Raw genomic sequence first — 57,208 nt, forward strand, 5'->3', positions numbered from 1 at the left:
TCGCCGAGATCGAGACCGACAAGGCGACGATGGAGGTCGAGGCCGTCGACGAGGGTGTGCTGGCGAAGATCGTCGTGCCCGAAGGCACGTCGGACGTGCCGGTCAACCAGCTGATCGCGCTCATCGCCGGCGAGGGGGAGGACCCCACCTCGGTTGCGTCCTCGGGAGGCACCGCGGCGCCGGGCGCCAAGTCTCCCCAGAACGCGGCGGATATGGTCACTGCTGCGGCTCCGCCCTCGGCGGCTCAGGCGGCGGCCGCGCCGCAGTCGCAGGCCGCAGCCGGCAAGCCGGACGCGATCGCTGCCGCCGCTGTCGCAGCGGCTTCTCCTGCCCCAGCCGACAAGGTGGCCGAAGCCATGCCGGCCGCGCCCTCTGGCGACCGCGTTTTCGCCTCGCCGCTGGCGCGCCGCATCGCCCGTGAGGCCGGCCTCGACATCGGTTCGCTCAAGGGCTCCGGCCCGCACGGCCGCATCGTGGAGCGCGACGTGCGCGCGGCGCAGGATGGCGGCACCGGACGTCCTGCGGCGGCTCCGGCCGCTGTGGCCACACCGCCCGCGGCAAAGGCTCCCGCGGCAGCCCCGGCACCGGCCCCGCTGGCCATGCCTGCGTCCGACGACGCCGTGAGGCGGCTGTTCGAGCCAGGCAGCTTTGAAGAGGTGCCGCACGACAATATGCGGAAGGTCATTGCCCGGCGCCTGCTGGAAGCGAAGCAGACCATTCCGCACTTCTACCTGTCTGTGGACTGTGAGCTGGACGCGCTTCTCGCCATCCGCGAGCAGATCAACGCGTCGGCCTCGAAGGACAAGGACGGCAAGCCGGCCTTCAAGGTCTCGGTCAACGATTTCGTCATCAAGGCGCTGGCTCTCGCCCTCGTCCGTGTGCCGGAGGCCAACGTCACCTGGACGGAGACGGCCATGCTCAAGCACAGGCATGCCGACATCGGCGTGGCCGTGTCCATTCCAGGCGGGCTGATCACCCCGGTGGTGCGAAAGGCCGACACCAAGACGCTGAGCGTCATCTCCAACGAGATGAAGGACTACGCGGCACGGGCCAAGGCCCGGAAGCTGAAGCCCGAGGAGTACCAGGGCGGCACGTCAGCCGTTTCGAACCTCGGCATGTTCGGCATCAAGAGCTTCTCGGCCGTGATCAACCCCCCGCACTCCTCGATCCTCGCTGTCGGGGCGGGCGAGCAACGCGTCGTTGTCAAGAACGGCCAGCCGGCAGTGGCGACGGTCATGACGGCAACGATGTCGACGGACCACCGGGCGGTGGACGGTGCTCTGGGCGCGGAACTGATCGGCGCCTTCAGGCAGCTGATCGAGAATCCGATGGGGATGCTCGTCTAGATCCAGGCGTTGACTTGGCCCCGGTCACGGCCGATCTGAAGGGCATTGCTTCCTTCATTTCAGTCATGGACGGGGATTTCAGATGTCGGAGCCCAGAGACATGCTCATTCCAATGTTGCAAGAGATGCGTGAGGAAATGCGGTCTGAATTCAGTTCCGTGAGAGAGCGTCTCGATCGGCTCGAAGGCGGGCAAAAGTCGATCCGGAATGCCATTACCCACGAAACGGTTCTGTCAAAGTTTCTCCTCGGAGATTTTGAAGAGCGGCTCGCGGTTCTGGAGGGCCGCGTAGCAGAGCTCGGATCCTTACCGAACAAGTAGCTTCGAGTAGAGGCTTATCTTCGAAAACTCCAATCGGCATTCCGCAAACAGCGAAGGCTAAGTCCGCGGCCTCCGCAACAGCTCGAGGGGCAGCCATGGCCGACAGCTACGACGTCATCATCATCGGCGGAGGCCCGGGCGGATATGTGGCGGCGATCCGCTCGGCCCAGCTTGGCTTCCGGACGGCTGTGGTGGAGCGCGAGCATCTGGGCGGCATCTGCCTGAACTGGGGCTGCATCCCCACCAAGGCGCTGCTCCGCTCGGCCGAGGTCTACCACTATTTCCAGCATCCGCAGGCCTATGGCCTTTCGACCCAGAATGTCGGCTTCGATATCGGGGCGGTGGTGAAGCGCTCGCGGGGCGTCTCGGGCCAGCTCAATGGCGGCGTCGGGTTCCTCATGAAGAAGAACAAGATCGACGTCATCTGGGGCGAGGCGACGATCACGAAAATTGGCGAGGTCAAGGTTGGCAAGCCGACCAAGCCCGCCATGCAGCCGGCTCACCCTGCCCCGAAGGGAGTGCTCGGCGAGGGCACCTACAAAGCGAAGCACATCGTGGTCTCCACGGGCGCGCGTCCCCGGGCGCTGCCCGGCATCGAGCCCGACGGCAAGCTGATCTGGACGTATTTCGAGGCGATGGTGCCGCCGGTCATGCCGAAGTCACTGATCGTGATGGGGTCGGGCGCGATCGGTATCGAGTTCGCCTCGTTCTACCGCACCATGGGCGCGGAGGTGACGGTCATCGAGCTCCTGCCGCAGATCCTGCCGGTGGAGGACGCCGAGATCGCCGGCATCGCGCGCAAACGCTTCGAGAAGCAGGGCATCAAGATTCTCACCGGCGCCAAGGTGACCAAGGTCGAGAAGGGCGCAAACGGCGTCACCGCCACGGTCGATGATGGCAAGGGCGTGCAGACGCTCTCTGCCGAGAGGCTGATCTCGGCCGTGGGCGTGGTCGGCAACGTCGAAGGTCTCGGCCTGGAAGCGCTCGGCGTCGCCATGGAGCGTGGCACCATCAAGACCGACGGGATGGGCCGCACCAACGTTGCCGGCATATACGCGATCGGCGATGTCGCCGGCCCGCCCATGCTGGCGCACAAGGCCGAGCACGAGGGCGTCATCTGCATCGAGGCCATCAAGGGAATGCATGTCCACCCGATGGACAAGCTGAAAATCCCGGGCTGCACCTACTGCAACCCGCAGGTCGCCTCCGTCGGCCTCACCGAGGCCAAGGCCAAGGAAGCCGGCTACACGGTCAAAGTCGGCCGCTTCCCCTTCGTCGCCAACGGCAAGGCGATTGCGCTGGGCGAACCGGACGGGCTCGTAAAAACCGTCTTCGACGCGAAGACCGGCAAGCTCCTCGGCGCGCACATGGTCGGTGCGGAGGTCACCGAGCTCATCCAGGGCTACGTCGTCGCCATGAACCTGGAGACGACGGAGGAGGACCTGATGCATACGGTCTTCCCGCACCCGACCCTTTCGGAGATGATGCACGAAAGCGTGCTCGACGCGTATGGGCGGGTGATCCACACCTGATCGGCCGGACGAAGACAGGGGCAATCGGATGGACCAGACCTATGCGGCGCTCGGCCAGCCCGGCGTCGGCTTCTTTTCCATGTTGGTCATAGGCTTGCTCGCCGGTTGGATCGCGGAACGGATTACGGAATCCGACCACGGCCTGCTCACCAACCTCCTCGTCGGCATCGCCGGCGCGTTCGTCGGCGGAAAGCTGGCCGAAGTGCTGAACATCCCCGTCTTCGGCTTCTTCCGGACGCTGGTCGCCGCCATTGCGGGTGCTGTCATCGTGCTATGGCTGTGGCGGAAGGTGAGGGGCAGGCCGGCTTGAGCATAGCCGCCCCGCGGGGGAGGCAACCGGTCGCCCTTGCCGCCGTGGGTTTGAAGGACTAGGTGGACCGTCAACGGCGTCCCGAATGCGGGCCGCGACAGGAGTTTGGCATGGCAGTCCTTCTGGACACGCTCGGCAGGGATCCACGGCGCACGCTGGAGCGTCCCCGCCATCCCGAGAAGGAGCACAAGCCTGACCAGCCCGTCGCCCGCAAGCCGGACTGGATCCGCGTCAAGGCACCGGGCTCACCGCAATGGGCCGAGACAAACCGCATCGTCCGCGAGAACGGCCTTGTCACGGTGTGCGAGGAGGCCGGCTGCCCGAATATTGGCGAGTGCTGGGAGAAGAAGCACGCCACCTTCATGATCATGGGCGACACGTGCACGCGCGCCTGCGCGTTCTGCAATGTGCGCACCGGCATGCCGCAGCCGCTCGACCCGGATGAGCCGGAGGCGGTCGCAGATGCGGTCGCCAAGCTCGGCCTCACCCACGTCGTGATCACCTCGGTCGACCGCGACGACCTCGCCGACGGCGGGGCAGGGCACTTTGCCCAAGTGATCCGGGCGATCCGGGCAAAGAGCCCGGGCACGACGATCGAGGTGCTGACGCCCGACTTCCTGCGCAAGGACGGCGCGCTGGAGATCGTCGTCGAGGCGCGGCCCGACGTGTTCAACCACAATCTCGAAACGGTGCCGTCCAAGTACCTGAAGGTTCGTCCAGGCGCCCGCTACTTCCACTCGATCCGCCTCCTGCAGCGGGTCAAGGAGCTGGACGCCACCATCTTCACCAAGTCCGGCATCATGGTCGGGCTCGGCGAGGAGCGGAACGAGGTGCTCCAGCTGATGGACGACCTGCGCTCCGCGGAGGTGGACTTCCTGACCATCGGTCAATACCTGCAGCCGACCAAGAAGCATCATCCGGTCATCCGCTTCGTTCCGCCCGACGAGTTCAAGGGCTACGAGACGGTGGCGATGACGAAGGGCTTCCTGCTCGTCTCCGCCTCGCCTCTGACGCGCTCGTCGCACCATGCCGGCGAGGACTTCGCGCGGCTCAGGGCCGCCAGGATCGCCCGCCTCGGGCGCTGAGAAACCATGCCATCCTTCCGCTCCACACGGCGGGTGAGACATTCGCCCGCCGACATGTTCGACCTTGTCGCCGACGTCGAGCAGTACCCGCAGTTCCTGCCGCTTTGCGAGGACTTGAAGGTGCGCAAGCGTGGCCCCGGCCCGACCGAGGGGACCGAGCTGCTCGTGGCGGACATGACGGTGGGCTACAAGGCCATTCGCGAGACATTCACCAGCCGTGTCACGCTGGACCGGCCCAAGCTGAAGATCCTCGTGGAATACATCGACGGGCCGTTCCGCCACCTCGAGAACAGGTGGACATTCGGAGAAGACCCTGACGGTTGCATGATTGAGTTCTACATCACGTACGAGTTCCGCAGCCGCATGTTGGGCCTGCTGATGGGTGCGATGTTCGACAAGGCGTTCCGCAAGTTCGCGGAGGCCTTCGAGCAGCGGGCAGACCGGGTGTACGGCGTCGCACCACGCCCGGCGGCGACGGCCTGAGCGCGTCCCCGGTGCGTCAGCGCGCGGCTTTTTCGATCAGCTCGAGAGCGTCGCGAACAGCGGCGGCACGGATGCCGGAGCGGCCGAGGTCGCCATAGCGCCGTTCGAGATGCACGGTGCCGCCGCCACGGCGCGCCGCCGCGAAATGGACCAGTCCAACGGGCTTGGCGTCGCTTCCGCCCCCGGGTCCGGCGATGCCCGTGATGGCAACGGCGACGTCGGCGTCCGAATGCGACACTGCTCCCTCGGCCATGGCGCGGGCGACCGGCTCGCTGACCGCACCGTGCGTGGCGATCAGATCGGCGGGGACGCCGAGCATCTCCGTCTTGGCGGCATTCGAGTAGGTGACGAAGCCCCGGTCGACCACGTCGGACGAACCGGGGATCGCCGTCAGCGCTGCCGCCACGAGCCCTCCCGTACAGGACTCCGCCGTCGCTGCCCTCAGCCCGAGCGTCCTCAGGTGCGCCAGCAGCTCGGCGACCCGCGATTCCATGTCATGGCCGATGTCCAGGAAGCTCATCCCTCGTCTCCCGACGGCATCAGGGCCGACACGACGACGTGGGCCGCAAGCCCCTCCCGCCGACCGGTGAAGCCCATCTTTTCCGACGTCGTCGCTTTCAGTCCGATACGGCCGGCGGCAATGCCGCAGAGCTCGGCAAGCCGCAACCGCATGGCGTCCCGGTGCGGCCCGACGCGCGGCGCCTCGCAGACGAGCGTCACGTCGACATTGGCCAAACGGCCGCCGCGGGCGCGCAGCCTTTCGATCGCAAACGTGACGAAGCGGTCTGAGGACGCGCCCGCCCACTGCGGATCGGACGGCGGGAAGTGCACTCCGATATCGCCGTCGGCGAGCACGCCGAGGATCGCGTCGGTAAGGGCGTGCAGCACAACATCTCCGTCCGAATGAGCCTTGATGCCCACTGCGTGCGGCACGGCGATGCCGCCGAGCATCACCGGCCCCTCGCGCGCGGGGTCGAAGGCGTGCACGTCGTAGCCGGAGCCGACGCGCGGCTCGAGGCTGGGAATGAGGCGGTCCTGGGCAGCCAAGAAGTCCTCCGCTGTGGTCAGTTTCAGATTGCCGGCTTCGCCCTCGAAGACGTGGACGGCATGCCCCGCCCATTCCAGCACGGCCCCATCGTCGGTCAGACCCTCCAAGCGTTCCGCAAGGGCGCGCCGATGTGCATCCAGCAGAGCCGGGAAGCGGAAGGCTTGGGGCGTCTGCACCGCGCGCAACGCGGAACGGGGAGGGGTGTCCACGATGCGGCCGTCCGCGTCGATGCGCTTCACCGTGTCGACCAGGGGTATACCCGGCACCGCTGCCCCATGGCGCAGGGCGGCTGCGATGGCGCGATCGATCAGCTCGGGGCTTGCGAACGGCCGGGCAGCATCGTGCACCAGGACGATGTCTGGCCGCGTGTCATTGGCCGCGAGCGCTTCCAGCCCGGCCAGCACGGAGGATTGGCGCGTCGTACCGCCGGCCACGGGACCGGCGAGCTTGCCGCTGAGACCGCTGGCGCACTCTTGATAGAGGTCCTCATCCTGTTTGCGGATCGCGCAGATCACCCTTGCGATATCGGGATGGACGGTGAAGAGCCGAAGTGCTCTACGCAGCACCCGTTCGCCGGCGAGGAACCGGTATTGCTTGGGCAGGCCGGCGCCGGCCCGCTCGCCGCTTCCTCCGGCCACCACGAGTGCTGCAACGACAGGACCGCCTGCACGGCCCGACGGATCAGAAAGCGCTGAAGTCATGTGTCAGGAGTGGCGCAAGAGCCGCTGCCGGTCAAACGGCAGGCGGAACGACCGCCCTCACCAGGCAGGACGCGGCACTATCAACTCTTGTTGCAGCGCACAAAACGTGATTAGGATGCAGGCAGTCAGCGGTAGTGCCCAAAATTGATGCAGATATCGAAGTCCACCCCCCGAGGGCTGTCGATCGGACCGGTCGAGCTTGCCGGCCGCGTTTTGCTCGCCCCAATGTCGGGCGTCACCGACGCCGGGTTCCGAAGGATCGCGATGCGCTACGGCGCTTCTGCCGTCGTGTCGGAGATGGTCGCGTCGGACGAGTTGGTCAGGGGCTCCGCCGAGGCAAGACTGCGGGCTGAGGGGGACGGGATCGCACCCCACATCGTGCAGCTCGCCGGATGCCAGGCCGGCTGGATGGCGGAGGCCGCGAAGGTTGCAGAAGCGTCCGGAGCCGACGTCATCGACATCAACATGGGTTGCCCCGCCAAGAAGGTGACGGGTGGCCTCGCCGGGTCAGCTCTGATGCGCGACCTCGAACACGCGACGGCGCTGATCGAGGCCACCGTGTCCGCCACCACTCGCCCTGTGACGGTGAAGATGCGTCTCGGCTGGGACGATGCGAGCCTGAACGCTCCTGAACTCGCCCGGCGCGCCGAGGCCTCCGGGGCAAGGCTCGTCACGGTTCACGGACGCACGCGCTGCCAGTTCTACAAGGGCGAGGCGGACTGGGCGGCCGTCGCGCGCGTCAAGGAAGCGGTCGGCATCCCGGTGGTCGTCAACGGCGACTGCGCCGGCCTTGCGACCGCGAAGCGCATGCTGGCCGAGTCCGGCTGCGACGGCGTGATGCTGGGGCGCGCCACACTGGGACGGCCCTGGCTGGCCGGCATGATCGCGCGCGGCCTTCATGGCGAGCCGGCACCGGCCCCAGCCTTCCGCGACCGCCTTCTCGCGGCGCTCGAGCATTATGACTACCTGCTGACCGCGTTCGGGCGCGAGGTCGGCTTGCGCCACGCGCGCAAGCACCTTGCCGCCTATTCAGACGATTTCGCCCGCGAGGGTGGCCGGGCCGATCCGGCCCTCAGGCTCAGGCTCGTCACCAGCGACGATCCTTCCATTGTGGTCGCCACGCTCCACGCCCTGTTCGATCTCGCCGAACTGGAGGACGCCGCATGAACGTCCATCGCGACGGCTTCCCGTCGAAGCCGGCTCCGTCGGCAGGAGGGCAGGGGGACGCGATTGTCAACGCTCTCCCGCTTCCCGTGCTCCTCGTCGACGAGGTGAACAGGATCGTTGAGGCGAACTCGGCCGCCGAGGCCTTTTTCGAGACGAGCCGCTCTTTGATCCTGCGCAACAAGCTCGAAGAGCTCCTGCCCTTCGGGTCGCCCGTCGTGGCGCTCGTCGACGAAGCCCGCCGGCGGGGCGGCAGCATGAACGAGTACCGCGTGGACGTTGGCACGCCGCGCATCGGCGGCGACCGGGTGGTGGACGTTTTCGTGGCTCCGGCCGGCGAAGGCGATGCACGCGTGGTACTTCTGCTGCAGGAACGGACAATTGCCGAAAAAATAGACAGGCAACTCACCCACCGCGGCGCGGCCAGGTCCGTCAGCGCGCTCGGCTCGATGCTGGCGCACGAAATCAAAAACCCCCTTTCGGGCATTCGCGGAGCTGCGCAATTGCTCGAAACCTCCGTCAACGACGCTGATCGCAGCCTGACCCGCCTCATCTGCGAGGAGACAGACCGCATCGTGAAGCTCGTTGACCGGTTCGAGGACTTCGCCGACGGGCGGCCGCTCGAGCGCGAGCCGGTGAACATCCATGCGGTGCTGGAGCACGTGAAGCGGCTCGCTGCCTCGGGCTTCGCCCGTCACATTCGTCTTGTGGAAACCTACGATCCTTCGCTGCCGCCGGTGCTCGGCAACCGCGACCAGCTGATCCAGGTGTTCCTGAACCTCGTGAAAAATGCGGCCGAAGCTATCGGCCACGATGCCCTCGACGGGGAGATCGAGCTGACCACCGCTTTCAGGCCCGGCGTGCGGCTGACCATCCCGGGCAGCCGGGAGCGCGTCAGCCTGCCGCTCGAGTTCTGTGTGCGAGACAACGGCCCCGGCGTGCCTGACGATCTCGTCCGGCACCTGTTCGACCCGTTCGTGACGACCAAGCAATCGGGCAGTGGCCTCGGACTTGCACTGGTTGCCAAGATTGTGGGCGATCACGGCGGGGTCGTGGAGTGCGAGTCCCTGCCGCGACGGACGACGTTTCGCGTGCTGATGCCGATGCACATCTCGCGGGATGGACGCGCCGCCGACCTTTGATGGGGAACACATGCCGAGCGGTACCATTCTCGTAGCGGACGACGACGCGGCAATCAGGACGGTCCTCAACCAGGCCCTGGCAAGGGCGGGATACGAGGTGCGTTCGACTGGAACCGCCTCGGCCCTGTGGCGCTGGGTGGCCGCCGGCGAGGGTGATCTTGTCGTCACCGACGTGGTGATGCCGGACGAGAATGCCTTTGACGTCCTGCCGCGGATCAAGAAGCTTCGCCCTGACTTGCCGATCATCGTCATGAGCGCGCAGAACACGTTCATGACGGCCATCAAGGCCTCCGAGCGTGGCGCCTACGAGTACCTGCCCAAGCCCTTCGACCTGAAGGAGCTGATGGCCATCGTGGCACGGGCGCTGTCGCGGCCGACCGCACCCGCCGCGGCCGAAGTCGAACAGCCGGAGGAGATACCGCTGGTCGGCCGCTCCCCGGCCATGCAGGAGATCTACCGGGCTCTTGCCCGCCTGATGCAGACCGACCTGACGGTGATGATCACCGGCGAGTCCGGCACCGGCAAGGAACTCGTCGCGCGGGCCCTGCACGATTACGGCAAGCGCCGGAAGGGCCCCTTCGTCGCCGTCAACATGGCGGCCATCCCGCGCGACCTGATCGAGAGCGAGCTGTTCGGCCACGAGAAGGGTGCCTTCACCGGCGCACTTCAGCGCGCCTCCGGCCGCTTCGAGCAGGCGGAGGGCGGGACGCTTTTCCTCGACGAGATCGGCGACATGCCGATGGAGGCACAGACGAGGCTCCTGCGCGTCCTGCAGCAAGGCGAGTATACGACGGTCGGCGGGCGAACGCCCATTCGCACCAATGTCCGCATCGTCGCCGCCACCAATAAGGACCTGCGGATCTCCATCCAGCAGGGATTGTTCCGCGAGGACCTCTTCTTCCGCCTCAACGTCGTGCCGCTGCGCCTGCCGCCTCTGCGCGAGCGCACCGAGGACATCTCGGATCTCGCGCGGCACTTCTTCAACCTCGTGGAGAAGGAGGGGCTGCCCCGAAAGCAGCTGGACTCTGCGGCGCTCGACCGGATGCGCAAGTACCGGTGGCCCGGCAACGTCCGCGAACTCGAGAACCTGATTCGCCGCCTGGCAGCCCTTTATCCACAGGAAACGATCACGGCCGCCCTCATCGACGCCGAACTGGCCGAGCCGGCCGTCTCCGGCAATGGCGCAGCGCGTAACGAGGTTTCCGGGGACGAAACGCTCAGCGGCTCGGTGGAACGCCACCTGAACCAGTACTTCAACGACTTCAAGGGGGAGCTGCCCCCGCCGGGTCTCTACCACCGCGTGCTGCGCGACATCGAGGAGCCGCTGATCGGCGCCGCGCTGGCCGCAACTCGCGGCAACCAGATCAAGGCGGCGGAACTGCTGGGCCTCAACCGGAACACCCTGCGCAAGAAGATCCGGGACCTCGACATCCAGGTGATCCGCTCTGCCCGCTGAGGCCTGGGTGGGGGATCGTGCGCCCCACTCTTGCCGCCTTTGCGTAATCATGGTGCAACACTGTTGCCGGGCCGCATCACACTCCCGGCGTGTCTCTCCACCGTGACCGACGCAGGACGATGCATCCCGGCGTGAGCCTAGCCCTTCCCGAACCCAACGAACCGTCGGCCGCAGGCTCTCGCGAGGGCAGGCGGTTCTGGACGGTGCTCGGCCTGTTCGCGCTGGTGCTCGCGCTGTCGGCCGCGCTGGCGACTTTTCTCATCCTGATCGGCGTACTCGCTCTTCCGGTTACGGAGACGCATCTCTACCTGATCAACGGCGTTCCGATCGCCCTGCTCCTGTGGGTCGTCGGGGGCCAAGCTCTTTCGCTGTTCAGGGCCCGCCGGGCAGGCCTTGCAGCCTCTGCGCTCCACGCACGGATCGTCGGACTGTTCGCGCTGGTGGCCACCGCGCCGATCGTGCTCGTCATGATGGCGGCGGTGGGCTGGATGCTCGTAGAGCGCGGCCTCGACAACCAGTTCAGCTTCTACATCCGCGGCTTCCTGACGACGTCGACAGACGTGGCACGCGCCTACCAGGAGCTGCAGTGCCGCACGATCGGCCGCGAGATCAACCTGATGGCGGCCGACATCAGCCGGGCCCGTCCGGCCCTGGAGCAGAACCGCGACTTTTTCCGTGACTTCATGCGCTCGCGTGCGGTGTTCCTCGGCTTCCCCGTGGCGATGCTCATCAAGGCAGACCTCACCGTCATCGAGCGGATCGAGGTGAAGCCGATGGAGGGGCTACCGCCCGTCAGCAAGGAAGACATCGCGGCGGCTGCAGACCTGGAAGCGTGGTGCCTCATCCCGCAGACGGGCAACGTGTTCCGCGGCGTGCTCAAGGTGCCGGCCTTCGAGGACGCCTACCTCGTCGTGGCGCGCGCCATCGATCCGAAGGCGCTGGAGTTCCCGGCTGCGGCGGAACAGGCGCGGGTCACCTATGAGGGCGTCTCCGAGCGCAAGCGCGAGCTGCAGATCGAGTTCGCGACGCTCTACGCCATGATTTCCATCATCCTGCTTCTGTCGGCGACGTGGATCGGGCTGAACTTCGCCAACTACCTCGTGGCTCCCGTGCGCAGGCTGATCAATGCGACGGACCAGGTCGCGTCGGGCAACTTCTACGTGCAGGTCCCCTCGCGCCGAACCGAAGGCGATCTCGGCCATCTCGCCGAGACCTTCAACAAGATGACGGCCGAGCTTCGCCTGCAGCACGACAGGCTCACCGCCGCCCGCGATCTCATCGACCGGCGCCGCCGCTTCACGGAGGCCGTCCTGTCGGGCGTGTCCGCCGGCGTCATCAGCATCGACGGGAGAGGACTGATCACCGTCGTCAACCCGTCGGCCGAGCGCCTGCTGCATTCCGGCAAGGACAGGCTGATGGGCAAGCCGGTCATCGAGGCCGTGCCCGAACTCACCCCCATCGTCGCGGAAGCCCTGGGCGAGAGGCCGCGCCTGCCCGCGAGCCACATCGCGATCCAGCGTGGCGGGCTCGACCGCATGCTGATGGTCCGGGTCGCGCAGGAGCACGGCGAGGACGGCGAGGCCGGCGCGATCATCACGCTGGACGACATCACGGACCTCGTCACCGCCCAGCGCACCGCCGCCTGGGCCGACGTGGCGCGCCGCATCGCCCACGAGATCAAGAACCCGCTGACGCCGATCCAGCTTTCCGCCGAGCGCATCCGTCGCAAGTACGGCAAGCTGATCACCACAGACCGCGAAATATTCGACCAGTGCACGGACACGATCGTGCGGCAGGTCGACGACATCAAGCGGATGGTGGACGAGTTCTCGTCCTTCGCCCGCATGCCCAAGCCGACGCCGGAGGTCGAGGATCTCGCCGGTACGGTCCGGCAGGTCGTGTTCCTGATGCGGGTGGGAAATCCCGAACTGGCGATCGAGGACCGGCTTCCGGATGGTCCCGTGATGGCTCGCTTCGACCGGCGGCTGCTGTCCCAGGCCGTGACCAACATCATCAAGAACGCCACCGAGGCGATCTCCGCCGTGCCCGCCGAAGAGCGCGGCGAGGGGCGGATCGAAGTCGCCGTGACGTCGCAGGGCGGACAGGTGGCGGTCACCATCATGGACAATGGAAAGGGCTTCCCGAAGGAGCACCGCAACCGGTTGCTGGAGCCCTACATGACCACGCGCGACGGCGGCACGGGCCTCGGCCTGGCCATCGTCGGGAAGATCCTCGAGGAGCACGGGGGCGGCATCGAACTCCTCGACAGGCCGGACGGCGCGCGCGGCGCGGTCGTCAGGCTCTGGCTGCCGGAAGAGGGCGCAGTGCTCGCCCCGGTAGCCGACAAGACCGCCGACGCGCTGGAGAAGACGCCGTGAGTACACGCCTTCTCCCCACAACTCGAACCGGACAAGAAAGGGGGACGCGATGGGCGCGGACATCCTGATCGTTGACGACGAAGCGGACATCCGCGATCTCGTCGCCGGCATTCTCGACGACGAGGGCCACCGATCGCGGACTGCGGGAAATGCGGACGAGGCATTGGCGTCGATCGAGTCGCGACGACCGCAGCTGGTGTTCCTGGACATCTGGATCCAGGGCAGCCGCCTCGACGGCCTGCAGATCCTCGACATCGTCAAGGAGCAGCATCCCGACCTTCCCGTGGTCATGATCTCCGGCCACGGCAACATCGAGACGGCCGTGTCGGCCATCAAGCGGGGCGCCTACGATTTCATCGAGAAGCCGTTCAAGGCCGACCGGCTGGTGCTGGTGGCGGAGCGGGCGCTCGAGGCCTCGCGCCTCAAGCGCGAGGTGAAGGAGCTTCGCCAGAAATCGGTGCAGGCGAGCCGCATCGTCGGTCATTCGCAGTCGACCAACCAGCTCCGGCAGACGATCGAGCGCGTCGCGACCACCAATGCGCGCATCATGATCTCCGGTGCGCCAGGCAGCGGCAAGGAGCTCGCGGCGCGCACCATCCACGGGCTCTCCAGCCGTGCCAACGGGCCGTTCGTCGCCATCAACGCGGCCACGATCACGCCGGACACGATGGAGAGCGAGCTCTTCGGCGTGGAGGGGACGGATGGCCGTACCCGCAAGGTCGGCGCGCTGGAGGAAGCCCATGGCGGCACGCTCTACCTCGACGAGGTCGCGGACATGCCGCGCGAGACACAGGGCAAGATCCTGCGCGTGCTGGTCGACCAGAACTTCCAGCGTGTCGGCGGGACGACCCGGGTTCATGTCGACGTCCGCGTGATCTCCTCGACGGCCCGAGACCTCGCGGCCGAGATCGGTGCCGGGCGATTCCGTGAGGACCTCCTGCATCGCCTGAACGTGGTCCCCGTTCGGGTGCCCAGCCTGGCCGAGCGGCGCGAGGACATTCCGGAACTGATCACCTATTTCATGGAGCAGATCTCGGCGTCGTCCGGCCTGCCCAAGCGCACCATCGCGCAGGATGCGCTGGCGGTGCTTCAGTCGCACGACTGGCCCGGCAACATCCGGCAGCTGCGCAACAACATCGAGCGCCTGCTGATCCTCGCCGAAGGCGATCCCGCGGCGGAGATCACCGCGGACCTGCTGCCCTCCGAGGTCGGGGCGCTGGTTCCCACCACCCCCAGCGGTCTCGGCGGCGAGCGGCTGATGTCGCTTGCCCTGCGCGAGGCGCGTGAGATCTTCGAGCGGGAATACCTGATCGCCCAGATCAGCCGGTTCGGAAACAACATCTCGCGCACGGCCGAGTTCATCGGCATGGAACGCTCGGCACTCCACCGCAAGCTCAAGTCGCTCGGAATCGGCTAGTCATGGACGCCGGCCGGCGTTGCCGCCGGCCTCGCCCGAGAAGTCTCCAGAATGCTCCGGAGGAGCCATGAGCCGGATCGCCTATGTCAATGGCCGCTATGTTCCGCTGTCGCAGGCGTCTGTGAACGTCGAGGATCGTGGCTACCAGTTTGCCGACGGCGTCTACGAGGTGTGCGAGGTGCTGGGCGGCAGGCTGGTGGACGAGACCCGCCATCTCGACCGGCTGGACCGTTCGCTGAAGGAACTGCGCATCGGCTGGCCGGTCGGCCGGCTCGCGCTCGGCGCCATCCTGCGCGAGACAGTGGCCCGCAACCGGGTCCGTGAGGGCATGGTCTACGTGCAGGTGACACGCGGCGTTGCCCGCCGCGACCACGCATTCCCGGACAGGCTCGTGAAGCCGGCCCTCGTCGTCACCGCCCGCTCTAACGACAGGGTCGCGGCAGAGGCGCTGGCGTCGAAGGGCATCGCCGTCGTCACCACCCCCGAAAACCGCTGGGACCGCGTCGACATCAAGAGCGTGAGCCTCCTGCCGAACGTGCTGGCCAAGCAGCTCGCCAAGGAGGCCGGTGCGAAGGAGGCCTGGTTCGTCGACGCGAAAGGCTGCGTGACCGAGGGGTCGTCGACCAATGCGTGGATCGTGACGAAGGACGGCTCTCTCGTGACCCGGCAGGCCGACCACCGGATCCTGCGCGGCGTGACGCGGACCGGCATCATGGATCTGCTGAAGGGCCGTAACCTGAAGGTCGAGGAGCGCGCGTTCACCGTGGAAGAGGCGAAGAACGCGGCAGAGGCCTTCACCAGCTCGGCGACGATGCTAGTGATGCCCGTCGTTTCCATAGATGGAACGCCGGTCGGCGACGGCCATCCCGGCCCTGTAGCGCTGGCGCTGCGCGCCGGCCTGCACGACGTGACAGAGATCGCAAGCACAGCTATTCATGGGTGAAGGCGGGCTGGACCACGCTGCACCGTGGGCGGGGGAATAATCCCGGACAGCGTGACGGAGGGAATGTCTGGCGGCGCCGGTACAACGAAAGGTGGACGGTCACAAAGGCCGCCACGACAAGAACAGAGGCAGGGGCAACGACAATGGCCGCAGAGCGCACCCAGAACCTTCAGGACACCTTTCTCAATCATGTCCGCAAGAACAAGACGCCTCTCACGATCTTTCTCGTGAACGGGGTCAAGCTTCAGGGCGTTGTGACCTGGTTCGATAATTTCTGCGTGCTGCTGCGCCGGGACGGGCATTCGCAGCTCGTTTACAAGCACGCAATCTCGACCATCATGCCGGGCCATCCGGTGTCGCTGTTCGAGCCCGACGAAAGCGGAGCCGTCTCCGCGAAGGAGTGACTTGACCCGTCCCCACCACCCTGGACAGGACGACAGCCAGACCCTCGACCGGCACGTGCCGGAACCGGAAGAGATGGCCGCCCGCGACACGCGGGCGCTCGTCGTCGGACCCTACGCATCGAAGCGCCGGACTGCCGCGGCAGACGATAAGCCCAATTTGCGTGAGCCGCAGGCCCGCATCGAGGAGGCCGTCGGTCTCGCTGCCGCCATCGATCTCGACGTTGCCGAAGGTCTGGTCGTGCCCGTGGCGGCCATTCGCCCTGCGACCTATCTCGGCAAGGGCAAGGTCGAGGAACTCGCCGGCCGCATCAAGGCCGACGGGATCGGCCTCGTCATGATGGACTGCGCGCTGTCGCCCGTGCAGCAGCGCAACCTCGAAAAGGCGTGGGGCTGCAAGGTCATCGATCGAACCGGACTGATCCTCGAGATCTTCGGCCGGCGGGCCCGCACGCGCGAGGGCTCGCTGCAGGTCGAACTCGCACATCTCGCCTATCAGAAGAGCCGCCTGGTGCGGTCCTGGACCCATCTCGAGCGCCAGCGCGGCGGCTTCGGCTTTCTGGGTGGCCCGGGCGAGACCCAGATCGAGGCAGACAGGCGGGTCATCCAGGAACGGATGGTGCGCATCGAGAAGGAACTCGAGGGCGTCAAGCGCACGCGCTCCCTGCACCGCGAGAGCCGGCGCAAGGTGCCTTACCCAGTGGTGGCGCTCGTCGGCTACACCAATGCCGGCAAGTCGACGCTCTTCAACCGCCTGACCTCGGCGGAAGTGCTGGCGCAAGACCTTCTCTTCGCGACGCTCGACCCGACCGCCCGCGTGGTTAAGCTGCCGCACGGTGCGCCGGTGATCCTCAGCGACACTGTCGGCTTCATCTCCGACCTGCCGACGATGCTGGTCGCCGCCTTTCGCGCGACGCTGGAAGACGTGGTGTCCGCCGACGTCATCCTGCATGTGCGCGACGTCTCCCACGGAGACACCGAGGCCCAGTCGGCGGACGTCATCTCGATCCTGCGTGACCTCGGCGTAGACCCGGACGACCACAGCCGGCTGATCGAGGTCTGGAACAAGGCCGACCTGCTTGCGCCCGAGGAGCGCGAGCGCATGGGCGGGGTGGCCGCGCACCGTCCCGTGGAGTCCCGGCCGGTGCTCGTGTCAGCCGTGACAGGGGAGGGCATCGCAACGCTCCTCGCCGCGGTCGAGACCAGGCTCGCGGCCGAGCGGCCCGTCTTCAACGTGCGCGTCGCGCCCGAGGACGGAGCCGGGCTGCACTGGCTCTATTCAGAGGCCGAGGTTCTGGAGCGGCGCGACGGCGACGACGGGCAGGTTCTCGTCGCTGCCCGCATCCTGCCGGAGAAGGAGCCGCGGCTGCTGCGCCGGTTTCCCGGCGCGCGGCGGATGCGCTGAGCGTCAGTCCTTGGGCAGGCTCTTGGCCTCAACCCAGAGCTCTTCCATCTCGGGAAGGCTGGCCTCGGCCGGCGTTCTACCTTGCTTTGCAAGCGCTTCCTCGATGTGGCGGAAGCGCCTCGTGAACTTGCGGTTGGTGCGCGACAGGGCATCCTCGGCATCGACCTCGAGATGCCGGGCCAGGTTCGCGACGGCAAAGAGCAAGTCGCCCACCTCCTCGCGCACGGCATTCTGCTCACCGGCGTCGAGCGCCTCCTCGATCTCGTCGATCTCCTCGCGAAGCTTGGCGAGGACGGCGCGGGGGTCGTTCCAGTCGAAGCCGACCTTGCCGGCCTTGGCCTGCAGCTTTACCGCCCTTGTCAGGGCGGGAAGCGCCTCAGTGACGCCAGCAAGGACGCCGGCCTCCGTGTCGTCAGGGAGACCCGCTTCCACACGCCGCCGGCGGCGCTCGTCCTTCTCCGCGGCCTTGATCTGCCCCCACAGCGCCTTCACCTCCGCGGGCGAGAGATCCCGGGCGTCACCGAAGACGTGCGGGTGCCGCCGGATGAGCTTGGCCGTGATGGCTTCCACGACGCCGCCGAAGTCGAAGAGGTTCTGCTCTTGCGCCATGCGGGCGTGGAAGACGACCTGCAGGAGGAGGTCGCCGAGTTCCTCGCGCAGGTCGACGAGGTCGCCGCGCATGATGGCATCGGCCACCTCGTAGGCTTCCTCGATCGTGTAGGGGGCGATGGACGCGAAGTCCTGCTCGAGATCCCAGGGACAGCCCGTCCCTGGCGTGCGCAGGGCGGCCATGATGGCGATCAGGTCCGCGATGTCGCGAGACGGGGAGGGCATGCCTTGTTCTCGTGCGGGCTGGCCGTGGCAGGGCCGTGTGGGCGATCCCGCAAGACTACACGATCGCTCCCTCAGCCGGTCTTCTACACACCGGCCCCGGCATTCTCATCCACACAGGAAAGGTCGAAGGCGGCCAGCCCCTCATCGAGCAGGTCGGGCAGGTTTGGGATGCCGAGCAGGTAATCGCCGATGTCCCCCTCGCTGCGATCGCGCGCGGTGCGGGTTGCCTCGTCCCAGTCGGACGCGTCGAAATCGCCTCGGCCAATCCAGACGAGGGCTACGAGATCAGTCTTCTCGTCATCGTTGAGGCCTGCGAGGAAGTTTCGGATCTCACCCTCGATGGGATCGTCGGCACCGTCCTCAAGAACGTCGAAGTTGCGATCATCAGTAGCGTTCGAGCCGCTGTCGGGATCGGTGTCGCCTTCCTTCACGTCGAAGCGGCGGGCCTGCCGGATGAGGGCACAGACCTTGTCGAGAGCGATATCCATGAGGGTCTCCGGAGATGGCCCGCCACGGGCGGGGTGCTTGCGGAACCGGCGGGACCTCCGGCCGGTTCCATCCCGCGACCCGGAGGCAGGAATGAACGAAGAACGATACGAGCAGCGCCCGCCGACATCGGCGAAACTGAAGGCCGACATCGATGCCGGGCAAACGGGCGACAAGGTGCCTTCCAGCGATCCCGGGCTGGCACCCCTGGGCACTGACGACGAGGCTGCCGGGCATCCTCCCAGTCCGAAGGAGCGGGCCATGGCCGCCGCAAATGAACGCGGCCGCTTCGGCGGGGCTCCACCCGCGCGCAAGCCCGACCGTGAGGGAAACCGGACCGTCGTGTACCTGATCGTCGGACTCGCGCTCGTCACCGGGGCCGTGGTGGCAGGGGCGGGGTACTTGTTGTCGTGACACGGCGCTAAGAAAAAGGACCGCTCGTGAGAGCGGCCCTTTCCCTGTGTCTCAGACCAGTTGGCTGGACGCAGCCTTACTGCGCGTTGCCGGTGTTGCGATCACCGGGGTAGCGATAGGTCGGAGCGTTCTTGAGTTCGTCCTTCGTCGCGTTGACGACGCCACGATCCGGATAGGCCTCGTTGCCGTTCATCGCGACCGTCCCGGTCACGTCGTTGCCGTTGCCGGTCGTGGCGGCGGCGTTGTTGTTCGCCATGGTGGTGTTGGCGGCCGTACCGCTGGTGGCAGGCCCGTTGTTGGCCGTTGTGTTCGCCGCCGTCACAGCGCGCTGCGTCCACTGCACCTGGTTGTACGGGATGGCGACATCCTTCTCGCCGATGCCGAGGAAGCCGCCGACGCCGATCACGACCGCCTTGATCGAGCCGTCATGGCTCATCACCAGTTCGCGCACGTCGCCGATCTTCTTGTTGTCGGCGCCGTAGATGTCGAGGCCCATGAACTTCGAGGCGCGCCACTCGCCGCCTGCCGTGTTGGCGTAGAACTTGTCGCTCATTGCGCCGCTGCTGGCACCTGCGCCGGCCTGGTTCATCGTGCCGCTGGCGTTGCTGTTGGTGGTGTTGTTCATCGTGGCGTTGGTGTCGCCGCCCGGCGTCATCGGCTGCGTCGCAGCCGGCGGATTGGCCGTCGTGTTGTCCTGCGCAAAAGCGGGGGCGCAGAAGCAAGCGGTGGCGAGAAGGCCGGCGGCCAGGGTCCTGGTGATCATGGTCTGTCTCCTCGAAAAAACTGTCGTCGCAACGAGATGTTGCTGCGCGTCCTGCGCGTGCCCCCACAACGGCACAGCCCGCAAATGGTTCTCGGGCTTTGCAACAGTGCCCTCCCGGGCGGCCCGTGGCGGCGGAGGCGGAATGTGTGGGACCGCACATCGGCAAGTCTGCCTAAAGCGCATGCAGTCGGGGGGACAGGTTTGGGAGTTCGAACAAAATGGCCGGCACAGTCGCGCGGGCGCTGCTAGCGTTCAGCGTTGCGCTCGTTTGCATGGCGGTTCCAGCAGGGGCATCCCTTGCGAAGATCACCGTGGCATCGAAAGTCGACACGGAGGGGGCACTGCTGGGATCAATGATCCTGGAGCTTCTTCAACGGCGCGGGCTCGATGTCGAGAGCAAGCTCCAGCTTGGACCGACGCGGACCGTTCGTTCGGCCATCATCTCGGGCGATATCGACATCTATCCCGAATACACGGGGAACGCCGGCTTTTTCTCCGGCAGCGAGGCCGACCCGGTCTGGCGCAACGCCTCTGCGGGTTTTGAGCGCGCCCGCGAGATCGACGCGGACCGGCGGCTGATCTGGCTCAAACCGGCGCCCGCGAACAACACCTGGGCCATCGCGCTTCGCCGCGACGTCGCCAAAGCGAATGGCATTCGCACGCTGGACGATTTCTCCCGCTGGGTGGGGCAGGGCGGACGGGTCAAGCTCGCGGGCTCGCAGGAATTTCTGGAAAGCTCGGCGGCGCTGCCTGCATTCCAAAAGGCCTACGGCTTCACTCTCTCGCCCGAACAGACGCTGGTTCTCTCGGGTGGCGACACGGCGGCCACCATCCGGGCCGCCGCTCAGAACATCGCCGGGGTCAATGCCGCCATGGCCTATGGCACGGACGGCGAACTCGCCGCTCTTGATCTCGTGATTCTCGAGGACACGCGTCAGGTGCAGCCGGTCTACGCTCCGGCGCCGGTCGTACGGGCCGAGATCCTGAAGCAGAATCCCGAGATCCGGGATGCGCTAGAGCCCGTCTTCGCCACGCTCGACAAGGAAACGCTGCAGCAGCTGAACGCCCGCATTGCGCTGGACGGCATGGACGCGCGGACGGTGGCGCGGGACTACCTGACCGCCCACGGCTTCATACCGCCTGCGGCAACCCGCACCAGCCGCTGACCCCTCTCAGGGCGTCACGGCTTCAGCACCACCTTGATGCAGCCGTCCTTCTTGTCGCGGAAGGTCTTGTACATGTCGGGGCCGTCCTCGAGGCTCACCCGGTGGGTGATCACGAAAGACGGGTCGATCTGGCCTTCCTCGATGCGCCTCAGCAGATCGTCTGTCCACCGCTTCACATGCGTCTGGCCGGTGCGGATGGTGAGACCCTTGTTCATCATCATCCCGAACGGGATCTTGTCGAGCACCCCGCCATAGACGCCTGGAACGGAGAGGATGCCTGCCGGGCGGCACACATACATCATCTCGCGCAGCACGTGAGGCCTGTCGGTCTCCAGCATGACGGCCTGCTTGGCGCGGTCGTACATCGAGTCGAGCGTGGCCGTCGCATGCGCCTCCATTCCGACGCAGTCGATGCACTTCTCCGGGCCCTTGCCCGCCGTGAGTTCGTTCAGCCGCTCGACGATGCTGTCTTCGTCGAAGTTCAGCACGATCGCGCCGCCGGCCTCCGCCATGGCGAGACGCTCGGGAACGTTGTCGATACAGATCACCTGCCTGGCGCCGAGCAGAACGGCGCTGCGGATGGCCATCTGGCCCACGGGGCCCGCACCCCAGATGGCAACTGTATCCGTGGGCTGGATGTCGCACTGGACGGCTGCCTGCCATCCGGTCGGGAAGATGTCGCTGAGGAACAGGACCTGCTCGTCGGTGAGTGACGAGGGCACCTTGATGTGCGTCTTGTCAGCGAAGGGCACGCGCAGATACTCGGCCTGCCCGCCGGCATACCCGCCCGTGAGGTGGGTGTAGCCGAACAGCCCGGCCGTCGTGTGCCCGAAGGTCTTGTCTGCGATCTCCTTGTTCCGGTTGGAACGCTCGCAGACGGAGAAGTTGCCGCGCCGGCACTGGTCGCATTCGCCGCAGGTGATGGTGAAGGGGATGACCACGCGGTCACCCGGCTTCAACGCCTTGTTCTCGGATCCGACCTCGACCACCTCGCCCATGGTCTCGTGGCCCATGATGTCGCCCGACTCCATGCCGGGCATGAACCCGTCATAGAGGTGCAGGTCGGAGCCGCAGATGGCGCAGGACGTCACCTTGATGATGGCGTCGCGGGGGTGTTCGATCTTCGGGTCGGGGACGCTCTCGCAGCGGATGTCCTGTTTGCCGTGCCAGCACAGGGCTTTCATTGGGAACCTCGGGTTTCGGACGGGGGGTCCGGCAAACGCCGAGGCGTGGGACATGTTCCTGAGGGTCGGGGAGGGTACGAGAGGCCGTTGCGAACGCCCGGCCCGTCCTTGCGAGAAGCGCAGCGCCAGATCAGGCCGACAGGCCTGGGTTGTTTCGCTTCGCTCGCTAGGACGGGGAGTGTCCGGCCCTAGCAATCCAGCGTGTTGTCCCGCTCCCAGTCGGTGAGATGCGCGGCGTAGGCGTTCCACTCGGCTGTCTTGAGCTTGACGAACGCCGTGCAGAACTCCTCGCCGAAAGCCTGCCGCAAAGTCGTGGAGGCTTCGAAGGCGCGTAGCGCATCGAGAAGGTTCAGCGGCAGCCGCTTGGCTTCCTTCACCGTGTGGCCGTCGACATACATGTCGATGTCGAGCCGCTTGCCGGGGTCGCGGCCGTTACGGATGCCATCGAGGCCGGCGGCGATCATGCCGGCCTGCAGGAGGTAGGGGTTCACCGCTCCGTCGGCGAGGCGCAGCTCGAAGCGGCCGGCCTCCGGAATGCGGATCATGTGGGTGCGGTTGTTGCCGGTGTAGGTGACGGTGTTGGGCGACCAGGTGGCGCCGGACGTGGTGCGCGGCGCGTTGATGCGCTTGTACGAGTTCACCGTAGGGTTGGTGATCGCGGCCAGTGCCTCGGCAGAGTGGATGAGGCCGCCTATGAAGTGGTAGCCGGCCTTTGAGACGCCGAGTTCCCCGGCCTCGTCGTCGAACAGGTTGCGGCCGTCGCGGCTCCACAGCGAGACATGGGCGTGGCAGCCATTGCCGGTCAGCGCCGTGAAGGGCTTCGGCATGAAGGTCGCCCGCAGCCCATGCTTCTCGGCGACCGACTTCACCATGTACTTGAAGAACGCGTGCCTGTCGGCTGTGACGAGGGCGGTATCGTAGTTCCAGTTCATCTCGAACTGGCCGTTGGCGTCCTCATGGTCGTTCTGATAGGGCCGCCAGCCCAGCGCCAGCATGGCGTCGCAGATCTCGGTGATGACGTCGTAGCGGCGCATGAGTGCGGACTGGTCGTAGCAGGGCTTGGCCTGCCGGTCCGCCGCGTCGGAGATGGCCGTGCCGTCGGGCGAGATGAGGAAGAACTCGCACTCGACACCGCTCTTGAGCTCGTAGCCGTCCTCGGCCGCCTTCGCGACCAGGCGCTTCAGGAGGTTGCGAGGAGCTTGGTCGACCGGCTTGCCGGCCATCCAGAGATCGGCGGCAAGCCATCCCACCTCGGGCTTCCACGGCAGCTGGATGAGGCTCGCGGGGTCCGGGATGGCGAACAGGTCGGGGTGGGCGGGTGTCATGTCCAGCCACGTCGCGAACCCGGCGAACCCGGCGCCGGCCCGGGCCATCTCGGCGATGGCCGCCGCGGGCACCAGCTTGGCGCGCTGCGTGCCGAACAGGTCGGTATAGGAAATCAGGAAGTACCTGATCCCGCGTTCCTTCGCGGCTACGGCCAGATCCAGCGTCATGTCGTCCCCCTCCGAAGTCGCTAAGCGGATCCGAAGCAAGGACCGCGCCGCCGATCCAGCCTCAGATCCCCCCGCGCCCTGACCCGGGGATCCAGTCCGTTCCCGCCAGCGGGACGCGCGCCATTGCCGCTGCCTCGATGGTGAGGGCGACGAGATCCTCCGGCTCCAGATTGTGCAGGTGCGTCTTGCCGCAGGCGCGGGCGATCGTCTGCGCCTCGAGCGTCATGACGGCGAGGTAATTGGCGAGCCGACGGCCACCGAGTTCCGGATCGAGACGAGCTGCAAGAACAGGATCCTGCGTCGTGATGCCCGCCGGGTCGCGGCCCTCGTGCCAGTCGTCATAGGCCCCGGCCGTCGAGCCCAGCGCGCGATAGTCGTCCTCCCAGCGCGGGTCGTTGTCTCCGAGCGCCACGAGGGCGGCCGTGCCGATCGACACGGCGTCGGCTCCCAGCGCCAGGGCCTTGGCAACATCGGCGCCGTTCCGGATGCCGCCGGAGACGACCAGTTGCACCTTGCGGTGCATGCCGAGGTCCTGCAGCGCCTGCACGGCCGGGCGAATGGCTCCGAGGATCGGAATGCCGACATGCTCGATGAAGACGTCCTGCGTTGCCGCGGTGCCGCCCTGCATGCCGTCGAGGACCACCACGTCGGCTCCGGACTTCACGGCGAGCGCGGTGTCGTAGTAGGGGCGGGAGGCTCCCACTTTTACATAAATGGGCTTTTCCCAGTCGGTGATCTCCCGAATCTCCTCGATCTTGATCTCGAGATCGTCCGGGCCCGTCCAGTCGGGGTGGCGGCAGGCCGAACGCTGGTCGATGCCCTGCGGCAGGGTTCGCATGTCCGCGACGCGCGGCGAAATCTTCTGGCCCAGCAGCATGCCGCCGCCGCCGGGCTTCGCTCCCTGGCCGACGACGATCTCGATGGCGTCCGCCCGGCGCAGATCGTCCGGGTTCATGCCGTAGCGCGACGGCAGGAGCTGGTAGACGAGCAGCTGGGAGTGCCCGCGCTCCTCCGCAGTCATGCCTCCGTCGCCTGTCGTCGTCGAGGTGCCCGCCATCGTGGCGCCGCGTCCCAGCGCCTCCTTGGCCTGGGCGGAGAGGGAGCCAAAGCTCATGCCCGCGATGGTCACCGGAATCTTCAGCTCGATGGGCTTCTTCGCGAACCGCGTGCCCAGCATGACGGTGGTGGCGCAGCGCTCGCGATAGCCCTCGAGCGGATAGCGGCTGATGGAGGCGCCGAGGAAGAGCAGGTCGTCGAAATGCGGCAGCTTGCGTTTCGTCCCGCCGCCGCGGATGTCGTAGATGCCTGTCGCCGCAGCCCGGCGGATCTCCGCCAGCGTCGCGGGATCGAACGTGGCCGAGAAGCGCGGCGGCGTGCGGGGAGGCTGGCCGTCGGTCATCAGTACGCCCCCGCATTGTCGACGTGGAAATGGTAGAGCCCGCGGGCTGAACCGTAGCGGCGGAACTCGGAGACATCGACCTGGCCGGCGATCCCGGCGGCCTCGAGCTTCTTCCAGAGCTTCTCTCGGTGATGATCCGTCATGCGCTTCTCGACGCAGTCGGCCCCGAGCGACTTCGCCGTGCCCCGCACGTAGAGGCGCGCCTCGTACAGGCTGTCGCCAAGGCTCTCACCGGCATCGCCGAGCACGGTCAGCGTGCCCGCCTGGGCCATGAAGGCGGACATGTGGCCGACCGAGCCTTTCACCACGATGTCGATGCCCTTCATGGAGATGCCGCAGCGGGCGGCAGCGTTGCCGTCGATGACGAGCATCCCGCCCCGTCCGGTCGCACCGGCGGACTGCGAGGCATCGCCCGTCACGTGGACGAAGCCGGACATCATGTTCTCGGCCACACCCGTGCCGGCGTTGCCGCGCACGATCACCGTGCCGAGCTTGTTCATGCCCGCGCAGTAATAGCCGGCATGTCCCTCCACCTCGACCGTCACCGGCGCGTCGAGCCCTGCCGCGATGGCGTGTGCGCCACCCGGGTTGAGCACGCGCCAGTGCGTCTTGTTGCTGTCTGCGGGGAGCGCATGCAGTGCGGCGTTCAGTTCACGCAGCGGCGCGGCGGATAGGTCGAAGACGGGCATCAGTGCCGGTCCCAGAAATAGACCGTCGCGGGCTCGGGCTCGAACAGCCTCGCCGAGCCGATGCCCGGCAGGTCGGCGAGAGCCCGGAACTCCGAGCCGAAGGCGACGTAGGCGTCCGTCTCCGCCATGACGGCCGGCTTGCAGGCGATGGGATCGCGCAGCACGCCAAATCCGCTCTCGGTGCCGACGACGAAGGTGAAGAAGCCGTCCAGCGCGTCGAGCGCATGCTCCAACGCGACGCCGAGACTTTCGCCCTGGCGAAGCCGCCAGGTGAGATAGCCGGCCGCGACCTCGGAATCATTGTCCGTCTCGAAGCTCAGTCCCTCACGTCGCAGGACGCGGCGCATGTCGTTGTGGTTGGAGAGCGAGCCGTTGTGGACGAGGCACTGGTCCACGCCGGTCGAGAAGGGATGCGCGCCGAGCGTGGTGACCGCGCTCTCGGTCGCCATGCGGGTGTGGCCGATGCCGTGCGTACCCGCCATTCCGGCCAGCCCGAAGCGGCGCGCCACGTCGGACGGCAGGCCAACCTCCTTGTAGAGCTCCATGCGCTTGCCCGCTCCGACGACGTCGATGCCAGGCTCGCCGGCGGCGAGAGCTGCCCTGACGGCCGGCTCCCGCCCGGAGGGAACGGAGATCACGGCATGGGTGTCGCGCATCGTGACCGGGACAGGCTCGCCTGCAGCCGGCTGAAGTGCAGCGGCAATGGCTGCGAAGTCCGTCCCGGACGGTCCGCGAAGGGTGAGTTTCACGCGGCTGTCGGCGCCCTCGCCATAAACCGCAAACCCTGCCGAATCGGGGCCTCGATCACACATGACGTCGAGCATCGAGGCCAGCATTCCGCCGAGCTCGGGCTGCAATCGCTCGTCCTTCAGGAAGAGCCCGACGATGCCGCACATGACCGCGTACCCCGATATCGAGAATGGCGGGACGCTACTGCGGCACGGCTGGCGCATCAACCCTTCCGCTCACATTTTCTTCCGGAGAAGAAACAGGCCGACGTCACTGGCGGGGGTAGACGATGATCGACAGATACGTCATCGGGCGCACGACGAGCGTCTCCGGGCCGTGCGGCGCGCCGGAGTCGAAGAGCAGCGAGTCGCCGGGCCTGAGATGGTAGGTATCGCCGCCGTGCCGGTACAGGACCTCGCCGCTCAGCATGTAGATGAACTCGATCCCCGCATGCTGGAAGCCGGTATAGGCCTCCGCATCCTCGCGCAGCGTGATCAGGTACGGCTCGACCGCCACCTCGCCACGCAGGACGTGGCCGAGCAGCTCGTAGACATGCCCGACCTTGGTGCCCCGGCGCTCGATGGTGACCCCACGGCCGGCCGGCACGTAGGAGCAGTCCTGCCGTTCCTCGAAGCTTGCGAAGAGGGACGAGATGGAGACGCCCAGCGCCGCCGCGACCGACTGGAGTGTCGAGAGGGACGGGGAGATCTGCCCGTTCTCAATCTTCGACAGCATTCCCGTCGAGATCCCCGCCGCGGCGGAAAGATCGATTGTCGAGAGGTCGCGTTGCCGCCGCAGCGCGCGGATCTGCCGTCCGATCGCGAGTTCCAGCACACGGGGCGGCGCGGGAGGCGCATCCGACCCCGTCGCCAGGCCATCCTCCGGCTTCCCGCCCTTCAGCTTGTCACCCGTGCCCGCCATTCAGTCCCTCTCCAACCCTCGATTGCCTGCAACGCCGAACTACGCGGCTCCCGGCCGCCATCCCAGGCGCTGCAACGATGCGTTGTGGAGCCGGCTCAGCAGCACGAGCGCAGCGATAGCTCCGATGAAGGCCATCAGCATGTCGGACTGCGCATCCCACACATCCCCCTGCGAGCCGAGGAAGGCGGCGCTGGCGCCGCCCAGCGCCACTGCCGTGAACCATTCGATGATCTCGTAGATGGCGCTGAAGGCGCCCGGCACGGCAACGCACAGCACGGGGAGCCAGCGATTGCGCGGCTCGAGCCGGAAGGGCGACCAGCGCAGCAGGATTTCGCGGGTCAGGATGGCTGGGGTCACCCCCTGCGCGAGGTGCCCGAGCTTGTCGTAATTGTTGCGGTCCCAGCCGAACCATCCCTTGGCCCACTCACCGAGCGGTACCTCGGCATAGGTCCAATGTGCGCCCGCCAGGAGGATGAGGCAGTGCACGAAGACGAGTCCGTAGAGCAGGTCCGACAGCCTGTAGCGCCGGGAGGTGAGGACCATCGCGGGAACGGCGACGACGACCGGCAGGGCTTCCAGCCACCATGTCAGGCGGTCCGAAGCACCCACATAGGACGAGGCCGTCGCTGCCAGCACGAGGGCAAGAAGAACGAGCGGGAGAAGTCCGGGACGGGCGGTCTCCCTCGTCTTCGCGTCTCCGGTACCCACCGCGCTCATGCCACCTCCATGGATCCAGCAAAGGACGCGCTACTACGCCGCGTCAATCCCGGCCTCGACGCCAGACACCTTCACACAGGCGCCCCTGCTGGTAGGAAGGGCGGGGGAGGAGTGACGAGCGATGGACATCCAGGAGTTCGACTACGTCGTCGTCGGTGGCGGGTCCGCCGGCTGCGTGCTGGCCAACCGCCTTTCCGCCGACCCCCGCAATCGGGTTGCGCTGCTCGAGGCGGGCGGCAACGACAACTGGATCTGGTTTCACATCCCCGTCGGCTACCTCTTCGCCATCGGCAACCCGCGCGCCGACTGGCTGATGAAGACGGAGCCCGTGCCGGGATTGAACGGCCGCGCCCTGAACTATCCGCGCGGCAAGGTGCTTGGCGGCTGCTCGGCCATCAACGCCATGATCTACATGCGCGGCCAGGCCGCCGACTACGATGGGTGGCGCGAAATGGGCCTGCCCGGCTGGGGCTGGGACGACGTGCTGCCGATCTTCCGCAGCCACGAGGATCACCACGCGGGCGAAACCGAGCACCACGGCGCCGGCGGGGAATGGCGGGTCGACAAGCCGCGTGCCCGCTGGGACATCCTGGAAGCATTCATCCGGGCAGCCGAGTCGAGCGGAATCCCGCGCACGGACGACTTCAACCGGGGCGACAACGAGGGTGTCTCGTATTTCCAGGTGAACCAGAAGAACGGCCGCCGCTGGTCCGCCGCGCGTGGGTTTCTTCGTCCGGCCATGGGCCGGCCGAACCTCGCGGTGATCACCGGCGCGCACGCCACCCGCGTGATCGTGGAGCAGGGCCGTGCCGTGGGGGTCGCCTATGACCGGGCCGGCATGCCGGCCGAGGCGCGGGCGCGGCGCGAGGTGGTGCTGACCGCTGGCGCCATTGCGACGCCGCACCTGCTGCAGCTTTCGGGGATCGGGTCAGGCTCCGTGCTTCAGGGCCTGGGTGTTCCCGTCGTCGCCGACCTGCCGGGCGTCGGCGCCAATCTGCAGGACCATCTGCAGATCCGGCCGATCTTCAAGGTGAGCGGGGTGAAGACGCTGAATTCCGAGTACCGCTCGTTGCTGAAGCGCGCGGCGATGGGCGTCGAATACGCGTTCCTGCGCCGCGGCGCACTCACCATGGCGCCGTCGCAGCTCGGCGCGTTTACGCGCTCATCGCCCCGTTACAATCGTGCCAACGTGCAGTTCCACGTGCAGCCGCTGTCGCTCGACCGTTTCGGCGAGCCGATGCACGCCTTCGACGCATTCACGGCCAGCATCTGCAACCTTCGCCCGACGAGCCGCGGAACGGTGACACCCAGGAGCCCGGACCCGCGCCAGCCCCCGGCCATCCAGCCCAACTACCTTGCAACCGCCGATGATCGCCAGGTGGCGGTGGATTCCATCCGGCTCGTTCGCCGGGTCGTCGCGGCTCCCCCGCTCGCGCGCTACAAGCCGGAGGAGTACAGGCCGGGCCCCGAGCTGGTGACCGAGGACGACCTCGCGAAAGCGGCAGCCGACATCTCTACGACCATCTTCCATCCCGTCGGCACGGCGCGGATGGGACCCGACGGGGACGGGCTAGCCGTGACGGACGAGCGACTTCGGGTTCGCGGAATAGCCGGCCTGCGCGTGGCCGACGCGTCGGTGATGCCGACCATCACCTCGGGAAACACGAACTCACCGACAATTATGATTGCCGAGAAGGCCAGCCGCATGATGCTGGAGGACGCGAAGGCGGTGGGCTGAGCCGGATCAGCCCGCCAGCAAGGCTCGCGATTGCCGCGCCAGCTCGTCGCGGTCCGCGGCAAGGTTCTCCACGCGCAGCCACGTTTCCCACGCCGGCATGATGCTCCAGCCCTGCACACCCGCATGCGCGAGCGGAAGCCGGTAGTGGAAGACCGGCCGCGCGCTGATCTTCTCCCGCGGCAAAACAGCGCGGACGCCTTCCGGGTCGAGGTGCGCGAGAAGAGGCAACAGATCCATGCCGCGCCTCCGCGTCGGGTTGGCGCTCAGATAGTCACGGGCGAAGGCCGCAGCATCCGGATCATAGTCCGGCGAGAGGACGAGCCGGGCATAGGCGGATGGAAAGCACGCCGTGAGCGCCGACAGGGTGTCTTCCCGTCCCTCGGCGCAGGCCAGCCTGACCTCCTGCTCCAGCACGAGGAAGGCGCGGAGATAGGCGACCAAAGTCGCCACCGTCTCGTCTGGCGGGTCGATGTTGAAGTGAAGCCCCAGCGTGTCGAACAGGATCGTCCCTTCGCCACGGGCCCCGGCAGCATGCAGGCAGGCTACGGCGTCGTCGACTTCCGCGAGCCGGTGGAAGGGCAGGGGCCCCGTGATGAACTCGCGCGGAACAAAGGGCTGCACGAGGGAGCCGAGCCAGTCGGCAGAGCGATCGTCGAGCCTGAAGGCGAGTTCAGGGTGCCGGCGCGGGTGCACCGCCCGAAGATCGGTCTCGATTCGCAGCTCGCCGAGCCGGCTGCCGGATATGCGGAATGCGTGCGGATCTTCCTTTTCCAGCGTTCCACCCAGGCCCGCGGCGAGCGCGGCGGCGGCGGCGCGGGCTGACGGTCCGAGGAACTCCACTTCCACGCCGGTGCGGCGCTCCCGGCGAGCGGGCCGTGTTGCCGGGGCGATGTCATCGCTGAGCGCTGGCGTCTGCATTGCCCGGGAGATGGCGATTCAGGAGGCTGGTTGCAACGCCGGAGGAGTGCTGGGAACTCGCGCGCGTCAGGACCGGGCGACTCACAAAGGTTGACGTCAAGCTATTACTGTTAATTTAATAGCGCAGATGCTTTAAATTGAAGAGGCCGACTGGGAGGATCATCATGTTCTTCCGTTGGAGTGACCGGCCGGCCCTGATGTTCCCGGGCCGTGCCTATGTGATCCAGAGCCCCGGTGAGGGCTGGACAGAAGTCGACTACCGCGACATCGCCTCAGAAGCGGAAACCCTGGCCCAGGACGAATTCTGGACCGAATTCGAGAGCTGGAAGCTTCCAGGCTTTCCGCCCGAGTTTGCGCTGCTCGAGCGGAGGCCGGAATTCTTCAATCCCGTGCGGACCCGCGGGCGACGGCTGGCGTTTTTCTGAGCAACTTCCGACGAAGCTCTTCGCAAAAGCTCCCTTTTCGTGGAGCGACAGAGTGCAATTGCGACGGAGACCGATCGGGTCGCCGTCGTGAAGCTTGTCTTCCGGGCCAAAACCTGATTTTATATCAAGTGTCTGGCGGGCTCATTTCACGCTGGTTGTAAATGCCGCCGCCAGGATGGCTCCGGTTCCCGATCTGCCAGGCATACCCGAGCCGTCTTTCCTTTGACGCATACCCCGCCTTTCCTGCGCGTTGAGCCTTTGGATAATTCACGCGTGTCGCCATATAATGGCGGTGCGGAGGACACGGACGTGGCCCGTTACTACTTCGACGTTCTCGCAGGCAAGGACTGCAAGCCTGACAAGATCGGCATCGATCTGCCCGATCTGCCCGGCGCAGTGTCGGAGGCGATCGCTCGCGCCACAAAGCTCCTGAAGCAGCAGACACCCGAGGGCGAGGACCGCAGGTCCTGGATGCTCGTCGCACGCGGGCAGGACCTCAACGTCATCTTCGTGATCCGGCTGTCCATGGTGCTGACGGCACTGCTCTGGGCGACGACACGCCTGCACTGACGAGCCGCCGCCGTGACGGCGGCTCGCTGTCGCGAACCCGGCCTCAGACAGGCGGCGGATTGCGCTCGGCGAAACCACGCTGGTGCCAGTAGGGGTAGACAGGCGTGACATCGCTCGCGGCGTCGAGACGCGCGACCTGCTCTGTCGTCAGGTTCCAGCCAACAGCCCCGAGGTTCTGCATCAATTGCTCCTCGTTGCGCGCGCCGATGATGACGGTCGAGACGGTCGGACGCTGCAGAAGCCAGTTCAGCGCGATCTGCGGGACGGTCTTCCCGGTCTCGGCGGCGATCGCGTCGATCGCGTCGACCACCCGGAACAGGCGCTCGTCCTCGACCGGTGGCCCGTTCTCGGCGGTCTTGTGCAGGCGGCTCGTCTCGGGCAAGGGCTGCCCGCGCCGCAGCTTCCCGGTGAGGCGGCCCCAGCCCAGCGGGCTCCACACGACCGCGCCGACGCCCTGGTCGAGCCCGAGCGGCATCAGCTCCCATTCGTAGTCGCGGCCGATCAGCGAGTAATAGGCCTGGTTGGCGACGTAGCGGGACCAGCCATACCGATCCGACACGGCCAGCGACTTCATCAGGTGCCAGCCGGAGAAATTTGATACGCCGAGATAGCGCAGCTTCCCGGCCCGCACGAGCTCGTCCAGCGTGGAGAGAACCTCCTCGACGGGCGTGTGGGCGTCGAAGCCGTGGAGCTGGAAAAGGTCGATGTAGTCGGTGCCCAGGCGCTTCAGGGCCGCGTCGATTCCCTTCACGAGCCGGTAGCGCGAGGAGCCGACATCGTTCGGGCCGTCGCCCGTCCTGAAGGTCGCCTTGGTGGAGATGATCACCTTGTCGCGCCGCCCGCGGATGGCGGCGCCGAGGATCTCCTCGGCCGCGCCGCCCGAATAGGCGTCAGCGCTGTCGAAGCAGTTCAGGCCATGGTCGAGACAGATGTCGAGGAGGCGCCGGGCCTCGTCGGCCTGTGTGCTGCCCCATTCCTGGAAGAAGGCGCCGCGCCCGCCGAACGTGCCAGTGCCGAAGCTCAGGACCGGCACGTTGAAGCCGGACGCGCCCAATCGCCTGTATTCCATCACGTCCTCCGCGGGAGAGCGGGCCCTGAAGCCCTGTCGGGTGGGATCATCGGGCGGAGAGCATGCCCGGTCCAGCGCCCCGGCGCCATGCAGTCCCGCGCGGTGAGCGGGGCAGCGTCACTGCAGCCCGCCGGCGGCCTCGACCGGAGCGCTCACGACCCCCGCGGCACCCTGCGCCGTTGCCGCCAGGTTTCCGGCCGCCGCGTCGATCTGGTCGTCGAGGCTGCGCCGGGTGGCGGGGTCGACGATCGCGATGGGCGCCGAAACGGCGGCGCCGGCCACTGCCCCGACGGTGCTGGCGGCACCCTGCGTCACCTGGGCGATCCGTTCGCCCAGGCCGACGCGCTGGTCCGTGATCGTCTGGCCGTCGACGAGCCTCTGGCCGATCAGCTTCACCACTTCCGGGCTCTCGGCGAACTTGCCGTGGTTGAGATCGTCCCCTGTCCGCAACTTCGTCAGGTCGAGCACGGTGATCCTGTCGGCCTTGAACTCGTCCCTGTAGGGCTCGCTCTCCGGGTTCACCGCGCCCAGGCGGGGGACGTTGCCCCAGACGCGCCTGGAAACGGCCAGGGCACGGTCGTCCTGCGAGACGAACAGGGTGACGTCAGGCCGGTCCTTGCCGAGCGAGGCGAACTGGCGGCGAAAGACATCGACGTCGACGTCGGGCGCCGCGAGCATGACGTTCTTGATCCGCGGGGAGACCCGGCCGTCGCGGATCGCCATCTGGCGCAGCGACTCCAGCGCCAGCCAGTTGCCCATGGAATGCGCGAGGATCGAAATTTCGCCGACGGCGGGATCCTTCGAGAGCGACTGGAGCAGGTCCTCGAGGGCGTCGCGGGAATAGTTGGTGCTCTCCCTGTCGTAGCCATAGGCGAAGACGCTGCCGCGCGACGGCCAGGTGAAGAGCACGGGCACAACCGGCGCGCCGCTGTCGTGGACGATCTGGGCAAAGCGGAAGACGGCGTCGTCGAAGCGGTTGTTGAAGCCGTGGACGAAGACGAGAACGCGGCGGCCCGGCGTCTTTCGAACGGCCTGGCCGAACCACTTCACCGCCTGCGGCTTTTCGAGCCGCTCGGCGTAGGTGGTCACGAAGTCGGTGGCCGGATTGCCGGGAACGCGCGAGGGCCACTGCACCTCGCCAATCTTGCGCGCTGTATCGGGAGGGATCGACACGCCGATGCGGGCGAAGGCCGGCTTGTCGGCCCGCTCGCCCGTGAAGAGATCCTTCTCGATCGTGGTCGAGGCGCGGGTGGTGGCGACGAGGAGGTCGACCTGGCTCGTTCCGGCCACTGTGGTTGGAACGGGCACGAGCGCACCGATGCGGTCGGACGCACATCCCGCGACAAGGATCGCTGCAAGCAGGGCGGGCAGGGCGGTGCGGCGCATGGTGGCTCCGGGAAAGTGCAGCCGCAGAGTCCCTCCAATGGCGCCAAAATCAAGGTCGCTGATGCCGCCCCCTCCCGAATAGGGGAGGGATCGGTGCAGCGGCGGTGGGCCGGTCAGCGCGCCGGGGCGCGGCCCTGGACCATCCTGATCACGATCGGAGCCGCGATGGTGATGATCAGCAGCAGGCCGAGCAGGACGTTGATGACGATGCCGGGCACGTTCATCAGCGACAGGCCGAAAGTGGCGAGCCCAAGGACGAAGACGGCCAGCACGACGCCGGGGATGGTGCCGACGCCTCCCGAGATCGCGACGCCGCCGAGGATCACCATGGTGATGACGTCGAGCTCCCAGCCGAGCCCGATGTTGGGCCGGACGACGCCGATGCGCGCAACGAGCAGAACGGCCGCGAGGCCGGAGAGCAGGCCGGAGAGCGTGAACAGCGCGAAGCGTATCCGGTCGACGCGAATGCCCGAGAAGCGGGCCGCCACCGGGTTCGCGCCAATCGCGAAGAGCCGCCGGCCGGTTGCGGTCCCGTGCAGGACGATACCGAAGATGACGGCCAGCAGCAGGAACAGGACAAATGAGAGCGGCAGCGGAGGCATGTCGATCAGGTAGCTCTGCCCGAGCGACAGATACTCCTGCGGGAAGGTGGTGAGCGCCTGATCGCCGAGCGTGACCTGCGCGATGCCCCTGTAGAGCGACATCGTGCCGATGGTGATGACGATGGAGGGCACGCCGGTGCGCGTGACGAGCAGCCCGTTGAACGCTCCGCAGAGCAGGCCGACGATCAGGCCCGTCAGGACGAGGACGGGGACGCCGTAACCTGCCTCCGCCACGAGGCCGATGCACATGCCCGCCAGCGCAACGATGGCGGCGACGGAGAGATCGATCTCGCGCACCAGGATCAGGAGGGCCATGGCGAGCGCGATGATCGCCTTCTCGGAGAAGTTGTAAGTGGCGTCCGCGAGATTGAAGATGTCGAGGAAGTAGGGCGAGATCAGCGTGTTGCCGACGATCACCGCGGCGAGCAGCAGGCACAGGATCGACTCCCAGCGCAGCAGCATGTCCGACAGGCGAAAGGGCGGCCTGTCCGCCACCTCGTAGCGGGCCGACGTCTCGGGATTGCGGGCGGCTTCCGTCATGGCGGCCTCAGGTCTTGGCCTGGGCGGCCGCCCGGCGCGCCTCCGGCAGGATCAGCTTGTCCGGCCGCAGCTCGGCGCGGGCGTTGATGATGACGGCGAGCAGGATGACCGCCCCCGAAATCAGCATTTGCCAGAAGGGCGAGACCTGCATCACGGGCAGCGCATTGACGATGACGCCGATGAAGAGCGCGCCCAGCAGCGTGCCCGAAACCGATCCGATGCCGCCGCCGATGGAGACTCCCCCGATCACGCAGGCTGCGATCACCGTCAGCTCGTAGCCGGTCGCGATCTCGACATAGGCGACGCCGTAGCGTGCCACCCAGAGGTAGCCGCAAAGACCCGCCACCGCGCCGGAGATGGCGTAGGCGATGAGCTGCTGCCGCCCGAGGTCGATGCCGCAATAGCGCGCCGCAACAGGGTTGCCGCCGACGGCGTACAGACCGCGTCCCGGCCTCGTGAAGTTGAGAAACACCCAAGCCGCGATGGAGACGAGAACGGCGATCCAGAACACGCTGTTGAGGCCGAGAACCGTCAGCTTCGGGAAGCCCTGGAAGTTCTCGCCCATCTCCGAAGCGTTCACCTGGCCGCCGCCGCCCACGACAACGATCATGCCGCGGAAGATGGCGAGCGTGCCCAGCGTGGTAACGATCGGCGGGATGCCGAGCACGGCGATGAGGAAGCCGTTGATCAGCCCGAGCCCGAGCCCGATGGCGAGCCCCAACAGGAGGAAGACGACCGCCGGCAGTTCCGGCGCATGCTGCGCCAGCATGGCGGTCAGCATGCCGGTGAGAGCGAGGTTGGCGGCCACCGAGAGGTCGATGCCCCTCGTGAGGATCACGACAGCTTGGGCGAGCGCCATCATGAACAGGAAGGCCGTGTCGTTGAGCACGCCGAGCAGGCTGTCGCGGGCCAGGAACACCGGCGCGTACACGCCGATGCCGATCACCATGGCGACGATGATGGCCGCGAGCAGGACTTCGCGGTAGCGCAGCAGCGCGCTCATGATGCCATCGCCTCCACCGGCCCTCCGGTCGCGGCGGCGACGATGTTCTCCGCACTCCACGGCATCGGTCCGGATGTCCGGCCGCGTTCCACTTCCGCCACCACGCGTCCTTCCTGCATCACGAGTACCCGGTCGGCGAGGCCCATCACCTCGGGCAGCTCCGAGCTGACGAGGATCACGGCCAGCCCCTGCTCGGCGAGCTCGCCGATGAAGTCGTGCACCGCGGCCTTCGAGCCGATGTCGATGCCCTTGGTCGGCTCGTCGAGGATGACGACCTTGGGCTTGGTGGCCAGCCACTTTGCCAGGACGACCTTCTGCTGGTTGCCGCCTGAAAGCTGTCCGACCGACTGCTCCCACGTGGCAGCCTTCACCGAAAGCCGCGTGCCCAGGCTGCGGGTCGCCACGCGCTCTGAGGACCGGGACAGGAAAAGCCCGCGCACATGCTGGGCGAGGGAGGCGAGCGTCGTGTTCTCGCGAATGCCGAGGGGCAGCAGCGCGCCCTGGTGCTGGCGGTCCTCCGGGACATAGGCGATGCCGGCGGCAATGGCGTCGGGCGGCCCGTGGATCTCGACAGGGTGTCCGCCGATGGACACTTTCCCACGCGTAGGCGGGCTCATGCCGAAGAGGCACTGCATCGCCTCCGAGCGGCCGGCGCCAACGAGCCCGTAGAAGCCCAGGATCTCGCCCCGGCGCAGTGTGAAGGAGACGCCGTCGAACTCAGTCGCGTTGGACAGGTCCTCGACCCTGAGCACCTCATCGCCGATGGGGATGTTGCGCTTTGGGAAGACCTGGTCGATAGGCCTGCCCACCATCAGGCGGACAAGGTCGGGTTCCCGCACATTGGCCGTCAGCCCTTCGCCGACCTTCTCGCCGTCGCGCAGGCAGATCCAGCGGTCCGAGATGCGGAAGATCTCGTCGAACTTGTGCGAGATGAAAAGGATAGCCTTACCCGCCGCCTTTAGCTGCGCGACGATACGGAACAGGTCGTCGATCTCGTGGCGCGACAGCGCGGCCGTCGGCTCGTCCATGATGATCACCGACGCCTCGTGGCTCAGCGCGCGCGTGATCTCCACCATGTGCTTCTGCGCGACGGACAGCCGCTTCAGGGGCGTATCGGCGGAGAAATCCGCCTCGATGCGCTTGAGGAGTTCCTCCGCCTTGGCGCGCATGGCGCGCCAGTCGATCAGCGCGCCGCCGGGCATGTGTCCCATGAAGATGTTCTCGGCGACCGAGAGGTCGTCGAACATCACGGTTTCCTGGTGGATGGCCGAGATGCCGGCAGCCCAGGAATCGCGCGGCGAGAGCATGTGCCGCTCGGTGCCGCCGACCTCCACCCGCCCTTCGTCGGGCGTGTAGATGCCCGTCAGGATCTTCACCAGCGTCGACTTGCCGGCGCCGTTCTCGCCGATGAGCGCGGTGACCTGGCCCGGATACAGCGACATCGACACGCCGCGCAGGGCCTTCACGCCGGGGAAGCTCTTGGACACGTCCGAGAGCGTGAGGATGGGCCGGTCGGTAGGAGAGGATGTCACGCGGGCCTGCCGGATCTACGCAGAACATGGCCGGGCGCACGGCCCGGCCACGATGATCGGGTCCGGCGGCCGCGAAGGCCGCCGGCCGCAGTGCCGGATCAAAAGATCTTGGCGAACTGCTCGACGTTCGACTTGTCGAAGACGAAGGGCTCGCCCATGACGGCCTCGCCCGTATCGTCGACCTTGGTGTCGCCTTTCGCGCCCATGGAGACGGTCGACCCGGGTGTTGCGGGCTTGCCCGCCAGGATGCCGGCCATGATCATGGTCGAGGCGTAGCCGTAGTCCACCGGGTTCCAGATCGCGAAGCTGTCGCAGGCGCCCTTGAGCACGGCGTCCTTCATCTCGGACGGCAGGCCGAGGCCGGTGATGTAGACCTTGCCGACGAGGCCGCCGTCCATGATGGCCTTGGCACCCGCGCGGATGCCGATCGTGGTCGGGGAGATGACGCCCTTGAGGTTCGGGTGCGCCTTCACCAGGGCCTGCATCTCGCGGTAGCTCTTGTCGTCCTGGTCGTCGCCGTAGACCGTCGCGACGAGCGGCATCTTGGCGTATTCGGGCTTCTTCCACTCTTCCTTCATGGCGGCGATCCAGGAGTTCTGGTTCGTCATGGTGGAAGCGGCCGACAAGATCGCGACCTCGCCTTCGCCCTTCAGGGTCTTGGCGATCATCTGCACCTGCTTGGCACCGATCAGCGGCGTGGAGGATGCGCTGAGATGCACGATGCGGCCGTCCTTGGCGATGGCCGAGTCGAACGACATCACCTTGATGCCGCGCTGCATCGCCTTCTTTCCGACGGGAACAAGGGCGTTGGCGTCGTTGGCGGAGACGATGATGCCGTCCACCTTCTGGGCGATCAGCGCGTCGATGACCGCGATCTGGTCCTCGGCCGTCGCCTTGGTCGGCGCGGTGTAGATGATTTCCATCCCGCCGAGTTCCTTGGCGGCCTTGTTGGCGCCGTCACGGCACGCGTCGAAGTAGCTGTTGCCGAGGTTCTTCACGACGAGCGCGATGCGCTTGTCCGCCGCGAAGGCACGGGTGGTGAGGCCTGCCGGCAGCACGGTGGCAGCGGCGCCTGCGCCGGCCAGCTTGAGAAGGGTGCGCCTGTCGGCCGAAAAACGCGTCATATGTTCCTCCCGAGGACCGCTGCCCCAGTTTTCGGTGCAGCGTTGGGCGGACGTTAGTCGGCGGAATGCAGGACGGTCAATGGACGCTTCGCGAGCATTCCGGACCATTGTGCGCGCAAACTTGTGTTCTGCGGTTGCAATTGCCTGAAACTTGGGCTGGCGATGCCATTTCGAGCCGCGCATCCTCCGCATTGGAGGTTTGCATGATCCCTGTCATCGACGTGTCCGGCCTCGCGGGCGGATCGCCGGATGCGCTCGCGCGGATCGCCGGCGACGTAGGACGAGCGGCCCGCGGCATCGGCTTCTTTGCCGTCACCGGCCACCCCGTCCCGGGTGACCTGCAGGCCGGGGTCTTCGACGCGGCGCGCACCCTGTTTGCGCTGCCACTCGCCGACAAGGAGGCGCTCGCCATCGAGCGGGTCGGGAACAACCGCGGCTGGGTGCGGCTGGGCGGAGAGGCTCTCGATCCCTCCAGGCCCGCCGATCTCAAGGAGGCCTTCAACATCGGTTTCGACCTCGCGCCGGACGATCCGGAGATCGTGGCCGGCCGGCCCTTCCGGGGCCTCAACGCGTGGCCTGCCATTCCGGGCTGGCGCGAAACGCTGCTGCGCTACTTCGACGCCGTGCACGGCTTCGGGCTTATGCTGCACCGTGCGGTGGCGACCGACCTCGGCCTGCCCGCCGGCTACTTCGAGTCCAGCTTTGACCGGCCTCTCGCGACGCTGCGGCTGCTGCGCTATCCGCCGGCACCGGAGACCGTGCCCGAAGGCGCGATCGGCGCCGGGGCGCACACCGACTACGGCAATCTGACGCTGCTCCTCACCGACGACGCCGGCGGCCTGGAGGTGCAGACCCGAACCGGCGAATGGATCACTCCGCCCCCGCTGCCCGCCGGTGCCTATGTCGTGAACATCGGTGATTGCCTGATGCGCTGGACGAACGACGTCTACGTCTCGACGCCGCACCGCGTCGTGCATCGCGCCCCGCGGGAACGGCTCTCGGTCGCGTTCTTCATGGATCCCAATCCCGACGCTGTGGTCGAAGTAATCCCCGGCTGCACAGGTCCGGGCCGACCTGCCCGCTATGCGCCGGTGACCGGAGCGGAGTATCTTGCCCAGCGGCTCGACGCCACCTATGCCCACCGCCGCGCCGGGGCGGCAGGCTGATCTGCCAAACGCCGATCCTTTTTCGCCCGGCCGGGTTACACTCGGGCTCCCCCGGTGCCAGGAGAGGCCATGCCACGCTACTTCTTCAATGTCGTGATGGAAGGGACCGTCCTTCCCGATCCTGATGGCCAGATCCTGCCCAACGCCGACGCGGCCTGGGCCGCGGCCCGGCGAGCCGCCAAGTCCCTCATGGCCAGCAAGACCGAGCGTCCGGTCAACTGGATCGCCTGCCAGTTCGAGGTGCGGGACGAGGACGACGAGATCGTCCTTGAGTTCCCCTTCGTCGAGGCGCTCGACACCAAGGAGTTTCCCAACTGAAGGGGCCCCCGGTCTGGTCGCCTCAGCCGTCGCCTGCTGTCGCGACGCACCTCCGGCCCGGCAGGCGGACGCGGAGGGTGGGGCTGAGCCGAATCGCGCCCGGCAAGAGATGCGGCGCTACTTCACCGCGCCAGCCGTGAGGCCCTGGATGATGTAGCGCTCGAGCAGGATGCCGATGACGGCGAGGGGCGCGATGGCAGCGGTCGAGAGCGCGGCCATCGACCACCAGTTGATGCCCTGCGAGCCCGTCTGGCTGGCCACCATCACCGGCAGCGTCTTGGCGCCGGAGCTCGTGAGCAGTGCCGCAAAGAAGTACTCGTTCCAGCACAGCACGACCGACAGAATGAAGGCGGCCGCCATGCCGGGCAGGGCAAGCGGCACGATGATGCGCAGGAACGTTCCCCACACGCTCGCGCCGTCGATGGCGGCAGCCTCTTCCAGCTCGACGGGAATCGAGCGGAACTGGTCGCGCATGATCCAGATAACGATGGGGAGCACCATCAGCGTGTAGACGAGGATCAGGCCGATGCTGGTGTCGAGCAGCGCGAGTTCCTTGTAGAGCACGAGGAACGGCATCGCGAGGACGACGGGCGGCAGGATCAACTGCGACAGGAAGAAGAACGAGATGTCCTTGTTGCGCCAGATCGCGAACTTGTAGTCGAAGCGCACGAGGCCGTAGGCGGCGAGCGAGCCCAGCGCGACGGCGAGAAGCGAGGCCCCGGTCGACATCACCACGCTGTTGAGGAAGCGCTTCAGGAACTCGTCGCGGACCGTCGACGTGTTGAAGAACGTGTCGGGCGAAAGGCCCAGCGAGCGCCAGCCCCGCCAGTCCGGCTGGAAGTCGACCCACGGGATCATGTGACCCTGGGTGACGTCCACCGCGACCTTGAAGGAGGTCGTGATCGTCCAGTAGATCGGAAACAGCGAGACGAAGGCCCAGAACAGCAGCAGGGCGTAGATGATCACCTTCCCGACGATCCGGCTCGCCTGGTAGGTCGCGGCCGACGGACGGGCATCCTCGCGGTCGATCGGCTGGCGGGCGGAGGGGAGGGCCGTGCTCACGAGAGCCTCTTCATGAAACGGTTCACCCCGGCCAGCATGGCGACGACGAAGATCACGATCAGCACGAAGTAGAACTGGGCCAGCATCGTGCCGTAGCCGACGTTCGAGCGATCGCGATACTCACGGTAAATGAAGCTCGACACGGTGTCGGTAGCCCCGCCGGGCCCGCCGGATGTGACGTTGATGACGATGTCGGCGAGCTTGAGCTCGAAGATGACGCGCAGCACCACCGCCGTGACGCTGACCGGCAGCATCAGGGGGAAGGTGATCTTCCAGAAGGTCTGCCACGGATTGGCACCGTCGATCCGCGCCGCCTCCTTGATCTCCTGCGGTATGGCCTGCAGCCCCGCGAGCATCAGGATCATGACGAACGGGATCGAGACCCACGCGTCCATGGCCATGATGCTGAGCTTGGCGATGACGGGCGACGCGAAGAAGGCCGGGTTCTCCCATCCCAGCGCCCGCGCCAGCGTCGCGGCGGGGCCAAAGCGGTACTCCATGATCGACTTGCCGATCATCCAGCTCACCGCCACCGGGCTGAGCATGAAAGGCATCAGGAAGGCGACGCGAAAGAACTTGCGGGCCCGGATGTCGGCGTTGAGCAGCAGCGCGAGGCCGAAGCCGATGGCGTACTGCGCCAGTACGGCGAGCACGTACCAGACCATATTGCCCAGCGCGTTCCAGAAATACGGGTCGGCCAGCAGGGAGGTGAGGTTGTTGAGACCGTTGAACTTCCTCCCCGTGACGGAGCTGAGATTCCAGTCGGTGAAGGCGATGTAGAAGCCGAACAGGGTCGGAAAGACCACCAGGGCGATGGTGAAGAGCACGGCCGGCAGCACGAACAGCGCGCGCTGACCTTTTTCGCCGCGGATCATCACCTGGCCGGCGCCCAGCGCGATGCCCCAGGCCACGTAGGCGTAGAGCACCGGCCGCCATGTCTCGAAGCCCGACGACGTGACGTCGGCGGCGAAGAGGAACTGGTAGAGAATGATCGCCGCGAGACCGAGCGTCGCGGCCGCGATGAGGACGCGCCCTGCCGTCTTCCGCCCTTCGGAGATGATGTAGGCTGCGGCGGGATCGGCCGGTGCGGCGGTCAATGCGGTACCGTTGTCCATCAAGGATCGCGTGTTGGGGGCCGGGGCGGATCCTGGCGCGCAGGGCATGTTGCCGGCGGGGAAGGCCCCCGCCGGCGATGTCAGAGACTAGAGGCCGAGCGAGGCCTTGTAGAGGGCGATCTGCTTCTCGCGGCCGATCTGGTCCGTAAGCTTCTCCCAGGCCGCGGCAATGGCGTCGGCACCCTGCTGGGCGCTCGCCTTGCCGGCGAAGACCTTGGCAAGTTCGTCCTCGGCAACGCTGTAGTACTGGAAGATGCCGGGGATGCGCGGCTCGATGGCCGCGTTCTTGTGGTTGTAGGAGTTCGCCTGGGAATTCAGGTAGGACGTAATGAAGGCCTTGTCGTAGCCAGCTGCCACCCACTCGTCGATCTGGAAGTGGCTGTTCCGGTAGGGCTGGAAGCCCGAGGGATACGCCGCCGTCCACAGCGACAGGTCCTTGCCGCCGAGATGCGCCGCGGCGCTCCAGGCCGCCTTCTTCTTCTTCGCGTCGCTGTCGACGCGGGCCATCACGTAAACGCCCCATCCGAGATAGGCCATGTTGGGCGCGTAGTTCGGGCCCGAGGCCAGCTTGTCCCACTTGCCCGTCTTGGCGTTGTAGACGTCGTCGGAGCCCGGCAGCGTGTCGAAGCTGACGACGTCGCCGATGACCGACGAGTCGTTCGTCTTCGCGTTGGAGCCGATGTCGCCCCACCACGCCAGGATCGAGCCTGTTCCGCCCAGGAACTGCTGGAAGCCCGTCGTGTTCGGGTCGGCATTGAGCTGGTCGGCCGGCTCGGAGGGCAGGGCGTCGATAACGTCCTGGATGGCCCGCACCCAGGCCGGGTTGTTGATGCGCGGCTTCATCGTGTCGACGTCGAAGAGCCAGGCCTTGTCGTCGGGATGCTTGGCGTAGGCGGTCGCGCGGCTGCCGAGGAAGTAGAAGCCGAAGCCGCCCCAGGGCTTGGGCGCGTCGAGATAGCCGTAGACGTCCTTGCCGCCGACCTTCTTGCCCTTGAGGAACTTGGTGGCCGCCTGCACCTGCTGCCAGGTGCGCGGGATGCCCCACTCGGTCGTATTGCCGGCCGCCTTCCACGCCTTGGCGAGCTCCGGATCGGAGAACACGTCGGTGCGGTAGTTGATGGTGTGGCAGTCGCCGTCGATGGTGATGCGGTAGGTCTTGCCGCCCCACGTGCCGACCGGCGGCTTCAGGTAGCCGACATAGTCGTCATATTCGATCTGGGCCTTGACCCAGTCCGGCATCTCCGAGGCGAGGCCCTTGCCGCAGACGTCGCCTTCGAAGGGCGCGCCCATCTCGACGATGTCGAAGTCGACCGTGCCCGTGGCGATGGCCTGCTGCAGGCGGGGATTGTAGTCGGCCTGGGCGAGGTCGATCCAGGTGATCTTGGCGCCGGTGTAGTCCTCCCACGGCTTCAGGAAGCCGCGGAACAGGACGTTGTGGAGGTTCTGGTTGTTGAGACCCATGAAGCTGAGCTCGACGCCCTTGAACTCGCCGGGCTGTACGTTGGCCTTGGTGGCGGCCAGCGTGAGCTCGCCGACCTTCTGCCAGTCGGCGTCGGTCGGCTGGCCCTTGCCTACGCCAGGAATCTGGAGGAGCTGGGCGCGCAGGCTGGTCTGCGCCTGCGCCGGGACTGTCGCGGTGCCGAGGGCTGTTCCGCCCATGGCGGCGGCAGCAGTGGCGGCAGCGGCTCCCTTGAGCACGCCGCGGCGGCTCGCCTGCGCCTGCATGATGGTATCGTAGAGTCCTTGCTTCACGGCGTTTCCCCCTGACGGTTCTTGACGTCTGTGGGCCTGGCCGTCCTCAGGCTGCAGGATGCCTCACAGTGGCGGAACGTCCGGCGCGCGGAAGGCCTGGACTGGCCTGACCCGCTGTTACCGCTCTTCCAACGTCACCAGAAGCGTGCAAACTCATGAGGGACCAGGCTGCGGCTGAGTATGGAATGCGCCCTTGTGGGGTGCAAGCGCTCCGGACCTCGGGCGCAGCGTCGTGAAAATGCCCGTCAGAGGCGAAATTAGGGGAGGACGTGCGTCGATGGCGTTTGCGGGGAATTTTGGCCGGGTGTTCGGAGAGGTGAAGCCGGTCATCGCCATGGTGCATTTCGGCGCGCTTCCGGGTTCGCCCCTGCACGAAGCGCCTGCAGGGCTGGACGGGCTTGTCGAGGGATGCCGCCGCGACCTGCACGCCCTGCAGGCCGCGGGATTCGATGCCGTGATGTTCGGCAACGAAAACGACCGGCCGTACGAGTTCAAGGTCGATGTCGCGTCCACCGCGACGATGGCCTACGTCATCGGCCGCCTGCGGCCGGAGATCACCGTGCCCTTCGGCGTGAACGTGCTGTGGGACCCGTCGAGCACCATCGCGCTCGCCGCGGCGACGGGCGCCTCCTTCGTGCGTGAGATCTTCACGGGCACGTATGCGTCCGACATGGGGCCCTGGAACCCCGACGCCGGCGCGGCGCTGCGCTACCGCTCGCGACTCGGCCGAAACGACCTCGCGCTGCTCTACAACGTATCCGCCGAGTTCGCGCATTCGCTGGACGGGCGCTCCTTGCCGGACCGGGCCCGCAGTGCGGTGTTTTCGTCGGTGCCGGATGCCATCCTCGTCTCCGGCACCATCACCGGCGAGGCTGCCGCGATGTCCGACCTCGAGGCGGTGAAGCGCGTCCTTCCCCACACGCCCGTGCTCGCCAATACCGGCGTCAAGCACGAGACAGTCGCCGACGTCCTGGCCGTCGCCGACGGCGTCATCGTCGGATCGTCGCTCAAGATCGACGGCAACACCTGGAACCCCGTCGATCCCAAGCGGGCCGCAGAGTTCATGCGGCGCGCCCGTGCGGCGCGCGGCTGACGAGGCGGACATGCCGGGGGCGAGCATTCCGACCGACCTGACCGAACGTCTCTCGACGCTGACCGCGGAGCTGATGCTCATTCCCGGCCTGAGCGGGCATGAAGGCCGTGTGCGCCGGGCCATTGCTGCCCATCTCGGGGACATCGGCCTGCAGGCGAGGACCGACCGGCTGGGCAACCTCATCGCCACGATCCCGGGCGACCCTTCCGCGCCGTCGGTGATGCTGATCGCGCACATGGACCAGCTCGGCTTTATCGTGCGCCGGGTGGAGCCAGACGGCTTCGTGCGCGTGGAGCGCTTAGGCGGCGTGCCCGAGCGTGCGCTCGCGTCGCAGGCCGTGATCTTCTCGGTGGGCGAGGGCAGGGACGTGCCCGGCGTCATCGCCAACAAGAGCCACCATGCGACCTCGCCGGAGGAGAAATACCGCGTCGTCCCGTACCAGGAGCTCTACATCGACGCGGGCTTCCACGACGCGGAGGCTGCCCGCCGGGCAGGCGTGATCATCGGCACCCCCGTGGTCTACGCGCCCGGCGTGCTGCGGCTTGCGGGCGGCAGGATCGCCGGGACATCCGTCGACGACCGCGCGGCCTGCGCCGTGCTGATCGAGGCAGCGGCGATGATCGGCGCCTCGCCGGAGCGGCCGACGGTGCACCTCGTCTTCTCCGTCCAGGAGGAGTTCAACCTGCGCGGCGCCGTCACGGCCGCCCAGGCCCTCCAGCCCGACATCTGCATCCAGCTCGACCTCGTGCTCGCTTCCGACACGCCTGACATGCGCGGGAGGGGGGAGGTGCGCCTGGGCGGCGGCCCGGCCATCTCGCTCTACAGCTTCCATGGCCGTGGAACGCTGAACGGCGCCTTGCCGCATCCGGCCCTCGTGGGCCTGTTCGAATGGACGGCGGAGGCGGAGCGGATCCCTCTGCAACGCTCGGCCCATGTCGGCGCTCTGACCGAGACATCCTACGTCCAGCTCGTGGGCGAGGGCGTCGCCGTCATCGATGTCGGCTTTCCCTGCCGCTACACCCATTCGTCGCTCGAGGTCTGCGACCTCGGCGATCTCGCCGCACTGACCCGCCTCGTCGCCGCCGCCGTGTGCCGGATCGACAGGACGTTCAGCCTCGACCGGGACGATTTCGAACAATGAAGCACTATCTCGGTATCGACATCGGGACCTTCGAGTCCAAGGGCGTCCTTGTGGAGGAGGGCGGCCGCATCGTCGCGAGCGCGTCGAAACCCCACAAGATGATCGTCCCCGAGCCGGGCCGCGCCGAGCACCGCGCGAAGGAGGACTGGTGGGACGACCTCGTCTTCATCACGCGCAAGCTGCTGGCCGACAGCGGCGTCGCCCCGTCGTCCATCCGGAGCGTGGGAACGAGCGCAATCGGGCCCTGCATGCTGCCCGTCGACGCCGACGGCCAGCCGTTGATGAACGCCGTGCTATATGGGGTCGACGGCCGGGCCGACAGCGAAATCGAGGAGCTCACCGCCGCCATCGGTGAGGACACACTCGTGCAGCGATGCGGGAACGCGCTGACCACTCAGTCGGTCGGGCCCAAGATCCTGTGGCTGAGGCGCAACCGGCCGGAGTTGTTCGCCAGGACGGCGCGCGTGCTCACCTCGACGTCGTTCCTCGTGCACAGGCTGACGGGCCGCTTCGTCATCGACCACTACACGGCGTGCAGTTCGACGCCACTTTACGACATAGCCGCGCAGGGTTGGACCGATGCGCTGGCTCCAGGGATCATAGAGCCCGAGCGGCTGCCGGACCTTGCCTGGACGACGGACGTGGTCGGAGTCGTGACAGCCGAGGCAGCCGCGGAGACGGGGCTGGCGGCGGGTACGCCGGTGATCGCCGGAACCGTCGACGCAGCCGCGGAGGCATTGAGCGTCGGCGTCCGGAACACCGGCGACATGATGGTCATGTACGGCTCGACCATCTTCATCATCATGATCACCGCGAACGCCGTGCGGGACGCCCGGCTTTGGTACTCGCCCTGGCTCTTCCCGGGGCAGCACGCCGCCATGTCGGGTCTCTCGACGAGTGGCACGCTGAGCCACTGGTTTCGCGACCAGTTCGCCCGCGATCTCGACCCCGCCACCGCTTTTCCCGCCCTCGCGGCGGAAGCCGAGCAGTCGCCGCCCGGCGCCAAGGGCCTCGTTGTCCTGCCGTACTTCTCCGGCGAGCGCACGCCGATCCACGATCCCCACGCGCGTGGAATGATCTTCGGGCTGGACCTCACCCACACGCGCGGCGACCTCTACCGGGCCCTGTTCGAGGGCATCGCCTGCGGCACGGCCCACATCGTCGAGACCTATGCCGATGCCGGGCAGGAGCCTGCCGCCATTCAGGCGGTCGGGGGCGGCACGAAGAACCGGGTCTGGGCACAGGCGACGTCCGACGTCGCCCGCCGAACCCAGATCGTTCGCGAGAAGACGGTCGGGGCGTCGTACGGCGACGCGTTCCTGGCCGCTCTCGCCGTCGGTGACGCGAAGCCGGACGATATCGAGGCCTGGAACCCTGTGGCTACCCGGTTCGAGCCGGATCCTGCCACGGAGGCGGTCTACCGCCGTCAGTTCGAGATCTTCAAGGCTCTCTATCCCCGGACGAAGGACCTGATGCATCTCACTGCGAAGTAGTCGTTTTCGCCTGACGTGCCTGTGTGCCCGGGAAGCTCCGGGCTCGTCAGCAGGTGAGGGGGCCGCCTTCCCGAGGGTGGAGCCTAGACAATCCCCTGAACCTCCCGCGCCACGACGAGACAGCAATTCCCGGGCTTGACCCGCCCGGGCTGGCGCCGGCCGTAGAGGATTCCGTCGGACTGGTAGTGCAGTGTCTCCGGAGGGCGGGAGAAATCCCAGGTGCAGTGGATGCGGCCTGCTGCCTCCCCGGCGCTCACCGGGCGGCCGAGCGGATGAAACGGCTCGAAGATGCCGTCCATCGTTGCGAAGACGTAGGCAGCCGCGCCCGGCAGCTCGTAGAGCGGACCTTCGTGCCGCGCCGGCGATGCGGCTTCTGGAGGCAGCACACCGAGATGGGCGAGCACGTTGCGCACGCCCCGCCTGCAGGTCTCCAGTGCCTCCGGGGTGACCGTGCCGCCGCCCGCCATCTCGGTGCCGACGGTCACGAGCCCGGCCCGGCAGGCCGCGGCCGTGGCCGTCCGGGGGTCACCCATGTTTGCGATCACGACGCTGACCGGCGCGTCGAAGGCCCGGACCGCGGCGACGTTGCGGCGGTGGAGTTCGGGATCCGTGGTGGGCTCGACGATGGCGCTCGGCGTCATCACCAGTGACGAACCACCCGAATGGAGGTCGAGGAAGGCGTCGGCCCTGGGAAAGATGTGGTCCGACAGATAGGCGCTGATCTGCTGGGTGATCGTGCCCAGCGGCTCGCCGGGGAAGGTACGGTTGAAGTTCAGCCCGTCCACCGGCGAGGTGCGCTGCCCCTGCATCACCGCATGCACGTTGTTGGCCGGCATCAGGATCAGCCGCCCCTGCACGGTGCCGGCATCGAGGTCCCGGTAGAGATCGTGGATGACGATCGGCCCTTCGTACTCGTCCCCGTGGTTGCCGCCCTCGATCACAACCGTCGGGCCGCTCCCGTTTGCGATGACCGCAACCGGGACAGGTGTGGCACCCCACGCATCGTCGTGAGGCGAGTGCGGGATCATGATCAAGCCCGCGCGCTTCCCAGGCGCGTCGAGGTCTATCGTGCAGAATGCGGTTCCTGTTCGATCGGGTGCGATCCTGCGGCCCATCGGCGCCTCCCCTTGCCGGGCCCGGCAAGTCCGGGCATCGTGGCGCTCGTGGTGAGTTTTGCGCGCCGACCTGTCAACCGGGGGTGCGACAGAGGCGCGAAACCTGTCACCTCGGACGGTAAGGCACACCTGCACGTGTCGCAGAAGTTGCACATCAGCGTGCGACCCACATTGTTTGCAGAGGGAGATCCCGCATGGCAGCCCGCGCCCCCGGTCGAATTCCGACGCTCGTCGGAGCGGTTCTCGTCGGATTGGCAGCAGGGTTAGCGGGGTTTTTGGGCGCCGGATCGACGGACGCCATGGCGCAGGCAGCAGCTCCACCGCCGCCGCCCGTCACGGTCGCAAAGCCGGTGGTCAAGGACATTACGGAGAACGACGAGTTCACCGGACGATTCGAGGCGGTGGACAGCGTCGAGATCCGATCCCGCGTGACAGGGTATCTCGACACCGTGCACTTCCAGGATGGCGCGATCGTGAAGCAGGGCGACCTGCTGTTCACCATCGACCCGCGCCCCTACCAGGCTGCCTATGACCGCGCCAAGAGCCAGGTCGAGGTTTCGCAGTCGCGCTTCGAGTTTGCGCAGAACGACCTCGAGCGCGCCGAGAACCTGCGTAAGAGCGGCAACATCGCCGACCAGGTCCTCGACCAACGCCGGCAGAATTTCATCTCCGCCCAGGCGGAACTGGCGGGCAACAAGGCCGCTCTCGAGAGCGCCAGGCTCGACCTGGAGTTCACGCAGATCAAGGCACCGCTGCCGGGGCGGATCTCCCGCCGGCTCGTGTCGCCCGGCAACCTCGTCAACGCCAACCAGACTCTGCTGACGAGCATCGTTTCCCTCGACCCCATCCAGTTCTACTTCGACATCGACGAGCGCTCTTTCGTCGCCTACCAAAAGGTCTCCGGCCCGCAAGGCCCGAGCGAGGCGCTGGGCACGGACGTGCTCATCTCGATCACGGGCGAGCGGGACCCGACCCGCCAGGGCAAGCTCGACTTCCTCGACAACCGGCTCGACGCGCAGACAGGCACGCTCAGGGCGCGGGCGATGGTGCCGAACCCCAACATGTTCCTGACCCCCGGAATGTTTGGCCGCATCCGCATCTCCGGCTCGGCCCCCTACAAGGGCGTGCTCATCCCCGACGAGGCGATCGGCAGCGATCAGGACAGGCGCATCGTCTACGTCGTCGGCGACGACGGCGTGGCGCAGCCGCGCGTCGTCCGGCCGGGTCCCAAGATCGACGGCTACCGCGTGATCCGCGACGGGCTGAAGGGCGACGAGAGCGTCGTCGTCAACGGCATCGTGCGCGTTCGCCCGGGCACCAAGGTGACGCCCAACCTCGTCACCCTGCCGCCCGTGCGCGAGCGCAACGGCGCCTGACCGGCCTCCGCGGAGCACAGTCGATGAAGTTCGCTCATTTCTTCGTAGACCGGCCCATCTTTGCGTCGGTCCTGTCGATTCTCCTTCTGATCGTGGGCGGCGTCGCCTATGTGAACCTGCCGGTCACCGAGTATCCGGAGATCGCGCCTCCCAACATCGTGGTGCGCGCGTCGTATCCCGGCGCCAACGCCGAGACGGTCGCCGCCACCGTCGCCACACCGCTCGAACAGGAGATCAACGGCGTCGAGGGCATGCTCTACATGTCCTCCTACTCGACCTCCGACGGGTCGATGGCGCTCACCATCACCTTCAAGCTGGGCACCAACCTCGATACGGCACAGGTGCTCGTGCAAAATCGCGTGGCTGTCGCCGAGCCGCGCCTGCCCGAGGAGGTGCGCCGCCTCGGCGTCACCACCCGCAAGGCCTCGCCCGACCTGATGATGGTCGTGCACATGCTGTCGCCGGACGACACCTACGACCAGCTCTACGTTTCCAACTACGCCCGCAATAATATCCGCGACGTCCTCTTGCGCCTCGACGGCGTCGGCGACCTCACACTGTTCGGCGAACGGCAATACTCGCTGCGCGTCTGGCTTGATCCCGACAAGCTCTCGACATTCGGCCTGACGGCCGGCGACGTCGTGCGCTCCATCCAGGAGCAGAACGTCCAGGTGTCGGGCGGAGCGCTGGGAACGCCTCCGAACGAGGCCGACAACGCCTTCCAGTTCGTCGTCACCACTCAGGGCCGCTTCGACGAGCCGCGCCAGTTCCGAGAAGTCATCGTCAAGAACGCCGCGGACGGCCAGATCGTCCGCCTCCAGGACGTGGCACGCGTCGAACTCGGGGCGCAGGACTACGTCACGAACTCCTACCTGAACGGCAAGCCGGCCGTCGCGATGGGCATCTTCCAGCGGCCGGGTACCAATGCACTCGCGTCCGCGGACGAGATCATCCGCACGATGAACGAGCTGAAGAAGGACTTTCCAGCGGGGCTCGACTACCAGATCGTCTACAACCCGACCGAGTTCATCGCCGAGAGCGTGCACGAGGTCTACAAGACGCTGTTCGAGGCGGTCCTCCTCGTCGTCCTGGTCGTGATCGTCTTCCTGCAAAGCTGGCGCACGGCGATCATCCCGATCGTCGCCATTCCCGTATCGCTGATCGGCAGCGTGGCGGCGATGTCGGTGCTGGGCTTCTCGCTGAACACGCTGACGCTGTTCGGCATGGTGCTCGCTATCGGCATCGTCGTGGACGATGCGATTGTCGTTGTCGAGAACGTCGAGCGAAACATCGCGGAGGGCATGACCCCGCGGGATGCGGCCCACGAGACGATGGACGAGGTCGGCACCGCGCTGATCGCCATCGCGCTGGTGCTCTGCGCCGTGTTCATCCCCACCGCGTTCATCCCCGGCATTTCCGGCCAGTTCTACCGTCAGTTCGCGCTGACGATCGCAGTCTCGACGGCGATCTCCGCCTTCAACTCGCTGACGCTCTCGCCGGCGCTTGCGGCCCTCCTGCTGAAGCCCCATTCGACGCAACCACCGCGCAATCCCATATCGCGGCTCGGATCGGCGTTCGCGAACGGCTTCAACACGGCGTTCGACCGTGGCGCGCACGGCTATGCCAAGTCGGTCGGTGTCATCGTCCGGCGCAAGGTGATCATGCTGCCCATCTATGCCGGCCTGCTCGCGGGGACGGTGTGGATGCTGCAGAAGGTGCCGCAGGGCTTCATTCCCGTCCTCGACCGCGGCTACGCGATCGTCGTCGTGCAGCTGCCCGACGGCGCCTCGCTCCAGCGCACCGACGACGTGGTCAAGCGCGCCACGGAGATCATGCTGAAGACACCGGGCGTGCAGGATGCGGTTGCATTCGCCGGCTTCTCGGGCGCCACCTTCACCAATGCCTCGAACGCCGCGGCCATCTTCGCGCGCTTCAAGCCGTTCGAGGAGCGGACGAAGGACGGGCTGCCCGCCAACAAGATCATCGGCGACCTCTTCGGGCGCATGCAGGCCATCGAGGAGGCGTTCATCATCGCCGTTCCGCCCCCGCCAGTGCCCGGCATCGGCAATGCCGGCGGCTTCAAGATGCAGCTGCAGGAGCGCAACTCGTCCGACGTCCGGCGTGTGCTCGCGGTCGCTTACGACATGATGGGCAAGGCCCGGCAGAACCCCAACCTCGTCGGCGTCTTCACGACCTTTACAGCCAGTTCGCCACAGGTCTACCTGGAGATCGACCGCACCAAGGCGAGGATGCTGAACGTCTCGATCCCCGCCATCTTCGAGACCCTGCAGGTCAATCTAGGCCAGGCCTACGTCAACGATTTCAACGCCTTCGGGCGCGTCTATCAGGTGCGGGCACAGGCCGACCAGCGCTTCCGCATCGAGCAGGAGGACATCACCCGCCTGAAGGTCCGCTCCAACACCGGGGCGCTCGTGCCGCTTGGAACCCTCGTCGAGATCCGGCAGGTCAGCGGGCCGGACCTGATCCAGCGCTACAACATGTTCCCGTCCGTGCCCTTGCAGGGCAACGCGGCGCCCGGAGTGTCATCCGGGACTGCGCTGGACACGATGGAACAGATCGCCCGCGAGTCGATGCCGCCGGGCGTCGGGTTCCAGTGGACCGAGCTCGCCTACCAGCAGAAGCAGACCGGGAACACCGCGATCTTCATCTTCGCTCTCGCGGTGCTGCTCGTCTTCCTCGTCCTCGCCGCGCAGTACGAGAGCTGGTCGTTGCCGCTCGCGATCATTCTCATCGTGCCAATGGCCGTTCTCTCGGCCCTGATAGGGGTGAGCCTGAGGGGGATGGACAACAACATCCTCACCCAGATCGGCCTGATCGTGCTGGTCGGGCTCGCCGCCAAGAACGCGATCCTGATCGTGGAGTTTGCCCGTGAGGCCGAGATCCGGGAGGGGCTGAACCCGGTCGATGCGGTCGTGAAAGCCTGCCGGCTGCGCCTGCGCCCGATCCTGATGACGGCCTTCGCCTTCATTCTCGGCGTTCTTCCTCTCGTGATCGCCACGGGACCGGGCTCAGAGATGCGGCAGGCGCTGGGCACGGCGGTCTTCTTCGGAATGATCGGCGTGACGGTGTTCGGCCTGTTCCTCACCCCGGTCTTCTACGTGGCACTGCGCGCCCTGGTGATCCGGTTCGGCAGCAGCAAGCCGGTGCGCGCGCCAGCGCCACAACCGGGCGAGTAGGCCGCTTGTGCATCAGATTGCATCATGGGGGCTTGACCACCGCCGCCGATCGATGCATTGATCTCAGGAATTAGAACGTTCCAAACGAAAGCCCTGGTCGCTTACGTTCTAATAAGCTCATCCTATCAGTCACTTGCGGTAAAGCAGGAACTTGATCGGAAAAGGGCTCGGAACGTTCCAAATTGCAGCCGCCTTCTACGAAAGGCGTGCAGGGAGAGAAACGGCTTGGCTCAGAGCCCGAGGACCGGCACCGCCCGGCCCACCACGATCGTCGACATCGCGCGCGCCGCCGGCGTGTCGAAGTCGACCGTTTCGCTGGTTCTCAAAGGCTCGTCCCTGGTGCGCCTGGAGACGCGGGAGCGGGTCGAGCGGGCGATGGACAAGCTCGGCTATGTCTACAACCGGGGCGCCGCCAATCTCCGCACCGCGTCATCCAGCTTCGTTGGAATGGTGATCAGCGACCTCACCAACCCGTTCTTCGCCGAACTCGCGGTCGGCATCGAGGACGCGCTCTACAAGCTCGGCTTCATCCCCATTCTCGCCAACACGAACGAGGATCTCGAGCGCCAGAAGCAGGTGCTGCACTCGCTGCGTGAGCACGGCGTCGCCGGCATCATCATGAGCCCCGCCCGTGGAACGGATGCCTGGAGCCTCGCGAACCTGCCGGCACGGTCGATCCCGACGGTGATCACCATGCGCCGGGTCATCGGCAGCCCGCTCCCCTATGTCGGACCCGACAACACGGCCGGCGCGAAGGAAGCCGTCTCGCATCTTGTACGGCTCGGCCATCGTCGCATCGCCTTCTTCGGCGGCTATTCCAGCATGACCACCCAGCAGGAACGGCTGGAGGGCTATCGCGAGGCGCTGCGCGAAGTTGGTATCGCGGCCGACCCCGGGCTGACCTTCGAAACGATGCCGACCCGGGAAGGTGGGCGGGAGGCGGTCGAGCGGGCGCTGGCAATGTCGCAACCGCCCACGGCGGTGCTCTGCTACAATGACATCGTGGCGATGGGTGCCGCACGGGCCTTCTCGACCCGCGGCGTGCGTCCCGGGCAGGACGTCGCGGTGGTCGGCTTCGACGATATCGCCGAGGCCGAGCACAATGCCCCGCCGCTCACCACCGTGAACGCCGACACCCGCATTATGGGCGCCCGCGCCGCCGAGAGCCTGCTGGGACTGATCGGCGGCGCCGATCCCGCCGGCCTCTCCTTCTTCGGAAAGAGCCGGCTCGTGGTGCGCGAAAGCTGCGGGGCTCCCCGCGCTGACGTCAGGAGGACCGCATGACTATTCGCTGGGGACTGATCGGGGCCAGCACCATTGCCCGCGAATGGGTGATCGGCGCCATCCGGGCCACCGGGGGCGAGGTCGTCTCCGTCTACAGTGCCGATCCTTCCCGGGGTGCGGCCTACGCGCAGGCCAACGGCATTCCGAACGCCGCCGTTTCGATCGCCGCGCTGCTCGGGTCCGGTATAGACGCGGTCTACGTCTCGACGACGAACGAGTTGCACCGGGACCAGACCTTCGCCGCCGCCGGCGACGGCAAGCATGTGCTGTGCGAGAAACCCCTCGATCTCACCATCTCCGGCGCCCGCGCCATGGTCGAGACCTGCCGGTCGTCGGGCGTGGTGATGGGCACCAACCATCATCTTCGCAATGCCGGGACGCACCGGGCGATGCGCGACGCCATTGCCGCGGGCAGGATCGGCAAGCCGCTGTTTTGCCGCGTGTTTCACGCCGTGTACCTGCCCGAGCACCTGCAGGGCTGGCGCATCACGACACCCGGCGCAGGGGCGGGGGTGGTCATGGACATCACTGTCCACGACGCCGACACGCTGCGCTTCGTGCTCGGCGACGAGCCCGCCGAGGTCTCGGCCATGGTCCAGCAGGGCGGAATGGGCGGGGAGGGGATCGAGGACGGCGTCATGGGCATCGCCCGCTTCCGCTCCGGCCTGATCGCCCAGTTCCACGATGCCTTCACGACCGCGTTCGCGGGCACCGGCTTCGAGGTTCACGGGACGGAAGGGTCCCTCATCGGCACCAACTGCATGACGCAGAAGCCGATCGGCGACGTCCTGCTGCGGACGGCAAAGGGCGAGGAAATGCTGCCCGTAGACCGGACGAACCTCTACGAGCGCGCGCTCGCCGCCTTTCACGCGGCGATCCGCGGCGAGGGGCAGCCCGCGGCAAGCGGCGAGGACGGCGTTCGATCGCTGGCCTTTGCCGCGGCAACGCTCGAAGCGGCCAAGTCCGGCACCGCGAAGACTGTCGAACCCGGGATCTGACCGAGACACGCCATGGCCTTTCCCCGCGTCCTCACCTCCGACCAGGCCGCCGCGCTCATCCCGGACGGCGCCGTGGTGACGGTGTCCTCCTCGTCAGGGCTCGGGTGCCCCGACGCGGTGCTCGCCGCCATTGGCCGCCGCTTCGAAGGCGAGGGGCATCCGCGCGGGCTGACCACGCTGCACCCCATCGCGGCCGGGGACATGTGGGGCGTGAAGGGCATCGACCACATCGCCCGTGAAGGCCTGCTCTCCCGCGTGCTGGCCGGCTCCTACCCGTCCGGTCCGTCGTCGTCCGAGCCGCCCGCCATCTGGAAGATGATCACGGGCGATGCCATCCCGGCCTACAACGTCCCCTCCGGCATCCTGTTCGACATGCACCGGGAGGCGGCCGCCAAGCGGCCGGGCGTGCTGACGAAGGTCGGCATGGACACCTTCGCGGACCCCTCCCGCGAAGGCTGCGCGATGAACGCGAAGGCGGCGGCGGACCCGATCGTCAGCCGCGTCACGTTCGCCGGCGACGAGTGGCTGTTCTTCCCCTCCATCGTGCCCGACGTGGCCATCATCCGAGCCACCACGGCCGACGAGCGCGGCAACCTCTCCTACGAACATGAGGGCGGCTATCTCGGCCCGCTCGACCAGGCGCTGGCGGTCCGCAACAATGGCGGCATCGTCATCGCGCAGGTGAAGCGCCTCGCCGAGTCCGGCTCACTGAAGCCGCAGCACGTGCTCGTGCCGGGCGTGCTCGTCGACGTCATCGTCGTCGCGCCCGACCAGATGCAGACGACGCAGACCGTCTACGATCCGGCGATCTCCGGCGAGATCTTTCGTCCGCTCTCCTCCTTCGAGGTCCCGGACTTCGGCATCCAGAAGGTCATTGCGCGGCGGGTGGCACAGGAACTGCGCCGGGGCGACGCCGTCAACATCGGCTTCGGCATTTCGGCGAACGTGCCGCGTATCCTCATCGAGGAAGGCCGGCACGGGGACGTGACCTGGGTCATCGAGCAGGGCGCCGTGGGCGGCGTGCCGCTGCTCGACTTCCAGTTCGGCTGCGCAGCGAATGCCGAGTGCATCGTGCCCTCGCCCTACCAGTTCACCTATTTTCAGGGAGGCGGCTTCGACGCCTCGCTGCTGTCCTTCCTGCAGATCGACAAAGACGGCTGCGTCAACGTCTCCAAACTGGGCGTCCGCCCGCATGTGACGGCGGGCGCAGGCGGCTTTGTCGACATCACGGCCCGGGCGAGGAAGATCGTGTTCTCCGGCTTCTTC

Annotated in this window: 51 protein-coding genes (1 of these 51 cut by a window edge); 28 read left to right on the forward strand and 23 right to left on the reverse strand. The window is 67.0% G+C overall.

All coding sequences use genetic code 11. From position 1 onward, the window contains the following. The 5 genes from AC5JCN_RS10355 to AC5JCN_RS10375 form a co-directional block, all read left to right on the forward strand. Positions 1–1,346, forward strand: a 1,346-nt coding sequence (locus AC5JCN_RS10355; protein ID WP_495754972.1) for a pyruvate dehydrogenase complex dihydrolipoamide acetyltransferase, incomplete at its 5' end; no start/stop codon positions are given. Between the two features lie 414 nt (positions 1,347–1,760). Then, the gene (gene lpdA / locus AC5JCN_RS10360) at positions 1,761–3,197 is read left to right on the forward strand and encodes a dihydrolipoyl dehydrogenase (RefSeq protein WP_495754973.1); all 1,437 of its coding nucleotides are present in this window, start codon (positions 1,761–1,763) and stop codon (positions 3,195–3,197) included. A 28-nt stretch (positions 3,198–3,225) separates the two neighbouring features. Continuing rightward, positions 3,226–3,507, forward strand: a complete 282-nt coding sequence (locus tag AC5JCN_RS10365) for a GlsB/YeaQ/YmgE family stress response membrane protein (protein WP_495754974.1) — start codon at positions 3,226–3,228, stop codon at positions 3,505–3,507. 110 nt (positions 3,508–3,617) lie between these two features. Next, a complete protein-coding gene (lipA, locus tag AC5JCN_RS10370; protein ID WP_495754975.1) occupies positions 3,618–4,592 on the forward strand; it encodes a lipoyl synthase in 975 nt (324 codons plus the stop codon). A gap of 6 nt (positions 4,593–4,598) precedes the next feature. After that, positions 4,599–5,075 (forward strand): type II toxin-antitoxin system RatA family toxin, encoded by a 477-nt coding sequence (locus tag AC5JCN_RS10375; protein WP_495754976.1) that lies wholly within the window; start codon positions 4,599–4,601, stop codon positions 5,073–5,075. A 16-nt stretch (positions 5,076–5,091) separates the two neighbouring features. On the opposite strand, the gene AC5JCN_RS10380 is transcribed toward AC5JCN_RS10375, so the two are convergent. Together AC5JCN_RS10380 and ispD are read right to left on the reverse strand one after the other, a co-directional pair. Further along, a complete protein-coding gene (locus AC5JCN_RS10380; RefSeq protein ID WP_495755036.1) occupies positions 5,092–5,568 on the reverse strand; it encodes a CinA family protein in 477 nt (158 codons plus the stop codon). A gap of 23 nt (positions 5,569–5,591) precedes the next feature. After that, positions 5,592–6,824, reverse strand: coding sequence for a 2-C-methyl-D-erythritol 4-phosphate cytidylyltransferase (gene ispD, locus AC5JCN_RS10385; protein ID WP_495754977.1), 1,233 nt, complete (start codon positions 6,822–6,824; stop codon positions 5,592–5,594). A gap of 177 nt (positions 6,825–7,001) precedes the next feature. On the opposite strand from ispD, the gene dusB reads away from it, so the two are divergent. The 8 genes from dusB to hflX all read left to right on the forward strand — a co-directional run bounded on the left by dusB (position 7,002) and on the right by hflX (position 17,130). Further along, positions 7,002–7,991 (forward strand): tRNA dihydrouridine synthase DusB, encoded by a 990-nt coding sequence (dusB, locus tag AC5JCN_RS10390; protein ID WP_495755037.1) that lies wholly within the window; start codon positions 7,002–7,004, stop codon positions 7,989–7,991. Then, positions 7,988–9,130, forward strand: a complete 1,143-nt coding sequence (locus tag AC5JCN_RS10395) for a two-component system sensor histidine kinase NtrB (RefSeq protein WP_495754978.1) — start codon at positions 7,988–7,990, stop codon at positions 9,128–9,130. The genes dusB and AC5JCN_RS10395 overlap by 4 nt, the downstream gene beginning before the upstream one ends. Positions 9,131–9,140: 10 nt before the next feature. Next, positions 9,141–10,586, forward strand: a complete 1,446-nt coding sequence (ntrC, locus tag AC5JCN_RS10400) for a nitrogen regulation protein NR(I) (protein WP_495754979.1) — start codon at positions 9,141–9,143, stop codon at positions 10,584–10,586. A gap of 131 nt (positions 10,587–10,717) precedes the next feature. Further along, positions 10,718–12,964: a sensor histidine kinase NtrY-like gene (locus tag AC5JCN_RS10405; RefSeq protein WP_495754980.1), complete on the forward strand. Its 2,247-nt coding sequence runs from the start codon at positions 10,718–10,720 to the stop codon at positions 12,962–12,964. A 49-nt stretch (positions 12,965–13,013) separates the two neighbouring features. Further along, positions 13,014–14,381 (forward strand): nitrogen assimilation response regulator NtrX, encoded by a 1,368-nt coding sequence (ntrX, locus tag AC5JCN_RS10410; protein WP_495754981.1) that lies wholly within the window; start codon positions 13,014–13,016, stop codon positions 14,379–14,381. Between the two features lie 67 nt (positions 14,382–14,448). After that, a complete protein-coding gene (locus AC5JCN_RS10415; RefSeq protein ID WP_495754982.1) occupies positions 14,449–15,324 on the forward strand; it encodes a D-amino-acid transaminase in 876 nt (291 codons plus the stop codon). Positions 15,325–15,467: 143 nt separating this feature from the next. Further along, on the forward strand, positions 15,468–15,728 hold the full coding sequence (gene hfq, locus AC5JCN_RS10420; RefSeq protein WP_495754983.1) for an RNA chaperone Hfq: 261 nt from the start codon (positions 15,468–15,470) through the stop codon (positions 15,726–15,728). A gap of 1 nt (position 15,729) precedes the next feature. Next, positions 15,730–17,130, forward strand: a complete 1,401-nt coding sequence (hflX, locus tag AC5JCN_RS10425) for a GTPase HflX (protein ID WP_495754984.1) — start codon at positions 15,730–15,732, stop codon at positions 17,128–17,130. Positions 17,131–17,133: 3 nt separating this feature from the next. Here hflX and mazG read toward each other — a convergent pair whose 3' ends face one another. Then, positions 17,134–17,964, reverse strand: coding sequence for a nucleoside triphosphate pyrophosphohydrolase (mazG, locus tag AC5JCN_RS10430; RefSeq protein ID WP_495754985.1), 831 nt, complete (start codon positions 17,962–17,964; stop codon positions 17,134–17,136). Positions 17,965–18,047: 83 nt separating this feature from the next. Then, on the reverse strand, positions 18,048–18,452 hold the full coding sequence (locus tag AC5JCN_RS10435) for a DUF3775 domain-containing protein (RefSeq protein ID WP_495754986.1): 405 nt from the start codon (positions 18,450–18,452) through the stop codon (positions 18,048–18,050). 91 nt (positions 18,453–18,543) lie between these two features. Between AC5JCN_RS10435 and AC5JCN_RS10440 the strand changes: the two genes are divergently transcribed. Then, entirely contained in the window at positions 18,544–18,864 is a 321-nt protein-coding gene (locus AC5JCN_RS10440; protein ID WP_495754987.1) for a hypothetical protein, read from the forward strand. A gap of 76 nt (positions 18,865–18,940) precedes the next feature. On the opposite strand, the gene AC5JCN_RS10445 is transcribed toward AC5JCN_RS10440, so the two are convergent. Next, positions 18,941–19,627: a PRC-barrel domain-containing protein gene (locus AC5JCN_RS10445; RefSeq protein ID WP_495754988.1), complete on the reverse strand. Its 687-nt coding sequence runs from the start codon at positions 19,625–19,627 to the stop codon at positions 18,941–18,943. A 218-nt stretch (positions 19,628–19,845) separates the two neighbouring features. On the opposite strand from AC5JCN_RS10445, the gene osmF reads away from it, so the two are divergent. Beyond that, positions 19,846–20,793, forward strand: coding sequence for a glycine betaine ABC transporter substrate-binding protein OsmF (gene osmF / locus AC5JCN_RS10450; protein WP_495754989.1), 948 nt, complete (start codon positions 19,846–19,848; stop codon positions 20,791–20,793). A gap of 14 nt (positions 20,794–20,807) precedes the next feature. Here the strand turns inward: osmF and AC5JCN_RS10455 are convergent, their stop codons facing one another. From AC5JCN_RS10455 to AC5JCN_RS10485, 7 genes are all read right to left on the reverse strand, one after another. Next, a complete protein-coding gene (locus AC5JCN_RS10455; protein ID WP_495754990.1) occupies positions 20,808–21,977 on the reverse strand; it encodes a zinc-dependent alcohol dehydrogenase in 1,170 nt (389 codons plus the stop codon). Between the two features lie 188 nt (positions 21,978–22,165). After that, entirely contained in the window at positions 22,166–23,470 is a 1,305-nt protein-coding gene (gene glnT, locus AC5JCN_RS10460) for a type III glutamate--ammonia ligase (RefSeq protein WP_495754991.1), read from the reverse strand. A gap of 61 nt (positions 23,471–23,531) precedes the next feature. Next, entirely contained in the window at positions 23,532–24,869 is a 1,338-nt protein-coding gene (locus tag AC5JCN_RS10465) for an FMN-binding glutamate synthase family protein (protein ID WP_495754992.1), read from the reverse strand. Next, the gene (locus AC5JCN_RS10470; protein WP_495754993.1) at positions 24,869–25,558 is read right to left on the reverse strand and encodes a protein glxC; all 690 of its coding nucleotides are present in this window, start codon (positions 25,556–25,558) and stop codon (positions 24,869–24,871) included. The genes AC5JCN_RS10465 and AC5JCN_RS10470 overlap by 1 nt, the downstream gene beginning before the upstream one ends. Beyond that, on the reverse strand, positions 25,558–26,454 hold the full coding sequence (locus AC5JCN_RS10475; protein ID WP_495754994.1) for a class II glutamine amidotransferase: 897 nt from the start codon (positions 26,452–26,454) through the stop codon (positions 25,558–25,560). Before AC5JCN_RS10475 ends, AC5JCN_RS10470 begins: the two co-directional genes overlap by 1 nt. Positions 26,455–26,557: 103 nt before the next feature. Then, on the reverse strand, positions 26,558–27,208 hold the full coding sequence (locus tag AC5JCN_RS10480; RefSeq protein WP_495754995.1) for a helix-turn-helix domain-containing protein: 651 nt from the start codon (positions 27,206–27,208) through the stop codon (positions 26,558–26,560). A 39-nt stretch (positions 27,209–27,247) separates the two neighbouring features. After that, positions 27,248–27,925, reverse strand: coding sequence for a DUF2238 domain-containing protein (locus AC5JCN_RS10485; protein WP_495754996.1), 678 nt, complete (start codon positions 27,923–27,925; stop codon positions 27,248–27,250). 121 nt (positions 27,926–28,046) lie between these two features. Here AC5JCN_RS10485 and AC5JCN_RS10490 point away from each other — a divergent pair, with 121 nt between their 5' ends. Continuing rightward, positions 28,047–29,663 carry a GMC family oxidoreductase gene (locus AC5JCN_RS10490; RefSeq protein WP_495754997.1) on the forward strand — a complete coding sequence of 539 codons (1,617 nt, stop codon included), beginning with the start codon at positions 28,047–28,049 and terminating at the stop codon, positions 29,661–29,663. Between the two features lie 6 nt (positions 29,664–29,669). Here the strand turns inward: AC5JCN_RS10490 and AC5JCN_RS10495 are convergent, their stop codons facing one another. Next, positions 29,670–30,581 (reverse strand): amidoligase family protein, encoded by a 912-nt coding sequence (locus AC5JCN_RS10495; RefSeq protein ID WP_495754998.1) that lies wholly within the window; start codon positions 30,579–30,581, stop codon positions 29,670–29,672. Between the two features lie 164 nt (positions 30,582–30,745). Between AC5JCN_RS10495 and AC5JCN_RS10500 the strand changes: the two genes are divergently transcribed. Next, positions 30,746–31,006 carry a hypothetical protein gene (locus AC5JCN_RS10500; protein WP_495754999.1) on the forward strand — a complete coding sequence of 87 codons (261 nt, stop codon included), beginning with the start codon at positions 30,746–30,748 and terminating at the stop codon, positions 31,004–31,006. A gap of 309 nt (positions 31,007–31,315) precedes the next feature. Beyond that, positions 31,316–31,576 (forward strand): DUF6894 family protein, encoded by a 261-nt coding sequence (locus AC5JCN_RS10505; RefSeq protein WP_495755000.1) that lies wholly within the window; start codon positions 31,316–31,318, stop codon positions 31,574–31,576. 43 nt (positions 31,577–31,619) lie between these two features. Here the strand turns inward: AC5JCN_RS10505 and AC5JCN_RS10510 are convergent, their stop codons facing one another. From AC5JCN_RS10510 to rhaS, 6 genes are all read right to left on the reverse strand, one after another. Continuing rightward, positions 31,620–32,645, reverse strand: coding sequence for an aldo/keto reductase (locus AC5JCN_RS10510; RefSeq protein ID WP_495755001.1), 1,026 nt, complete (start codon positions 32,643–32,645; stop codon positions 31,620–31,622). 117 nt (positions 32,646–32,762) lie between these two features. Then, entirely contained in the window at positions 32,763–34,031 is a 1,269-nt protein-coding gene (locus AC5JCN_RS10515) for an alpha/beta hydrolase (protein WP_495755002.1), read from the reverse strand. A 113-nt stretch (positions 34,032–34,144) separates the two neighbouring features. Beyond that, a complete protein-coding gene (locus tag AC5JCN_RS10520) occupies positions 34,145–35,173 on the reverse strand; it encodes an ABC transporter permease (RefSeq protein WP_495755003.1) in 1,029 nt (342 codons plus the stop codon). A gap of 7 nt (positions 35,174–35,180) precedes the next feature. Beyond that, positions 35,181–36,176: an ABC transporter permease gene (locus tag AC5JCN_RS10525; protein ID WP_495755004.1), complete on the reverse strand. Its 996-nt coding sequence runs from the start codon at positions 36,174–36,176 to the stop codon at positions 35,181–35,183. Further along, entirely contained in the window at positions 36,173–37,708 is a 1,536-nt protein-coding gene (locus AC5JCN_RS10530) for a sugar ABC transporter ATP-binding protein (protein ID WP_495755005.1), read from the reverse strand. Before AC5JCN_RS10530 ends, AC5JCN_RS10525 begins: the two co-directional genes overlap by 4 nt. Positions 37,709–37,806: 98 nt before the next feature. Continuing rightward, complete coding sequence (gene rhaS, locus AC5JCN_RS10535; RefSeq protein ID WP_495755006.1) at positions 37,807–38,832, reverse strand: rhamnose ABC transporter substrate-binding protein; 1,026 nt, start codon at positions 38,830–38,832, stop codon at positions 37,807–37,809. 203 nt (positions 38,833–39,035) lie between these two features. On the opposite strand from rhaS, the gene AC5JCN_RS10540 reads away from it, so the two are divergent. Continuing rightward, complete coding sequence (locus tag AC5JCN_RS10540) at positions 39,036–39,998, forward strand: isopenicillin N synthase family dioxygenase (protein WP_495755007.1); 963 nt, start codon at positions 39,036–39,038, stop codon at positions 39,996–39,998. Positions 39,999–40,067: 69 nt separating this feature from the next. After that, positions 40,068–40,316 (forward strand): DUF6894 family protein, encoded by a 249-nt coding sequence (locus AC5JCN_RS10545; protein WP_495755008.1) that lies wholly within the window; start codon positions 40,068–40,070, stop codon positions 40,314–40,316. Between the two features lie 117 nt (positions 40,317–40,433). On the opposite strand, the gene AC5JCN_RS10550 is transcribed toward AC5JCN_RS10545, so the two are convergent. From AC5JCN_RS10550 to AC5JCN_RS10560, 3 genes are all read right to left on the reverse strand, one after another. Then, entirely contained in the window at positions 40,434–41,294 is an 861-nt protein-coding gene (locus AC5JCN_RS10550) for a carbohydrate ABC transporter permease (RefSeq protein WP_495755038.1), read from the reverse strand. Between the two features lie 80 nt (positions 41,295–41,374). Then, positions 41,375–42,493, reverse strand: coding sequence for a carbohydrate ABC transporter permease (locus AC5JCN_RS10555; protein ID WP_495755009.1), 1,119 nt, complete (start codon positions 42,491–42,493; stop codon positions 41,375–41,377). A gap of 87 nt (positions 42,494–42,580) precedes the next feature. Then, positions 42,581–44,245 (reverse strand): sugar ABC transporter substrate-binding protein, encoded by a 1,665-nt coding sequence (locus tag AC5JCN_RS10560; protein WP_495755010.1) that lies wholly within the window; start codon positions 44,243–44,245, stop codon positions 42,581–42,583. A 277-nt stretch (positions 44,246–44,522) separates the two neighbouring features. Between AC5JCN_RS10560 and AC5JCN_RS10565 the strand changes: the two genes are divergently transcribed. Genes AC5JCN_RS10565 through AC5JCN_RS10575 form a run of 3 tightly spaced genes read left to right on the forward strand, consistent with a single transcriptional unit; the run spans position 44,523 to position 47,972 of the window. Continuing rightward, positions 44,523–45,338, forward strand: a complete 816-nt coding sequence (locus tag AC5JCN_RS10565; protein WP_495755011.1) for a BtpA/SgcQ family protein — start codon at positions 44,523–44,525, stop codon at positions 45,336–45,338. 10 nt (positions 45,339–45,348) lie between these two features. Continuing rightward, positions 45,349–46,479, forward strand: a complete 1,131-nt coding sequence (locus AC5JCN_RS10570; RefSeq protein WP_495755012.1) for a M42 family metallopeptidase — start codon at positions 45,349–45,351, stop codon at positions 46,477–46,479. Next, the gene (locus tag AC5JCN_RS10575) at positions 46,476–47,972 is read left to right on the forward strand and encodes an FGGY-family carbohydrate kinase (protein WP_495755013.1); all 1,497 of its coding nucleotides are present in this window, start codon (positions 46,476–46,478) and stop codon (positions 47,970–47,972) included. Before AC5JCN_RS10570 ends, AC5JCN_RS10575 begins: the two co-directional genes overlap by 4 nt. An 83-nt stretch (positions 47,973–48,055) precedes the next feature. On the opposite strand, the gene AC5JCN_RS10580 is transcribed toward AC5JCN_RS10575, so the two are convergent. Then, the gene (locus AC5JCN_RS10580) at positions 48,056–49,087 is read right to left on the reverse strand and encodes a succinylglutamate desuccinylase/aspartoacylase family protein (RefSeq protein ID WP_495755014.1); all 1,032 of its coding nucleotides are present in this window, start codon (positions 49,085–49,087) and stop codon (positions 48,056–48,058) included. A 194-nt stretch (positions 49,088–49,281) separates the two neighbouring features. Between AC5JCN_RS10580 and AC5JCN_RS10585 the strand changes: the two genes are divergently transcribed. The 5 genes from AC5JCN_RS10585 to AC5JCN_RS10605 all read left to right on the forward strand — a co-directional run. Further along, positions 49,282–50,463, forward strand: a complete 1,182-nt coding sequence (locus AC5JCN_RS10585) for an efflux RND transporter periplasmic adaptor subunit (protein ID WP_495755015.1) — start codon at positions 49,282–49,284, stop codon at positions 50,461–50,463. A gap of 23 nt (positions 50,464–50,486) precedes the next feature. Continuing rightward, positions 50,487–53,660: an efflux RND transporter permease subunit gene (locus AC5JCN_RS10590; protein WP_495755016.1), complete on the forward strand. Its 3,174-nt coding sequence runs from the start codon at positions 50,487–50,489 to the stop codon at positions 53,658–53,660. Positions 53,661–53,885: 225 nt separating this feature from the next. Beyond that, positions 53,886–54,944 (forward strand): LacI family DNA-binding transcriptional regulator, encoded by a 1,059-nt coding sequence (locus AC5JCN_RS10595; RefSeq protein WP_495755017.1) that lies wholly within the window; start codon positions 53,886–53,888, stop codon positions 54,942–54,944. Beyond that, positions 54,941–55,942: a Gfo/Idh/MocA family protein gene (locus tag AC5JCN_RS10600; protein WP_495755018.1), complete on the forward strand. Its 1,002-nt coding sequence runs from the start codon at positions 54,941–54,943 to the stop codon at positions 55,940–55,942. The genes AC5JCN_RS10595 and AC5JCN_RS10600 overlap by 4 nt, the downstream gene beginning before the upstream one ends. 12 nt (positions 55,943–55,954) lie before the next feature. After that, a protein-coding gene (locus AC5JCN_RS10605) for an acyl CoA:acetate/3-ketoacid CoA transferase (RefSeq protein ID WP_495755019.1) crosses the window boundary here: on the forward strand, positions 55,955–57,208 show its 5' portion. It continues 336 nt past the right edge of the window; the window shows 1,254 of its 1,590 coding nt (coding positions 1–1,254); the start codon lies at positions 55,955–55,957; its stop codon lies off the right edge, out of view.

This window comes from Alsobacter sp., assembly GCF_059501845.1.

Coding starts and splice junctions, on each gene's coding strand:
- hfq (WP_495754983.1), top strand. CDS start 15,468: ATGGCCGCAGAGCGCACCCAGAACCTTCAGGACACCTTTCTCAATCAT.
- AC5JCN_RS10545 (WP_495755008.1), top strand. CDS start 40,068: ATGCCACGCTACTTCTTCAATGTCGTGATGGAAGGGACCGTCCTTCCC.
- lpdA (WP_495754973.1), top strand. CDS start 1,761: ATGGCCGACAGCTACGACGTCATCATCATCGGCGGAGGCCCGGGCGGA.
- AC5JCN_RS10445 (WP_495754988.1), bottom strand. CDS start 19,627: ATGATCACCAGGACCCTGGCCGCCGGCCTTCTCGCCACCGCTTGCTTC.
- lipA (WP_495754975.1), top strand. CDS start 3,618: ATGGCAGTCCTTCTGGACACGCTCGGCAGGGATCCACGGCGCACGCTG.
- AC5JCN_RS10435 (WP_495754986.1), bottom strand. CDS start 18,452: ATGGATATCGCTCTCGACAAGGTCTGTGCCCTCATCCGGCAGGCCCGC.
- AC5JCN_RS10580 (WP_495755014.1), bottom strand. CDS start 49,087: ATGGGCCGCAGGATCGCACCCGATCGAACAGGAACCGCATTCTGCACG.
- ntrX (WP_495754981.1), top strand. CDS start 13,014: ATGGGCGCGGACATCCTGATCGTTGACGACGAAGCGGACATCCGCGAT.
- AC5JCN_RS10555 (WP_495755009.1), bottom strand. CDS start 42,493: ATGGACAACGGTACCGCATTGACCGCCGCACCGGCCGATCCCGCCGCA.
- AC5JCN_RS10365 (WP_495754974.1), top strand. CDS start 3,226: ATGGACCAGACCTATGCGGCGCTCGGCCAGCCCGGCGTCGGCTTCTTT.
- AC5JCN_RS10515 (WP_495755002.1), bottom strand. CDS start 34,031: ATGCGCCGCACCGCCCTGCCCGCCCTGCTTGCAGCGATCCTTGTCGCG.
- AC5JCN_RS10565 (WP_495755011.1), top strand. CDS start 44,523: ATGGCGTTTGCGGGGAATTTTGGCCGGGTGTTCGGAGAGGTGAAGCCG.
- osmF (WP_495754989.1), top strand. CDS start 19,846: ATGGCCGGCACAGTCGCGCGGGCGCTGCTAGCGTTCAGCGTTGCGCTC.
- AC5JCN_RS10575 (WP_495755013.1), top strand. CDS start 46,476: ATGAAGCACTATCTCGGTATCGACATCGGGACCTTCGAGTCCAAGGGC.
- AC5JCN_RS10480 (WP_495754995.1), bottom strand. CDS start 27,208: ATGGCGGGCACGGGTGACAAGCTGAAGGGCGGGAAGCCGGAGGATGGC.
- AC5JCN_RS10415 (WP_495754982.1), top strand. CDS start 14,449: ATGAGCCGGATCGCCTATGTCAATGGCCGCTATGTTCCGCTGTCGCAG.
- AC5JCN_RS10590 (WP_495755016.1), top strand. CDS start 50,487: ATGAAGTTCGCTCATTTCTTCGTAGACCGGCCCATCTTTGCGTCGGTC.
- AC5JCN_RS10395 (WP_495754978.1), top strand. CDS start 7,988: ATGAACGTCCATCGCGACGGCTTCCCGTCGAAGCCGGCTCCGTCGGCA.
- glnT (WP_495754991.1), bottom strand. CDS start 23,470: ATGACGCTGGATCTGGCCGTAGCCGCGAAGGAACGCGGGATCAGGTAC.
- AC5JCN_RS10525 (WP_495755004.1), bottom strand. CDS start 36,176: ATGAGCGCGCTGCTGCGCTACCGCGAAGTCCTGCTCGCGGCCATCATC.
- AC5JCN_RS10475 (WP_495754994.1), bottom strand. CDS start 26,454: ATGTGCGGCATCGTCGGGCTCTTCCTGAAGGACGAGCGATTGCAGCCC.
- AC5JCN_RS10520 (WP_495755003.1), bottom strand. CDS start 35,173: ATGACGGAAGCCGCCCGCAATCCCGAGACGTCGGCCCGCTACGAGGTG.
- AC5JCN_RS10375 (WP_495754976.1), top strand. CDS start 4,599: ATGCCATCCTTCCGCTCCACACGGCGGGTGAGACATTCGCCCGCCGAC.
- AC5JCN_RS10500 (WP_495754999.1), top strand. CDS start 30,746: ATGTTCTTCCGTTGGAGTGACCGGCCGGCCCTGATGTTCCCGGGCCGT.
- AC5JCN_RS10510 (WP_495755001.1), bottom strand. CDS start 32,645: ATGGAATACAGGCGATTGGGCGCGTCCGGCTTCAACGTGCCGGTCCTG.
- ispD (WP_495754977.1), bottom strand. CDS start 6,824: ATGACTTCAGCGCTTTCTGATCCGTCGGGCCGTGCAGGCGGTCCTGTC.
- AC5JCN_RS10495 (WP_495754998.1), bottom strand. CDS start 30,581: ATGCAGACGCCAGCGCTCAGCGATGACATCGCCCCGGCAACACGGCCC.
- AC5JCN_RS10455 (WP_495754990.1), bottom strand. CDS start 21,977: ATGAAAGCCCTGTGCTGGCACGGCAAACAGGACATCCGCTGCGAGAGC.
- AC5JCN_RS10440 (WP_495754987.1), top strand. CDS start 18,544: ATGAACGAAGAACGATACGAGCAGCGCCCGCCGACATCGGCGAAACTG.
- AC5JCN_RS10380 (WP_495755036.1), bottom strand. CDS start 5,568: ATGGAATCGCGGGTCGCCGAGCTGCTGGCGCACCTGAGGACGCTCGGG.
- AC5JCN_RS10570 (WP_495755012.1), top strand. CDS start 45,349: ATGCCGGGGGCGAGCATTCCGACCGACCTGACCGAACGTCTCTCGACG.
- rhaS (WP_495755006.1), bottom strand. CDS start 38,832: ATGACGCGTTTTTCGGCCGACAGGCGCACCCTTCTCAAGCTGGCCGGC.
- AC5JCN_RS10485 (WP_495754996.1), bottom strand. CDS start 27,925: ATGAGCGCGGTGGGTACCGGAGACGCGAAGACGAGGGAGACCGCCCGT.
- AC5JCN_RS10585 (WP_495755015.1), top strand. CDS start 49,282: ATGGCAGCCCGCGCCCCCGGTCGAATTCCGACGCTCGTCGGAGCGGTT.
- ntrC (WP_495754979.1), top strand. CDS start 9,141: ATGCCGAGCGGTACCATTCTCGTAGCGGACGACGACGCGGCAATCAGG.
- AC5JCN_RS10600 (WP_495755018.1), top strand. CDS start 54,941: ATGACTATTCGCTGGGGACTGATCGGGGCCAGCACCATTGCCCGCGAA.
- AC5JCN_RS10490 (WP_495754997.1), top strand. CDS start 28,047: ATGGACATCCAGGAGTTCGACTACGTCGTCGTCGGTGGCGGGTCCGCC.
- AC5JCN_RS10540 (WP_495755007.1), top strand. CDS start 39,036: ATGATCCCTGTCATCGACGTGTCCGGCCTCGCGGGCGGATCGCCGGAT.
- AC5JCN_RS10465 (WP_495754992.1), bottom strand. CDS start 24,869: ATGACCGACGGCCAGCCTCCCCGCACGCCGCCGCGCTTCTCGGCCACG.
- mazG (WP_495754985.1), bottom strand. CDS start 17,964: ATGCCCTCCCCGTCTCGCGACATCGCGGACCTGATCGCCATCATGGCC.
- AC5JCN_RS10470 (WP_495754993.1), bottom strand. CDS start 25,558: ATGCCCGTCTTCGACCTATCCGCCGCGCCGCTGCGTGAACTGAACGCC.